General features: G+C 55.3%; 40 protein-coding genes and 2 pseudogenes (1 of these 42 running past the window's edge). 19 read left to right on the top strand and 23 right to left on the bottom strand.

Annotation, left to right across the window (positions count from 1 at the left end):
• Nucleotides 1–277, top strand: the 3' portion of a protein-coding gene (locus G544_RS0116105; protein WP_027275551.1) for a hypothetical protein. 47 nt of this gene lie to the left of the window's left edge; 277 of the gene's 324 nt are visible here — the last part of the coding sequence; its start codon lies off the left edge, out of view; the stop codon is at nt 275–277.
• Between the two features lie 245 nt (nt 278–522).
• On the opposite strand, the gene G544_RS20820 is transcribed toward G544_RS0116105, so the two are convergent.
• The 3 genes and pseudogenes from G544_RS20820 to G544_RS0116090 all read right to left on the bottom strand — a co-directional run bounded on the left by G544_RS20820 (nt 523) and on the right by G544_RS0116090 (nt 4,470).
• Nucleotides 523–1,116 (bottom strand): hypothetical protein, encoded by a 594-nt coding sequence (locus tag G544_RS20820; protein ID WP_051155799.1) that lies wholly within the window; start codon nt 1,114–1,116, stop codon nt 523–525.
• Between the two features lie 188 nt (nt 1,117–1,304).
• Nucleotides 1,305–2,654, bottom strand: a complete 1,350-nt coding sequence (locus tag G544_RS0116095) for an NCS2 family permease (RefSeq protein ID WP_027275550.1) — start codon at nt 2,652–2,654, stop codon at nt 1,305–1,307.
• Nucleotides 2,655–2,672: 18 nt separating this feature from the next.
• Nucleotides 2,673–4,470, bottom strand: a pseudogene (locus G544_RS0116090) (adenine deaminase).
• 132 nt (nt 4,471–4,602) lie between these two features.
• On the opposite strand from G544_RS0116090, the gene G544_RS0116085 reads away from it, so the two are divergent.
• The 6 genes and pseudogenes from G544_RS0116085 (at nt 4,603) to G544_RS0116045 (ending at nt 9,292) form a co-directional block, all read left to right on the top strand.
• Nucleotides 4,603–5,523: a LysR family transcriptional regulator gene (locus G544_RS0116085; RefSeq protein WP_027275548.1), complete on the top strand. Its 921-nt coding sequence runs from the start codon at nt 4,603–4,605 to the stop codon at nt 5,521–5,523.
• Between the two features lie 2 nt (nt 5,524–5,525).
• Entirely contained in the window at nt 5,526–5,672 is a 147-nt protein-coding gene (locus tag G544_RS22375) for a hypothetical protein (protein ID WP_154656333.1), read from the top strand.
• Nucleotides 5,673–6,176: 504 nt separating this feature from the next.
• Nucleotides 6,177–7,418, top strand: coding sequence for a fimbrial protein (locus G544_RS22220; protein ID WP_134388910.1), 1,242 nt, complete (start codon nt 6,177–6,179; stop codon nt 7,416–7,418).
• A 272-nt stretch (nt 7,419–7,690) separates the two neighbouring features.
• A complete protein-coding gene (locus G544_RS0116060) occupies nt 7,691–8,359 on the top strand; it encodes a hypothetical protein (protein ID WP_134388911.1) in 669 nt (222 codons plus the stop codon).
• Between the two features lie 288 nt (nt 8,360–8,647).
• A pseudogene (locus G544_RS20815) lies at nt 8,648–8,957 on the top strand (type II toxin-antitoxin system RelE/ParE family toxin).
• Nucleotides 8,954–9,292 carry a helix-turn-helix domain-containing protein gene (locus tag G544_RS0116045; protein ID WP_027275545.1) on the top strand — a complete coding sequence of 113 codons (339 nt, stop codon included), beginning with the start codon at nt 8,954–8,956 and terminating at the stop codon, nt 9,290–9,292. Before G544_RS20815 ends, G544_RS0116045 begins: the two are co-directional and overlap by 4 nt.
• Nucleotides 9,293–9,569: 277 nt before the next feature.
• Here the strand turns inward: G544_RS0116045 and G544_RS0116040 are convergent, their stop codons facing one another.
• The 5 genes from G544_RS0116040 to G544_RS0116020 form a co-directional block, all read right to left on the bottom strand.
• A complete protein-coding gene (locus tag G544_RS0116040) occupies nt 9,570–9,986 on the bottom strand; it encodes a hypothetical protein (protein WP_027275544.1) in 417 nt (138 codons plus the stop codon).
• Nucleotides 9,987–10,405: 419 nt separating this feature from the next.
• A complete protein-coding gene (locus G544_RS20810; RefSeq protein WP_027275543.1) occupies nt 10,406–10,774 on the bottom strand; it encodes a hypothetical protein in 369 nt (122 codons plus the stop codon).
• Nucleotides 10,775–10,807: 33 nt separating this feature from the next.
• A complete protein-coding gene (locus tag G544_RS0116030; RefSeq protein ID WP_027275542.1) occupies nt 10,808–11,194 on the bottom strand; it encodes a hypothetical protein in 387 nt (128 codons plus the stop codon).
• Between the two features lie 142 nt (nt 11,195–11,336).
• Complete coding sequence (locus tag G544_RS0116025; protein ID WP_027275541.1) at nt 11,337–13,022, bottom strand: molecular chaperone HscC; 1,686 nt, start codon at nt 13,020–13,022, stop codon at nt 11,337–11,339.
• 59 nt (nt 13,023–13,081) lie between these two features.
• Nucleotides 13,082–13,585 carry a low molecular weight protein-tyrosine-phosphatase gene (locus G544_RS0116020; protein ID WP_027275540.1) on the bottom strand — a complete coding sequence of 168 codons (504 nt, stop codon included), beginning with the start codon at nt 13,583–13,585 and terminating at the stop codon, nt 13,082–13,084.
• A gap of 232 nt (nt 13,586–13,817) precedes the next feature.
• Here G544_RS0116020 and G544_RS0116015 point away from each other — a divergent pair, with 232 nt between their 5' ends.
• Both G544_RS0116015 and G544_RS0116010 read left to right on the top strand, forming a co-directional pair.
• Nucleotides 13,818–15,215: an MFS transporter gene (locus G544_RS0116015; RefSeq protein WP_027275539.1), complete on the top strand. Its 1,398-nt coding sequence runs from the start codon at nt 13,818–13,820 to the stop codon at nt 15,213–15,215.
• A gap of 26 nt (nt 15,216–15,241) precedes the next feature.
• Entirely contained in the window at nt 15,242–15,823 is a 582-nt protein-coding gene (locus G544_RS0116010; RefSeq protein WP_027275538.1) for a GNAT family N-acetyltransferase, read from the top strand.
• A 99-nt stretch (nt 15,824–15,922) separates the two neighbouring features.
• Here the strand turns inward: G544_RS0116010 and G544_RS0116005 are convergent, their stop codons facing one another.
• Nucleotides 15,923–16,264 (bottom strand): YegP family protein, encoded by a 342-nt coding sequence (locus tag G544_RS0116005; RefSeq protein ID WP_027275537.1) that lies wholly within the window; start codon nt 16,262–16,264, stop codon nt 15,923–15,925.
• Between the two features lie 128 nt (nt 16,265–16,392).
• Complete coding sequence (locus G544_RS0116000) at nt 16,393–17,298, bottom strand: LysR family transcriptional regulator (RefSeq protein ID WP_027275536.1); 906 nt, start codon at nt 17,296–17,298, stop codon at nt 16,393–16,395.
• A 139-nt stretch (nt 17,299–17,437) separates the two neighbouring features.
• Between G544_RS0116000 and G544_RS0115995 the strand changes: the two genes are divergently transcribed.
• Nucleotides 17,438–18,115, top strand: a complete 678-nt coding sequence (locus G544_RS0115995) for an isochorismatase family protein (RefSeq protein WP_027275535.1) — start codon at nt 17,438–17,440, stop codon at nt 18,113–18,115.
• Between the two features lie 64 nt (nt 18,116–18,179).
• Here G544_RS0115995 and G544_RS0115990 read toward each other — a convergent pair whose 3' ends face one another.
• Nucleotides 18,180–21,386, bottom strand: a complete 3,207-nt coding sequence (locus tag G544_RS0115990) for an autotransporter family protein (protein ID WP_161624126.1) — start codon at nt 21,384–21,386, stop codon at nt 18,180–18,182.
• Between the two features lie 952 nt (nt 21,387–22,338).
• Between G544_RS0115990 and G544_RS0115985 the strand changes: the two genes are divergently transcribed.
• Entirely contained in the window at nt 22,339–24,618 is a 2,280-nt protein-coding gene (locus G544_RS0115985) for an NADP-dependent malic enzyme (RefSeq protein WP_027275533.1), read from the top strand.
• Nucleotides 24,619–24,783: 165 nt separating this feature from the next.
• On the opposite strand, the gene G544_RS0115980 is transcribed toward G544_RS0115985, so the two are convergent.
• The 5 genes from G544_RS0115980 to G544_RS0115960 all read right to left on the bottom strand — a co-directional run bounded on the left by G544_RS0115980 (nt 24,784) and on the right by G544_RS0115960 (nt 31,228).
• Entirely contained in the window at nt 24,784–25,605 is an 822-nt protein-coding gene (locus tag G544_RS0115980) for a nucleotidyl transferase AbiEii/AbiGii toxin family protein (protein WP_027275532.1), read from the bottom strand.
• Nucleotides 25,559–26,557 carry a type IV toxin-antitoxin system AbiEi family antitoxin gene (locus G544_RS0115975; protein ID WP_027275531.1) on the bottom strand — a complete coding sequence of 333 codons (999 nt, stop codon included), beginning with the start codon at nt 26,555–26,557 and terminating at the stop codon, nt 25,559–25,561. Before G544_RS0115975 ends, G544_RS0115980 begins: the two co-directional genes overlap by 47 nt.
• Before the next feature lie 256 nt (nt 26,558–26,813).
• Complete coding sequence (gene dsdA / locus G544_RS0115970; RefSeq protein WP_027275530.1) at nt 26,814–28,178, bottom strand: D-serine ammonia-lyase; 1,365 nt, start codon at nt 28,176–28,178, stop codon at nt 26,814–26,816.
• 44 nt (nt 28,179–28,222) lie between these two features.
• Nucleotides 28,223–29,596 (bottom strand): GntP family permease, encoded by a 1,374-nt coding sequence (locus G544_RS0115965; RefSeq protein ID WP_027275529.1) that lies wholly within the window; start codon nt 29,594–29,596, stop codon nt 28,223–28,225.
• Nucleotides 29,597–29,623: 27 nt separating this feature from the next.
• Complete coding sequence (locus tag G544_RS0115960) at nt 29,624–31,228, bottom strand: N-acyl-D-amino-acid deacylase family protein (RefSeq protein WP_027275528.1); 1,605 nt, start codon at nt 31,226–31,228, stop codon at nt 29,624–29,626.
• Nucleotides 31,229–31,496: 268 nt separating this feature from the next.
• Here G544_RS0115960 and dsdC point away from each other — a divergent pair, with 268 nt between their 5' ends.
• Nucleotides 31,497–32,441 carry a DNA-binding transcriptional regulator DsdC gene (dsdC, locus tag G544_RS0115955; protein WP_027275527.1) on the top strand — a complete coding sequence of 315 codons (945 nt, stop codon included), beginning with the start codon at nt 31,497–31,499 and terminating at the stop codon, nt 32,439–32,441.
• Here dsdC and G544_RS0115950 read toward each other — a convergent pair.
• Entirely contained in the window at nt 32,401–32,973 is a 573-nt protein-coding gene (locus G544_RS0115950; protein WP_027275526.1) for a peptidase associated/transthyretin-like domain-containing protein, read from the bottom strand. The two genes, dsdC and G544_RS0115950, sit on opposite strands and share 41 nt — an antisense overlap.
• A gap of 94 nt (nt 32,974–33,067) precedes the next feature.
• Between G544_RS0115950 and G544_RS0115945 the strand changes: the two genes are divergently transcribed.
• The 7 genes from G544_RS0115945 to G544_RS0115915 all read left to right on the top strand — a co-directional run bounded on the left by G544_RS0115945 (nt 33,068) and on the right by G544_RS0115915 (nt 41,729).
• Nucleotides 33,068–33,571, top strand: a complete 504-nt coding sequence (locus G544_RS0115945) for an anti-virulence regulator CigR family protein (protein ID WP_027275525.1) — start codon at nt 33,068–33,070, stop codon at nt 33,569–33,571.
• Between the two features lie 199 nt (nt 33,572–33,770).
• Nucleotides 33,771–34,064: a UxaA family hydrolase gene (locus G544_RS0115940; RefSeq protein WP_027275524.1), complete on the top strand. Its 294-nt coding sequence runs from the start codon at nt 33,771–33,773 to the stop codon at nt 34,062–34,064.
• A 30-nt stretch (nt 34,065–34,094) separates the two neighbouring features.
• Nucleotides 34,095–35,267, top strand: a complete 1,173-nt coding sequence (locus G544_RS0115935; protein ID WP_147654623.1) for a UxaA family hydrolase — start codon at nt 34,095–34,097, stop codon at nt 35,265–35,267.
• Nucleotides 35,268–35,321: 54 nt separating this feature from the next.
• The gene (locus tag G544_RS0115930) at nt 35,322–36,272 is read left to right on the top strand and encodes a 2-keto-3-deoxygluconate permease (RefSeq protein WP_027275522.1); all 951 of its coding nucleotides are present in this window, start codon (nt 35,322–35,324) and stop codon (nt 36,270–36,272) included.
• A gap of 143 nt (nt 36,273–36,415) precedes the next feature.
• Nucleotides 36,416–38,383 carry a sigma 54-interacting transcriptional regulator gene (locus G544_RS0115925; RefSeq protein WP_027275521.1) on the top strand — a complete coding sequence of 656 codons (1,968 nt, stop codon included), beginning with the start codon at nt 36,416–36,418 and terminating at the stop codon, nt 38,381–38,383.
• Between the two features lie 363 nt (nt 38,384–38,746).
• Nucleotides 38,747–40,114 carry a cellulase family glycosylhydrolase gene (locus tag G544_RS20805; RefSeq protein WP_051155798.1) on the top strand — a complete coding sequence of 456 codons (1,368 nt, stop codon included), beginning with the start codon at nt 38,747–38,749 and terminating at the stop codon, nt 40,112–40,114.
• A 247-nt stretch (nt 40,115–40,361) separates the two neighbouring features.
• The gene (locus tag G544_RS0115915; RefSeq protein ID WP_027275520.1) at nt 40,362–41,729 is read left to right on the top strand and encodes a cellulase family glycosylhydrolase; all 1,368 of its coding nucleotides are present in this window, start codon (nt 40,362–40,364) and stop codon (nt 41,727–41,729) included.
• 117 nt (nt 41,730–41,846) lie between these two features.
• Here G544_RS0115915 and G544_RS0115910 read toward each other — a convergent pair whose 3' ends face one another.
• From G544_RS0115910 to G544_RS20785, 6 genes are all read right to left on the bottom strand, one after another.
• Nucleotides 41,847–43,307: a PstS family phosphate ABC transporter substrate-binding protein gene (locus tag G544_RS0115910; protein WP_036024322.1), complete on the bottom strand. Its 1,461-nt coding sequence runs from the start codon at nt 43,305–43,307 to the stop codon at nt 41,847–41,849.
• A gap of 197 nt (nt 43,308–43,504) precedes the next feature.
• Complete coding sequence (locus tag G544_RS20800; protein WP_051155797.1) at nt 43,505–45,259, bottom strand: TolC family protein; 1,755 nt, start codon at nt 45,257–45,259, stop codon at nt 43,505–43,507.
• 2 nt (nt 45,260–45,261) lie between these two features.
• On the bottom strand, nt 45,262–46,503 hold the full coding sequence (locus tag G544_RS0115900; protein ID WP_051155800.1) for an HlyD family type I secretion periplasmic adaptor subunit: 1,242 nt from the start codon (nt 46,501–46,503) through the stop codon (nt 45,262–45,264).
• A 16-nt stretch (nt 46,504–46,519) separates the two neighbouring features.
• Nucleotides 46,520–48,679, bottom strand: a complete 2,160-nt coding sequence (locus G544_RS20795) for a type I secretion system permease/ATPase (RefSeq protein WP_036024319.1) — start codon at nt 48,677–48,679, stop codon at nt 46,520–46,522.
• An 88-nt stretch (nt 48,680–48,767) separates the two neighbouring features.
• A complete protein-coding gene (locus tag G544_RS21420; protein WP_081650815.1) occupies nt 48,768–49,730 on the bottom strand; it encodes an OmpA family protein in 963 nt (320 codons plus the stop codon).
• Between the two features lie 81 nt (nt 49,731–49,811).
• On the bottom strand, nt 49,812–57,671 hold a 7,860-nt coding region (locus G544_RS20785; RefSeq protein WP_051155796.1), incomplete at its 5' end, for an Ig-like domain-containing protein.

Raw genomic sequence — 57,671 nt, 5'->3', positions numbered from 1 at the left:
AGTAGGTGAGTTTACCGTTTGGATGGTAGGTATTTTACCTTATGCTAAAATGAAAATTAAAATACATGAAGATCAAAATGGATTTTATTCTGGAGTAACAGATGTCGCCATAAAAAGAAAATATGACGGTTATCCAGAATGGGCGGGAGGAAGTGGAAAAACAATCGAAGAAGCGCTAGAAAATACAATAAAGGCATTTAACGAAATGTTAAAAGAAGATTGTATAAGCATACTAACAGAGGAAGATATTGAATATGCCGAGTGGTCTGACTTTTAGATGATAATAGTCATTTATAGTGTGTAATTGCAGTTATATAACAAGCGTTAGTAGCCCCACCTAAGCAGTGGGGCTTTTTTTATACAGGAGTTCAACCACCTTACTGTAGTCCCTCCGGTTTTTAGTACCACCGCCAATAAGAATCTCCAGCCAGTTTTTTCCTCGTATAGATAACTGGACTCACCTGCCAGACGGGAAAAATAGTGATGATATGCATCGACGGTACAGGCCCAAGAAATAGGAAATTACATATATTGATATACAGGCTTAACAATAAAGCGGCCGGTGTTTAAATCTAGCGTAAAAGGCACCCAATCGCTGCTTGGCGGCTCCCAATCTCCAGAACCAGAAATGATATTTTCATTAATATCATGAATATTGACGCCATCTACAGCACATGGTTCCGAACGCCATTTAATCCCCGTTTTGATATTAATGAAGAAAGTGTACTCAAACGTCGTAACAATAAAGTTCTCCGTAAGCTCATCAGAATAAACATCAGGGATTGAATATAAGTTCCCAACATAGTCATCTAAGCTGATGCTGGTGACATTATGCGTTTCCACATCAAACAGATGAACATGCATTCCATGAAGTATGGCAACGGTGCTCTGGTTTACTTTTATTTCTTTAAAACACTGCTCAAGTATCCAGCCGTCAGTATCAAGGGCAGCGTATATGTTAAGGAATAGTTGAGGCTTTTCATTTACGGATACAAGAACCCTACGCCTGAAGAGTGTTCTTTCAGCAAATTGGTTAACGTCTATAACAGGCAAATCTATGCCCAGAGATAAACTTGAATTCTTTTCAGGCTCTATGAAAATGGCTGTTACGGTCATCAAGATAAACTCTTTTTTGTAATAAGATAAAAATTACTCAAGAGGTAAGATGACTTAACTAACCATTATTTTCAATTGATACACCGAAAAATATATAGAACTCAACATAAGGTGTTTTATTGTGGCACCTCGTAAATTGAAATACCGCAAGTGGCGCCCGCATACAGGCGCCATGCATATCCTCAATCTTAATGCTTCACCAACGTCGCAAAATAGTAAACCAGCGGCACGGCAAGTATCCACAGCCCCAGCGGGATTTCCCGCCACTTGCCGGCGATGGCTTTAATCACGATGTAGAACAGCAGCCCACCGGCGATGCCGGTGCCGAAGCTGTTGGCTATCAGAGTAATCATCACCATCATCAGCACCGGCAGGCCGTCGGTGAAGTTGCCCAGATCGACTTTGCGCAGGCCGCTGAACATATTCAGGCCGATGAGGATCAACGCAGGCGCGGTGGCCTCTTTGGGGATCATTAGCGCCACCGGGGTGAACAGCAGCATCAGCAGGAACATCACCGCCGCGGCCAGCGCCGTAATGCCGGTTTTACCGCCCGCTTCCGCCGCCGCAGAGGACTCAATCAGCGCAGTGGCTGCCGGGATGCCGAGCCACGGACCTACTGCCGCCGCAATCGAGTCAACCACAAACGGCCGGTTGATGTTCGGCATATTGCCTTCTTCATCCAGCAGGCCCGCTTCACCGCCGACGGCCAGCGTCGTGCCCATGGTCGAGAAGAACTCCGAGGCGAAAAAGACGAACAGGAACGGCAGGAAGGCGATGTTCAGCGCGCCGATCATGTCAATCTGCCCCAGTACCGGCGTTAGCGAATGGGGCATGTCGATAAAGCTGCTCGGCAGCTTGGTGACGCCCATAGGAATGCCAATCAGGGTAGCGACCAGGATGGCCCACAAAATGGAGCCAGGGATCCGCCGCGCCTGCAAGGCGATGGCGAGGAACAGGCCGCACAGCGCCACCAGCGCGCCGGGAGAGAGGAAGTCCCCCAGCATCAGCGCGTTGGTTTTGGCATTGGCCAGCACCAGCCCGGCGTTGCGAAAGCCAAGCACGGCGACGAACAGGCCGATAGAGGCCGTCAGCCCCAGCTTGATGGACTGCGGCACCGAGCGGGTGACCACTTCTCGCAGGCCGAACTTGGTCAGCAGAAAGAATAAAATCCCGGACCAGCAGGCGATGCCAAGCCCGACCTGCCAGCCGATGCCTTCGCTGCCCGCCAGCGTCACACCCACCAGCACCGAACCGCCGATGCCCGGCCCGACGATAAACGGCAGGTTGGCGTAGAACGCCATCAGCAGCGTGCCGCCGACGAACACCAGAATGGTGCCGGTAGTCGCAGCACCCTTGTCCATCCCGCCGACCGCCAGCAGGCCGGGGATGACCACCAGCAGATAGGCGGCGGCGAGAAAGCCGGTGATGCCCGCAAGGCACTCGGTGCGCACCGAGCTGCCGCGGGAATACAGGGCAAAGCGGCGCTCCAGCCAGCTTCCCTGCGTGGATGTGGTCGAATAAAAAGTATTGTCGGCCATGCTCAAGGTTCCTGATGATTAATTATTGTTGTGATATGTGTTCCGGGGTCTCCCGGCAGTCAAGCAGCGGGTCGACAATCTGGCGAGTGCTGCCGTCGGTCAAACCCAAGTCGGTCAAATGCGGCCCTGCGTTGCAAGCAAGGCAGGTGCCTTCGATAGCCTTAAAGACGCGGTACGGCGGCTCCCAGTCGGCCACTTTCGCGCTCAGATCGCGAAGCTGGCGGAACTGCTGGGCCAGCTCGGCCGCCGGCAGGTCGGACAGCATTCCGGCAATCGGCATAGCCACGTGAGCCAGAATTTCGCCCCGCTGCGCCAGCGCCATGCCGCCGCCGGAAGCGATAAGCCGGTTAGCCGCCAGCGCCATGTCTTCTGCATTACGGCCCAGCACCACCAGATTATGCGAGTCGTGGGAGTAGCTGGTGGCAATCGCGCCGCGCAGCTCGCCCCAGCCTTCCAGCAGTGCGATTTGCGGCGTCGCCTCGTGGCGGCCGTGGCGGTGCTGAACCCAAATCAGGCTAAATCCGTCGGGCAGTTGGACGATGCCGTCGCGAACCTGAACGTCGATCTCTCCCCACTGGGTAAAGCGCGCGCCGCGAATGTGCCGCAGGCGGGCGACGCCGTGACGAATGCCCTTCACGCGCAGAGCGAAATCTTCGGCGTTAAGCGGCGCAATTTTCATCGTGTCGCGCGGAGGAATGCTCTCCGCCGCTGCAACAATCGGCTGTAGCAGTGCGCCGCCTTGGGCAATCAGCTTCCCGGCGACGTAAACTTCTCGCGCCTTGAGCTTTTCCAAAGAATCAAACACCACCAGATCGGCACGGCGACCGGCGGCAATCAGCCCAAGGTCGTTGCGCTGCAGGCGAATAGCCGCATTGAGCGTCGCGAAACGCAGGGCGTCGGTAGCCGACAGGCCGTGCTCAATCAGCAGGTTGAGCAGCGCGATGATGCCGCCCTTTTCCAACAGCATGTCCGGCGGCACGTCGTCGGTGCAGACGGTAATTTGCGACGAGAGATGCGGCAGCGTTTTGAGCGCCTTAACGATGTCCGGCAGCAGGTAGGGGTGAGAGCCGCGGATTTCCAGCGTCAGCCCGGCGCGCAGCTTCTCCAGCGCGTCGTCTGCGGAGACCAGCTCGTGGTCGGAGGTAACGCCTGCGGCCAGATAGGCCTGCAAATCCGCACCGCTCAGCCCGCGGGCGTGGCCTTCAATCACTTTACCGCTGTCGAGGCCGGCCTGAAGGATTTCCTCCATTCGCTGGCTGCCGTGCAGGATGCCGTGCATGTCCATCACTTCCGCGACGCCGCGCACTTCCGGCCACGCCAGCATGGTTTCCATTTCCGCGCCGGCGAAGTCCGCGCCGGACATCTCCAGCCCCGGCGTCGACGGCACGCAGGAGGGCGCGGCGACCATCACCCGCAGCGGTAAATCGCGGCTGGCGTCAACGGCGTAGCGCACGCCCTCGACGCCCAGCACGTTGGCCAGCTCGTGCGGATCCCAGAAGACCGCCGTGGTTCCCTGAGCGAGAACGACCTCGGCATAGCGCTCCGGCGACAGGTGTGAACTTTCAAGGTGGACGTGAGTGTCCATCAATCCCGGCGACAGATAAGCACCAGCTAATGAACGGCTCTCGCGGGCGTCGGTACGACTGTGACGCGGGTGAACGCTGGCAATCATGTCGCCGACGATGCCAACGTCGGCTTCGCGGATTTCGCCGGTGACCATATCGACAATGCGCGCGTCGGTCAGTAGCAGATCGAAGGGGGATTTACCGCGAGCGGCCTGTACGGCGCGGCGGCGGATTTCAACATTGCTGGACATAGCAACTCCGACACAAGGATAATGTGGGTACTCTAGTGGCATAGCAAACGTTTGCCCAGATGATAAAATTTATCGCCCGATAAGCTCGGGTTATTATGCGTGACTATCGTTTTACCGTTGGTGAACAATAATATGGCCGAACCCTGGCAGCGCCTACCCGCGCTCTCTTTGAAGCAGCTACAATATTTCGTGACGCTGGCGCAGCTGCGTCACTTCACCGACACCGCCAGCCGCCTGGCGATCAGCCAACCGGCGCTGAGCAGCGCCCTGCGCCAGATTGAAACGGTGCTGGGCGGCAAGCTGGTTAACCGCACCGCTTCCTCCGTCACGCTGACCGAACTGGGCGCCGCGATTTTGCCGCACGCCCAGCGTATGCTGAGCGTGGCCCAGCTGGCGTTTCAGGATATGCAGCAAATTGTGGAAGCCGGCGGTGACGGTACGGTGCGCATCGGGCTGGTGCCGTCGGTCAGCTCTCTGCTGTTCCCCCTGCTACCACTGACTCTGGCGCAGGCCTTCCCTCGTTTACGGCTTGAGTTTCACGATCTGACCAACGATGCGCTGTTTCAGCAGTTGCAAAGCGGGCAGATTGATTTCGGCATTGGCGCTATCGACAGCTCCCTTCCCCCTGAGCTACAGGTTTATCCGCTGCGTGAAGATCCGTTTGTCGCGGTGCTGCACCGCGACGACCCTCTGGCCGACAGGTCGCACCTACCGTGGAAGCTGCTGGCCGGACGCGATATCGCGGTGTTCTCGAAGGGCAATATCCGTCGCCTGGTCACTGCGCTGGCGGAGAGCCATCGCCTGACGCTGAATGCGCGCTATCAGGTAGACTACACCGAAACCCTCTACGGACTGGTGCGCTCGCGGCTGGCGGTGGCTATTCTGCCTGAGCTTTATACCACCCACCTACAAGACCCGGATTTAAAAACGGCGCACCTCCAGCAGCCCGCGCTGACGCGCACCGTGGCGCTCATGCGCGGGCCGCAGACGCTGCCGCCGCTGATAGAGGAGAGTTTTGCTTTGCTGTTGGGGGCGTTGAGGGAAGGGGTATAAAGATGATATATAATAAATTTGATGCCTGCATATTCGATTTTAGCCATGGGCGAGAGCCGGATGACTATTGGCATGATGGCGCCATTCTTGAGGCAGCTGAATCACTTAAAAATTTTACCAAAGATGATTGGGAGGCGCTGTTAAAATAATTAAAACGTAACCCCCCTATTTTGGCAAAAAAGGCTTGTGGAGTATTTAGGTGATTTACACAACTCATATGAGCTGGAAGCCATTTTAAATCTCATCAATACAGATGATGAAGACCTGTTATTTATCACTTGCGTTGATTCATCAAGATCCTCAAATTTATCGACGCGGAGCCAGAACAGTAAGAAGCAATTATTATCCAAGGCAGAGGGTATATGGCCTCCCTAGAGAAGCACGCCTTGGAAAAGTTAATTATAAAGCTTAATTGAGCTATTAATTATTTTCTGCTTTTTAAGTTTCTATTTTGTTTCTATTTTTATTAAATTTTGTAACCTCCCTACCATAAGGCCATTTATTTGCCCCCCGTTCAAAAAACCAAGTAAAATGATGGAATTATAGATCCAATAAGTCTAAAATTAATAAATTATGCAGACGGCCTATAATTCAGCATATCCGGCGCTAAGAAAATTATATTAATACTAACCTTACTTGAGTTTGACTTTATTATGTTTATTCAATGGAAGAAGATAACGCTCTCAAACATGATTGCAGGCATTTTTTGTTTCTCGATAAGCTTTGCAACTCAGGCTTTAACGTTCACCTATTATCCGACATGGGGTTCAGGAGGCGGCGTTGCGGGGACCTGCACATTTACATTACCCGAACAAGCACCGCTGTCGATCCCCCGAACGCTGATTGTCAATAACAGCCTGCCAAACGGTACAGAGCTGTTTAGCTGGAATTACAATGAATTCATACCTAACATCAGCGGAAGCTGTAGCGCAAATGGTTCCAACACTAGATCATCATCGGCAAGATTCTTTTTTATGCCCGCAGGTTCGGTCGGAGGAACGGCCATGACGTCTGGTGCCTTCAAGACAAATATACCCGGTATAGGCATCAAGTTTTACTATACTTACACGGCTACAGGAATGAGCGCATATCAAAGCGCTACCAGCTCATCGACCACGAGAATAACCACCGAAGACGGCTGGAAGATTGGTGTAACTCCACTCAATATCGAATATTCAATGAAGAACGATACCTCTATAGGCGTTTGGTTCACTACGGACTACCGTATGACTCCGCCCCCAACGACTTACTTTTATTCCTACAACGCTAACAATGCCGCTTATTCCGTACGTGCCGCATTGGTTAAAACAGGAAGTATCACCTATACCTCAACGCCACTGTCATTACCGCAAGCAGCTACTTTCGGCACGCCCGATGCCGGTGGGTATACTCCAATTCCTACCGTGCTAGGAGGAGGAGGCATCACCATCATTCCCCCTACTTGCCGCCTGCATACGCCAGAGGATTACGTCGTCAATATGGGGGAATGGACAAACAAAGCCCAGCGCCCCGCCTACAGTACGCCAAAGGGCTTTAATATCAATCTGGAATGTTCCGGTAGGCCTGACAACGTATACTTTCGCTTTGAGGACACGGGCATCTCACCCGGCGGCAATAAAAACGTCAGCCTGTATGACGGCAGCGGAAATAAAATAGACGGTTTGGAAATTGAAATGCAGTACGGCGGCTCGCGCATTGACGTCGATAACACGACTATCACCAGCGTAGGGCCGCACGGCGCGACCAAAACTAACACGCAAGATTTTTCGTTTAACAGCCAAAGCAGCGTTGGATTTTCGGCTCGTTATGTACAGCGTAACAATATCCAAAAAGCAGGAACGCCTTATTTTGGTCCCGTGACGGGAATGGTGAATATGTACGTCATCTACCAGTAACAGAATGGGGAATTAGTTTTTGCGAGCCGTTTCCAGACCCTATATTCCCTTTCTTACTACGGACGCTGGTCGCTGTATCATCGCATTAATGCGCTGCCGCCGCTGATAGAAGAGAGTTTTTCTTTGCTGTTGGGGGCGCTGCGGGCGTCGGCGTAGAGGTTGCCGATACGATTACAGATAGCGCTGATGACATAAAAATAGAACCTAAAAAACGCAGTTCTAAAATTGTTCATAACTCACGTAGAACAATACCCTTTATGTTGAGGATATATATGGCTTCGCATCCATTTTTCTCGTCAACCAGCGATAGCGCAATGACGATTCGGGGCTACGAGCTAAGGTCAACTGAACGCGCTTATGGTTATTCCCTGAGGACAATCTTCGATGAGCTTGAACGTGTGGATTTTCTCGCATCGGCCGAAACGAGAATTTTTACCTGCTTTCGCTTTCTGGATGCAAAGTCTGACTGGGGAACCGTATGGCGCAAGATAAAAGGCGAAGATTGCATCGGACTCGATCTCGTATTCCTGAACGACGTCGACTTACCCTTTTATAACACCACTCTCGCCGCGCTATCCAGTGGCCTTCAACGACTGGCGATCGGGCTTACAACAAGAGACGTTTTCATCGAAGTGCTGGACAGCTGCGCCCACAGATTCAAGGAGTGGGGGCACGACCCCGCACAAATTCATGCCCGTCTGGAAAGTTGGTTTCATAATGAAGGTTACAGCCAAATCTGGAAGCTATTCGACCTTTTTGGACAAGACACAAACTTGAGCGACTGTGAGCGCCTCATACCATGGCTCACTTTCGATGACGTCGTCTTTTTGTATGAACGATGGCATGCGTCTCAGGGGAAGAACTTCGTCTCGACGTTGGATTCTCGATGCCACTATAAGCAGATTGGCCTGATACCTAAAAACAAGAAAAAATCAGCGTAACTTCGCGTGTGATAAACCTATTTGATACGGCACCCAAGAAGCGTCAGTCCTCTTATTGGAAGCGAAGTATTAATGTGTAGGTAACTCACTCATCTTTTGCGGCCAACCTTCCATAAATTATCTTGCCGTTTGTCATGTGTCGGCGGTTATCAATAATATTCTGCACGAACATCAATTAATCCTTTCATTTGATTTGCTCCCCCGAAAACAATTGTATAAAATTTTATACACAGGGAAAACTCAATGTCCGAAAAGGCAACGATGCCTGAAGAAAAGGCAATCGTATGGATGGGCACCTCATTTGAGGATGTACTAGCTTTCCCCCGAACGGTGCGTAAAGAAGTGGGTTATCAGTTACACCGAGTACAATATGGCATTGAGCCTAAAGACTGGAAACCTTTCTCGGAAGTAGGCGCTGGCGTTAACGAAATTCGGGTACGCGATGCCAGTGGGACTTACCGCGTAATGTATGTAGCAAAGTTTGATGAGGCTATCTACGTTCTACACGGCTTTCAGAAAAAAACGCAGCAAACGGATAAAAGATATCGCCAGAATGCGTTACAACCTGGCAATCCAACAGCGGGGAAACGGTAAATGACCACAAAAACGAACAATGAATCTCGCCATATCACGCCCTCCGGCGGCAATATCTTTGCCGATCTGGGCTTTGACGAACGGGAAGCCAAAGCGCTTCATGCGGATTCCTTGCGCGAAATAGAAAACACGCTGGCCATCAAGGAAGCGCTAATGGAAGAAATCGCGGTCTGGATTACAGACAGAAAGATGAAGCAGGCGGAGGTCGCCGCCATTTTGCATATTTCGCGCCCGCGCGTTTCCGACGTGGTAAATAAAAAAACCGGCAAGTTCACGATTGATTCGCTGGTGAATATGCTGAGCCGCATGGGTAAATACGTTCAGGTTTCTGTTGGGTGAGCTTACACGCCGATTAAGCGACAGCGGGAAGGCAAAAGGCCCCGCGCCAGTATTGATATAGTGAAACGTGTCGATATCGTCAAAATACATTCTTTATATTCGCCATACATAAATCTATAATATTGTGAGTTATCTACTCAATAACGACTTCCCGTGCTGTTATTCATAACAACACGGGAATTTTAATGGCTTAATAGGAGGAAATATTAAGAGTAGTAAAAATAAAATGGCTCCGTTTACTTTATTTCGAACGCTATCCTTACAACATCGTCACTTATTATTTCAAATATACTCTTCGATACCACCACTTAATCCCCCAAGCGACACCTCCACCCAATCCCCCCAACGCAACGCCGGCGGCCAGCGCGTAAAGTATCTCCCTATAGCTCATTAATTCTGTATTTAGGGTAAAGGCGCTAAGCATAACGCCAATAACGGTAACGATCGAAGTATGAAGGATGCTCTTTTTTTGTATCAGCAAACCTGCAAAAAAGCCGCAGAGGCTCGTTAAAAAACAGGCAATTAAATTGAAATACGTCAAACTCTCGCCCACGGGTCCGAGAAACTCATAGCGTATAACGAGATAGAGAATATTCCTCGCAAGAAGGTAGATATTGATACATACCATATAAGCCAGAAACACTTTGTTTTGGAGCCGTGATTCAAAAAATTTAATCATTTTATCTGCCAACATGGCGCGATATCCCTATTCACTAAATTATTCCCTACATCCCTATTTTTTAATACTAAGGAATATATCCATTTTTCGAACTAACCGATACCGAAAGAATAACGTTATCTTTCACTCGTATATCAACAAAAAAATCCTTTTTACAGTGCGGGCATTCAACATAGCCTTCTGCCGTAAAACTTTCTTGTAGCCTGTTTTTAGTGACGTTTATTAGCTCATCCTTCAGTTGATATTGGCATAAATTCCCTGAAGGGAAGAAAGCTTCAATCTCATAGACGTCTGATGCCTCACATCGAGGGCAAACGCAGACTGCGTGTAGGATGTCATGCGTTGACATGGAATTTCCCTTAACGGCATACCGTGCCCTTAAATGTGCCGGCGTCTCGTTCCAAACGCAACTGAAGTGATGCCATAGGTAGTAGCTACTCGAACCGTAATTCCCACTTAGAAAGAATATTTTCATATTGTTCACGGTCTGGGATCGTAAATGAAACCTTCTTCACAACAGCGCTTAATATCGAAAAAAGATCTTTCTTTAACTTCATATCATCGATAAAGGTGTCAATACCAACTACGTACTGAAATAATGCATTATTGTTAGATAATTCTTTTATTTCATTAGGTAATAATGTGCCTTCATCGCTAGCTATTATTAATACTGCATCACCAAAGGGATGGATCATTTCCACACACTCAAGTTCGTCGATTAACAGACGTACCTCCTCCATTACACGGCGATATGCTTTTGTGTACATTCTATTTTTTGATACTAAAGATAGTGAAAATCTCACAACTAATAGCTCCCAAAACGATAAGATCATATTTCAATAAGATGATGCTGGATCTGACATGCCGCATTTATCCATAAAATAGAGATAGATAGTTTTTTTCTTATAGGTACATGCAATAAATTCTGGAGTGGAAAAAGATCCGGCAACGAGAAATAAAGAAAGCTTATATATTGCCAGTTCAATAGATTCGTATGATAAGCGCAGTTCCATCGATAATCGGCTCATAAAAATATCGTCATCCTCTGGATGCCCGGAGCATGACAATAATAAGGTGCGATAAGGCGCTGAGCCTGCGCATTCTAGCGCTATCTCCGCCGTTTTTTGCGTGTCTAATAAGGTGGTAAACGCAAGCATTAGCTCTTGCGCATCCTGCTCGTTAAGAAAAAAGTGAAAACCGCTCAGGCTTTTATTAATAAACACGTTATTTACCTATATTCGGCCTATGTGAGATATCCCATTATCTTTCGTTAGCATGGCGCTCGCCCCTCTTACGAAAAAACGGTTTTGCGCGAGCGGTACCATCGCGCAAAACCAGTAAGATATTCTCGTTTAGCCAACCACCCTACAGCTTCATCGAATCCAAATACTCAATCAGCCGCGCGCGCGCCGAGTCGATCTCCTCTACGCGGTGTTCGCTTAAAAGCTCGTCGAACTCGTTAAGCCAAATGCCGATCTGGATGCGCTCGTTGCCCAACGACTGCGCCCAGGCGCGTTCCAGGCGGGCGCGCAGGGCGCGGTTGGGCATTTCGTCGCGGGGGTGGATCTTGAGCGCCTTAAGCCGCTCGTGGCTGCTCTTTTTCTGCTCTTCGCTCAGCCCGATGGGGCTGTGGTCGATAACCTTGGTGTGGGATTTACCCGTTTCAAGCAGGTCGACGTCCACTTCCAGCAGGCCGTTGATGTCGTAGCTAAAGCGTACGTCCAGCGACTGAATGTTGCCGTTCGGCTCTACCGGCACTTCGAACTCGTCCACCAGAATGTTGTTCTCGACGCGGGGATTTTCCCCCTGATAGACGGCGATGCGAATAGACTTCTGCTCCGGGTGGCCGGTGTAGAACGTCTCTACCCGCGAGGTCGGCACCACGGTGTTGCGTTCGATAATCGGCGAGAACACGCCGGACACCTTGCCGTTGTTGGTGGAAATACCGAGGGTATAGGGGCAGACGTCGGTCAGGATAACCTCGTCGATCGCCTCATCGCGCAGGCGGCAGGCGGCCTGCACCGCCGCGCCCAGAGCAACGATGGTGCTTGGGTCCAGATGCTGATGGGGCATTTTGCCGAACAGGCGCACCACTAAACGCTGGATGATCGACAGCTGAGACGCACCGCCCACCAGCACCAGGTTGTCCAGCTCGCTCGGCTGCAGGCGGGCGTCGTTCAGCGCCTGCTCGATCGGCGCCCGCAGGCGGTTGAGCAGAGGCAACCAGACCTTCTCCGCTTTCTGCATGTCCAGCTCATAGCGCCACTCTTTGTCCTGCCAGTGCCAGACGATATCGACGTCCTGCGCGCCCATGCGGCACTTGGCCTCTTCGGCGCTGTCGTTTAGGCGCGCCAAGGCATCGGTCGTAACCTCGCCTTCGCTGAGCTTCCACTCCTTCAGGCAGTCTTTCACCAGCGCATGGGTGAAGTCTTCCCCGCCCAGGTAGTTATCCCCGGCGGAGGAGTGAACCTCAATCAGCGGCAGGGCGAATTCCAGCACCGTGACGTCAAACGTGCCGCCGCCGAGGTCAAACACCAGCGTGCGGCCAAACTCCTGAGTATGCAGACCGTAGGCCATCGCGGCGGCGGTGGGTTCGTTAATCAGGCGTACCGCGTTAAGCCCGGCCAGCTCGGCGGCGAATCGCGTCTGCTTGCGCTGCTCGTCGCTAAAGTAAGCGGGTACGGAAATCACCACGTCGGAGATCTCCTGCCCAAGCCAGGCTTCAGCGTCTGCCTTCAGGGATTTGAGCACCAGCGCCGACAGCTCCGGCGCATTAAAGGTTTTCTCCGCAAGGCGATAGGTCTTGTTGCTGCCCATAAAGCGCTTAAACAGCGCGGCGGACCGGGTTGGGTGCGTCGTCAGGCGTGAAAAGGCCGGGCGACCGACCAAAATAGAGCCGTCTTCATCGAGGCTGACGACGGAAGGAGTCAGGTATTCGCCCAGCGCATTGGGAATAAGCTGTGCTTTTCCCTCCTGCCAGACGCTGATAAGACTGTTGGTTGTCCCTAAATCAATGCCAATCGCCGGCACTGACGCACGTTCTCCATTCATGACCCGCTCCCATTAAATTGCTCACTAACCCTGCATAATATAGGGGTAGCTGGCGGCGATCAAACGTTCAGGCCGTGTTCCCGTCCGATCGCCTCAAGAAGCGCTCTCGCCCCGGCCTCAACCAGCCGTTCGGTCTGTGCAAAGTCGCCCGTATAGTACGGGTCGGGCACGTCCGCGATGTCGGCATTCGGCACAAAGTCCATCAGTTTGTACAGGTGGTCGATAAACGGCGTTCCTGCAATGTCGCGAATATCGTCGATATTGCCGCTATCCATTGCGATTAGATAGTCAACCTTCCCAATATCGTCGCGCTTTAACAGTGACGCCCGCATAGTGGAAAAATCAATGCCCCATCGACGCAGCACCTCTTGCGTACCCCGATGAGGCGGGTTGCCCACGTTCCACCTTTCCGTCCCGGCGGAACGGACCTCAATTCGTTCGCTTAGCCCCACCTGCGCCACCAGATGGCGAAAGATCCCCTCCGCCATCGGAGAACGGCATATATTGCCTAAACAGACAAATTCAACGACGATGACCTCTTTCTTTCCTGCTTTTTGCTTCATATCGCCCCATTTTTCGCATCGTTTTAATGCTAAAACGTAAATACATTTTTCAGCCAAACCAAAATCCGTCCTGTACTTTGCCCGGTGAACCGTCAGCCAGCGGGCGTGCAAGAAACCGTAACCCGGCTTTACCTCTTTGCCAGAAACCATTATGGTTGGTAAATCATGCAGCGCGCTTATTGCGCTTTCCTACACGTGCCGCAACGGCTTCTATCTCTGAACGGGAGGCTTCGTGAAAAAGGCCTTTGGCGTCTTCTTCCCCCTGTATACCACCACGCTCATCATGCTGCTGGGCTCAGGCCTGCTGACTACCTATATCTCTCTTCGGCTGGCTTCGGCCAACGTCAGCGGCGCGCTTATCGGCGCGCTGACCGCCGCCAACTATGTCGGGCTAGTGCTCGGCGGCAAGGTCGGGCACTACCTGATAGCCCGCGTCGGCCATATCCGCACCTATGTCGCCTGCGCGGGCATCATCACGGCGGCGGTGCTGGCGCACGGGCTAACGGCAATGCTGCCGGTCTGGGTCGGGCTGAGGCTGGTTATCGGCATGTGCCTGATGTGTCAGTACATGGTGCTGGAAAGCTGGTTTAACGATCAGGCGGAGCCCAATCAGCGCGGCGTGGTGTTCGGTTTCTACATGGCCGCGTCGTATCTCGGCATGGCGCTGGGTCAGTTGGTACTCATCCTGCTGCCGGACCTGGAAATCCAGTCGCTGCTGATTATCGCGCTTTGTTTCTCGCTGTGTCTGGTGCCCATCGCGTTAACCACCCGCAGCCACGCCCGGCAGATGTCGCCCGCGCCGATGGAGCTGCGCTTTTTCGTCGGCGCTATCCCTAAGGTGTTGGCCTCGACGCTGGTGGTCGGCATGGCGATCGGTTCCTTTTACGGGCTGGCGCCGGTTTATACCCAGCTACAATCTTTATCAACCGAGCAGACGGGCCTGTTTATGGCGCTGTCGGTCTGCGCCGGCCTTATCGTACAGTTACCCTTCAGTTGGTTATCCGATCGCTACAACCGGCTTACGCTGTTAAGGGTGATTTCCCTGATGCTAGCGGCAGCCGCACTGCCGCTAGCCCTGCTGCCCCACATTGACTTTACGCTGCTGCTCGGCATTGGGTTTATCGTCGGCATGCTGCAGTTTACGCTCTACCCGCTGGTGGTGGCGCTGGCCAACGACCTGATTGAGCCGGAACGCCGGGTTTCGCTGGCGGCCTGCCTGCTGATGGCGTTCGGCGTTGGCGCAAGCATCGGCCCGCTGCTGGTCGGCGCGGCCATGATGCCGCTGGGGGGCAACATCCTGTACGCCTTCTTTGCCCTGTGCGGTATTATTTTGGCGCTGCTTAGCAGAACGCCCAAACAAGAGGAGGTGCAGTTTGTACAAGACGCGCCGCTGCCTCACGTCGCTATGCCGGACAGCCTGATGAGTTCTCCTCTGTCCCCTGCGCTTAACCCCAGCTTTGACGAGCAGATGATTCAGGAAGTCATGCCCTCGCCGGAACCAGCGAGTGAAGAAGACACCGCTTTGCAAAGCGACGCGGAGCCCCCGGAAGAAGCCGAAGAAGACATGGCGCAGAGCAAAGAACGCAAAAATGACGAAGGCCTGGAAAAGGCCTACACCATGCTGCCCTGATGCCGTTTAGAGATGAGATGACTGAAATGACCGAAATAGTGGAAATAACGACCGAACGCCTCAGGCTGCGCCAGTGGACGCCCGCCGATCGGGAGCCGTGGGCCAACATGCTGGCCGACCCGCGCGTAATGGCCTACTTTCCCGCCCCGTTGGACCGTACGGCCAGCGACGCCTTTGCCGATCGCTGCCAGGCAGGGATTGTCGAACGCGGCTGGGGATTTTGGGCGGTAGAGCGCCTAAGCGACGGGCGATTTATCGGCATGGTCGGGCTTAACGTGCCTCCCGCTGCGCTGCCGTTCTCCCCTTGCGTGGAAATCGGCTGGCGACTGGCGCACGACTGCTGGGGCAAAGGCTATGCGTTTGAGGCGGCTAACGGCGCGCTTGCGGCGGGATTCGAACGTTTGGGCCTTTCAGAAATCGTTGCGTTCACTACGCTGCAAAACCGCCGTTCCCGTGCGCTGATGGAAAGATTAGGCATGCGGCCCTCGCCGCAGGAGGAATTCGACCACCCAATGCTTACAGCCGACAGCCCGCTGCTCAAGCACTGCCTGTATCGGCTTTCCAAAGAGGCCTGGATGACGCGCTCTGCCGACGCGAACAAACGCTGACGGCAAAGCGCTATAGGAAGAAAAAGGTCCGCTAACCGTGTCAGGGACTAACGGACGAAGCACTACAGGGTGTAAAGAACCTGTTATTACTCAACGTCGCTAGGGCTGCAACGTCAGATCGTGAACGGTGGCATCCGGTGCGTTGTGGCTTACGGACTGAATGCCGGCGTCTCTTGCCTGCTCCGTCGTATAGGTTTGGCTCGTGCCAATCACCTGACCATTGACCGCCTTCAGGTTAAATGAGAACTTTCCGTTGGCCGTCGCTTTTTTCTCGAAGTGTTTCACATCCTGCGAATGAGTTTTTACTGACTTCACGCCGTTCTGGCAGTTAGCTTTGGTGGTATACCCTTCGCTGCCGAGAATAATCTGCCCGTTTCCTGCCTTCAGGCGAAAATAAAACTCATCGTTTTTACCTAGGAAAATTTCGAACTTCGCGCTCATATCCGTCCACCTTCTGTCTGTTCGCTACGCCTTCACGGCGCTGTTCGGTAACTTCCTTAAGCATAGTCGATAGCGCTCACGGCGGTGGCAGAAACGCGTTTATTTTTTCACCTCACGGTACGTCGTCCCTATTCCTCGTCGATCGCCGCAAACCGCTCGGCAAGAAAATCAATAAGCGCCCTTACCGACGGCAGCAGCCCTCGCCGGCTGGGAAACACAACGTGGATAATTTCCTGCCGCGGCGCCCACGCGGGCAGAATATCAATCAAAGCGCCCTGCGCCAGCTCCTGCTGCACCATCAAAAGCGGAAGCTGAACCACGCCGACGCCTGCAACGGCGGCGCTGCGTAGCGCTATCATGTCCGTTGTGACAAAGCGCGGCGCGTAGTCGACGTCTACCCGCTCGCCGCCGGGTCCGAACAGCGTCCAGCAAAACGCGCTCTGGGGCAAACCAAGCCCCAGCGTTGGCCAGTCGGCAAGCGACTGCGGGCTGAACGGCCGCCCAAGGCGGTCAACCAGCGCCGGGCTGGCGACCAGGCAATGCCTGCGCTCGGCCAGAACCCGCATCACCAGATCGCTGTCCTCCAGCGGCGGCGGACGTACTCGAACGGCAACGTCAACGCCTTCACCCAGCAGGTCTACCTTTCGGTTAGTCGCTTCCAGATGGACGGTCACCAGAGGATAGCGCGCCATAAAGTCAGCCAGCATCCGGCCAATGTGAACGTGCAGCATCGCCACCGGGCAGGTAACCCGAATAACGCCGCGCGGCGCCGCCCGGTTTGTTTCGATCACCTCCTGCGCCGCATCCGCCTCTACCAGCATGGCTTTACAGCGCTCGTAATAATCTCGACCGACGTCCGTCACGACAAAGTGGCGCGTAGAACGCTGGATCAGGCGAACGCCGAGCCGTTCTTCCAGCATGGCGATGCGTCGACTAAGCTTTGACTTGGGAACGCCCAGCGCTCGTCCGGCCGGCGCGAAGCCGCCGTGGTCTACGATCTGGACAAAGTAATAGAGGTCGTTCAAATCCTGCATGGCGCTTCACCATCGTTCTTAAAATAGGACGCTGAAGTCCAATTTAGCAGACTACCGGGCTTTTTGTCCTGAAACTATGATTTATCTATCGACGCGCTGCGTGCGCTTTCAGCCCACACAATCACCAGAGGATAAACTCATGACTATACCCGCCAACTTCCACAATCAGCGTCCCGTCATTGATGCCGACGACGCCGTAATGCTTTTAATCGACCATCAGAGCGGCCTGTTCCAGACGGTAAACGACATGCCGATGCCGGAACTGCGCGCCCGCGCCGCCGCGCTGGCGAAAATGGCCACGCTGAGCAACATTCCGGTCATCATCACCGCCTCCGTGCCGCAGGGCCCCAACGGCCCGCTGATCCCGGAAATCCACGCCAACGCGCCGCATGCCAAGTACGTCGCCCGCCGGGGAGAGATCAACGCCTGGGACAACCCGGAGTTTGTCGCCGCCGTTAAGGCCACCGGTCGCAAAACGCTGATTATCGCCGGCACCATCACCAGCGTATGCATGGCCTTCCCCTCCATTAGCGCGGTTGCCGACGGCTATCGGGTGTTTGCGGTCATCGACGCATCGGGAACTTACAGCAAGATGGCGCAGGAAATCACGCTGGCCCGCGTGGTTCAGGCCGGCGTCGTACCGATGGACACCGCCGCCGTCGCCTCCGAACTGCAAAAGACCTGGAACCGGGACGACGCACAGGAGTGGGCGGAAGTTTACACCCAGATTTTCCCGGCCTACCGGCTGCTGATTGAAAGCTACCAGAAGGCGCAAGAGGTGGCTAAAAGCAACGAAAAGCTGGACTCCGCGCGTTAATACGTATGACACCCCGCCATTGGCGGGGTGCTTTTTGACTGAATAACCGTAAATAGGGACGAAATCAGAACCGCTTCTTCACGCCCAGCATGCCGCCGTAGCTTCGGTAGTCGTTCTCCCCTCCCCGACCGCGAATATGGCCCCACGCCTGCCACCCGCCGGCAACCTCGCCCTGTAGGCCAAGCTTTAATTCATAAGTGCTGCTCGGGGTATTGTCATTGATGGTTTTGCCGTTGAAGCTCAGATCGTTCTTCGTGGTGTCATGCCACCAGTTGGCTTCAATAAACGGCTGCACGCTTCTGCCCTCCAACATGCTCCGGCTGTGCAACCGTACGCCCAAACGCGTCACTGCGCTATCGGTATCACCGCCGCGCACTCGGGTGTCATTCGCTTCTCTATGGTTGTCCGTTCGATAGATGTTGTAGGCGACTTGCCCCTGCGGCTCGATAAACCATTCGCGGCTTCTGTTTTCTCCCAGGCTAAAGGCGTAGCCGCTTTCGACAGAAAAGATCCAACCGCGGCTGTCATAGCTTTCCTCCTGGTGGCCCTTGCCCTGTACGCGGTTATCGTACCAGGCGTATTGCCCCCAGACGTCAACGTATGGGCCGACCAAGCCGTCTTTCTGACCGAACCAGGTGAGGTAAACGCCGGCGCTATAGCCGTCAACGTCTCCGCTGGCGGCGCGCTCATGGCCGCTAGCCGTGATGCCGCTGTGGGCTACGTCCGCGTCGATATGGCTTTGGCCAAAGGCTCCCATAACCCCCATGTGCCAACGATCGATACCGCCTCGGCTCCAGCGAATAAGATCGCCGCCAAGGTGTACTATTTCCGTATTGGTTTTCATATCTATATAGCCATCGGCAGCGTGGCTGTTGGTGCGCTCCGCAACAATGCGCACCCAAGCTGCGGGTTCGCTGTCGGCATCGCTGTGCGCATCGCCCGAAAGCTGCTCGCCGCGGCGGTCGTGCATAGTATGCATAAACATCGTGCTGGCGGCTCTGAGGTTGCGCAGATAAACCCCCGTTTCCGGGCGCGGCGTCTCCAGCGTGCGCAGATACCAATTGCCGTCACCGGCGCTCGCGCCGACGCCGCCCTGATGCAGGTCGTATTCATGAATGCCCGCCGTAACCCGGCTGGCTAAAGAAAACTGGCCGTCGGACTGACCGCCGACGCTGACGACTTCAATACCGTTAACCGTAGGCGTTCCCTCCCCATCGAGGTTATTGATGGTAATGCGGGTAGCGCCATTCGTATTGCCAAGGATGACGAGCCTGTCCGTTTGCGAAACATCGTGGCCCAGTCTGGTGTTGAGCGTCAGCTGGCCATTATCACCCACATAGTCGCCGCCGACTGACAGCATGCTGGTAGCTGCCGGCCCCATCAGTCGAATCTCGCCGCCGTTAATCAGGCTGCCGCTGATGGTGAAATGTCCATCGCGCCCGCCGCCAAATCCTGGCGCGGCGTTGGCGACAACCAGCGTTCCCCTGTTAGTGACGTCGCCCACCACGCTGCCGTAGCCGCCCAGCGTGCCGGAGGGGTGTATCGTCATCCCGCCTCCGCCCAGCAGCCGAGCATTATTGCCTAAAATAAGCGCGCCTGCGTAAACGTCCGTTGCGCCGGTATAATCATGATCGCCGGTAAAGACTAAAAGGCCGTCTCCTGCCTTGATTAATGAACCCTTACCGTCAATAACGCCGTTGAATACGGTATCCGTCGTCTGGTTCACGGTTAATGCGGAGTCCGTTAAATGGACCGTTCCCGCACCCGTTAGGTTATTGACCCGCTGCGCAAACCCGTTGAGATCAAAAACGCCGCTGGGGCTTAACGACAGCATATCGCTATCGTTAATGATATTCGCAGCACCGGCCCGTAACGTACCGGCATTGACCACCGTTGGCCCCGTATAGCTGCTGTCAGGGTTTGTTAGAAGCAAAACCCCCTCATCATCTTTGAACAGCGTACCTACCCCACTGATTTTTCCGGCAAACGTTTTGTCGCTAATATGGGCAAAAGCGAGTACGCCATCGTTCGCTACGTCTCCGTTCAGCTCTCCCGGCGGATGTATCCACAGGCTGGCGCCGGACGCAATAGCCGTGCCCCCGCCGACGCCGGCATGCGTCAACGCGCCGTTTAAGACCAAAGCCCCGCTTTTAACGTTCAGCGCCGCTGAATCTTCTGCGGTTGTGCTCATCGCGCTACCGCCAAGCACCCACGTCCGATCGTGCCCGGCCTCTACCACAACTCGCTCCAGACCGAAGAAGTCACTCGTCAAAACGCCGCTTTCCCGTAAAGTCAGCGTATTGCCTCCACCAAGGCTGACAATAGCGCCGTCAATAGAACTGCCCTGCGTCAGAACCAGCACATTATTATCACCGCTGACGGAAACCGCGATGCCCGAGCGCCCCACGACGCTGCCGCCGTTGGTGAAGGTATGATTATCAGTATTGATAAACACGCCGGTGCCTCCAATAATCGAGCCTTGGTTATTAATTTCAACGGTGCCGTGGCTGTTGATTAAGACGCTATATTGCGTACTGGCAGTACCTGGAGTAACGATCGTCCCGCCCTCCTGATTAATAAGTTTTCCACCCGAACCGTTGCGAAACCAAACGCCATAGTTTTTAACGCTAATATTGCCGGCATTGATAACTTCGCCATAGCCCGCATTCGTGATGACGCCATAACCGCCGCTAAGCGTGGATGAATCGCTGCCGACATAAACGCCGTTGCCCCCCTTAAAATACACCGCCGTCAACGACCCTCCGCCTTGAATAAGGCCATCGTTAACCACCTTACCGCCGTTCATCACAAATATGCCGTCGCTCTGGCTATTAACGACCCCCGACCTTGAATTGGAGACAGTTCCCCCCGCCTGTAGCCGAACGCCGAATGAATCGCCGTTATTGCCTCGGCCAGAGCTAATAATATTTCCCGAATTATTCAAAACGGATCGGCCGTTCTGTGAATCTAAATAAACGCCGTTTTCGGCCCTAATTCCTGCGCCGTTGTCTATAACCAGCGCCCAATCAGCGGTATTGCGGCCAACGATGCCAACTTGGCCCGGCGCGTTGATAACGTGTGGCGCCGCTAAAATAAACGGCCCAGAACCGCTGAGCGTATAGGTTCCCGTTTGTGCAAGAATCTCGACGTCAGCAAAAGCATACGGGGTAAATCCGACCAGCAGCGATGAACACGCTAACGATATTCTTTTGTAAGGCTTACCGGTAGGTTCAGAGCAATACTCATAGGGTGAACACGTTATATTTTTCATAGAAAACCTCTGTAAAAAAATAAAAAACAGGGCTCCGCGCTGCATTTATTAATAACGCAACGCTGTCAGAGAAAGAGAAAGGTGCAGGAGTTCTCCTAGATGAAAATATGAATCCTCATCCACGCATTGATAATAATTATTAGACTCAGGCCATATTCCAAATATTTTCTTAAAATAGATTATACGCAAATTCTATTTGAATAATGCGTAAAGCAGATCTGTCCCTTTTCAGCCTCAGCGCCTCCTTTAAAGCTCCCGCCTGCAAGATATTTCTCCCTACTATTAACAATAGCAGAGGCATTAGTAATAACGATGGACACAATGTGATCCAGATTGCACCATTGAAGATAAGTTTAAAATAAGTGCCATTACTATTGCGACGGATTACTTCAACCATTAGTAGAATAGAAAATAATAATAACGTAGTTTTACACAAGAAAAGGCAATTTGCCTTTCATGGAAAAATAATAATATCGTTTTATCTTTGAGTAATTAAAATGAAATTATTTTAATAATGTTCCATTACTAAATAATTCATTAAAAAATGTTCCATTACTCATAATATAAACATTCAGAATTATGCTAATCAAGAAATAAACGCATTATTTAATCTCTAAATATAATCAACGTTCGCCTGTGGGAGGCTGTTATAGAGAACCCGGTTTTACGCTATCGCACCGCTGTACGTACGCTTCCTTACGATGAGCTCATTTTCAAACCGCTTTTCCCTATTGCAACAATCGCTGAGATAACGTGACCGAGTTTGCATCATCAAATATTAAATTGATGTTAAGATTGTCATCCAACTGTGCGTTATTTGGGTGACGGTCGTAAATAAAGCGTAATAACAATCCGTTATGCGGCGTTCCCCCAGCTAACCCCCGGTTTACAAGATCCCCCACACCTGAGAGGGGCCGCCTGCGGCGTGCCCGTATCCAAAAAGGACATAGCGATGGACGAACAGTTAAAACAAAACGCGCTTGATTTTCACCAGTTCCCGGTTCCGGGAAAAATCAAAATAGTCCCTACCAAGCCTCTGGCGACGCAGCGCGATCTGGCGCTGGCCTATTCGCCCGGCGTTGCTGCGCCCTGTTTAGAGATAGCCGAAGATCCGCTCGCCTCATACAAGTACACGGCTCGCGGCAACCTGGTGGCGGTTATCTCTAACGGCACCGCCGTGCTGGGCCTCGGCAACATTGGGGCGCTGGCGGGTAAGCCGGTCATGGAGGGTAAAGGCGTTCTGTTTAAGAAATTCGCCGGCATTGACGTATTCGACATTGAGGTCGACGAAGCCGATCCGGACAAGCTCATCGACATCATCGCATCGCTGGAGCCCACTTTCGGCGGCATCAACCTTGAAGACATCAAGGCTCCGGAGTGCTTTCGCATTGAAAAAGAGCTGCGCAAGCGCATGAAGATCCCGGTCTTCCACGACGATCAGCACGGCACCGCCATCATCTGCGCCGCCGCCGTTCTTAACGGCCTGCGCGTGGTGAACAAAAAGATTGAAGACGTGAAGCTGGTGGTTTCCGGCGCGGGCGCGGCGGCAATCGCCTGTCTGAACCTGCTGGTAGCGCTCGGCATGAAGAAAGAGCACATCACGGTGTGCGACTCGCGCGGCGTTATCTATCAGGGCCGTGACGAGAATATGGAAGAAAACAAGGCAATATACGCCGTGGTCGACAGCGGCAAGCGCTCGCTGGGCGACGCCGTCAGCGGCAGCGACATCTTCCTCGGCTGCTCCGGCCCGCGCGTGCTGACGCCGGAAATGGTCAAAACCATGGCCGACAGCCCGCTGATTCTGGCGCTGGCCAACCCGGAACCTGAAATCCTGCCGCCGTTGGCGAAAGAGGCCCGTCCGGACGCCATCGTCTGCACCGGCCGTTCGGACTATCCGAACCAGGTCAACAACGTGCTGTGCTTCCCGTTCCTGTTCCGCGGCGCGCTGGACGTAGGGGCCACCGTCATTAACGAAGAAATGAAGCTGGCCGCCGTGCGTGCCATCGCCGATCTGGCGCTGGCGGAGCAGAGCGACGTCGTGTCTTCCGCCTACGGAGACCAGGAGCTTTCCTTCGGCCCTGAATATCTGATACCCAAGCCGTTCGACCCTAGGCTTATCGTCAAGATCGCGCCTGCAGTCGCCAAGGCGGCGATGGACTCCGGCGTAGCGACTCGCCCCATTAGCGACTTCAGCGCCTACGTCGAGCACCTGACCCAGTTTATCTACAAGACCAACCTGTTTATGAAGCCGGTCTTCTCTCAGGCCAAGTCGACGCTTAAGCGCATCGTGTTTGCCGAAGGTGAGGAAGAGCGCGTGCTGCACGCAACTCAGGAAGTGGTTTCTCAAAACCTGGCCTTCCCGATCCTGATAGGCCGCCCGAGCGTAATTGAAATGCGCCTGAAAAAGCTTGGCCTGCAGCTTCAGATTGGCAGGGACTTCGAGGTGGTCAACAACGAGTCCGATCCGCGCTTTAACGAGTACTGGAGCGAATACCATCACATGATGAAGCGCAAGGGCGTGACTCGCGAAGCGGCCCGCCGCCGCATCATCAGCGATCCGACCCTTATCGGCGCGCTGATGGTCAAGCGCGGCGAAGCCGATGGCCTTCTCTGCGGCGTTATCGGCAACTACCACGACCACTACGACGTCATCCAGACGATGTTCGGCTATCGTGACGGCACCTCAACTGCCGGCGCTATGAACGCGCTGCTGCTGCCCAGCGGCAACACCTTTATCGCCGACACCTACGTCAACGACGACCCGACGCCGGAACAGCTGTGCGACATCACGCTGATGGCGGCAGAAACCGTACATCGTTTTGGCATTGAGCCGAAGGTGGCGCTGCTGTCCCACTCCAGCTTCGGCACCTCGGACAGCCCGAGCGCGGTAAAAATGCGCCGCGTGCTGGAGTTGGTGAAAGAGCGTGCGCCTAATCTGGAAATCGATGGCGAAATGCACGGCGACGCCGCGTTGGTGGAAGCCATTCGCAACGACCTGATGCCGGACAGCCCGCTTAAAGGTGCGGCCAACGTGCTTATCATGCCGAACATGGAGTCTGCCCGCATTAGCTACAACCTGCTGCGCGTCTCCTCTTCCGAAGGGGTCACCGTCGGCCCGGTGCTGATGGGCATCTCAAAGCCGGTGCACATCCTGACGCCAGTCGCCTCGGTGCGCCGCATCGTCAACATGGCGGCGCTGGCTGCGGCGGAAGCGCAGACTAAGCCGATTTAAGATTGACTGCGGTAGATATGACAACGGCCCCGATTGGGGCCGTTTGAATTTCTGAAAACCTAATTAGATATTCCTTAGCTCGCTGATAATGTTTGGATTTTTCTCAATCATCAACAACAGATTGAGTGGAATTACACCATATCGCGGATGTCCTCGGCATGGTCTTCAACTTTCCTCAACTGCGGTTACAACGCTGGACCAAAAGGCATTGATGAGTTGTTCGATTTCTACTGAATTATCCGCAACAGACTGCCGCACGATGGCATCAATTAGGCATTCTTTATCAAGGAACGTTAATTCCGCAGGTGATCCCTCCTGATACATGGTCGCAACATCGTAACCTAGTAATGCAGCCCCCATTCGCACCGGATCCCAGCCCAGCCGCTCGCCTTCAACGGGTGGCTCATAGATTCGGTCATCTTCAATAGCGCCATATTCACGAACAATATTATAAAAATCGACCGCATCTTTAGCGTTACCAAATCTGCGATCGCGCCAAGCAAACAGCTTTAATAAAGCAAGCCCCGCCAGAGAGCAAAAGGGCAACGTTTCGCCGTTATCCAGTCGTACCTGCACGGTATGCCTAAACGCTTCGTCAAAACCATCCACGTACATAATAATTTTTCGATCTGGCGGCCAAGCGATTTGGTTATCCTCGGCAATTGCGCCAAATGGGATAATATCTACTTCGATACCCGCTACGACGATACGATGAGCGTTATTTCGCACAACCTGAGCATCTTGCGCAAGAAAAGCATTCTTTAATTCATCAAAGCGCTGCCAGCCATCCACAAATACGGCAATGTCTATATCGCGAGTACGGCGTCCTACACGTCTACCGTGTACATGGTGAAGCAAAATTTCACGCGCCGTCGCGCCCGCAATGAAGAAAGATATATCCTGCGCCGTACAAATCCGCTTTATCTGAACCAACAGTCCTTCAATAGTCAAAGAGAGCGGATTCGTTAAGGTGGAGATATTTGTCATTGATTATCCTTGCCGCTTCCCAATTTCGGGCGTCCCCACTGGCCAACAACTCTGCCGTGCACAGCATCGCTTTGGCTTTAGGATTAATCGCCAACTGGCCCCAAAAGCGGGAAACCAGCTGGAGTTTTCCGTCCGAAACGGGTTTCAGTCCCAATTCTTTTCGCCTTTGCAACAGAGAATAAGGCGTAAAAATCACCCCGCTTTCGGGTATCAGGTATCCTTCGCTCAGCTCTGCGGCCGCTATTTCGCTGCTCCAGTGTTCACCTGCCGCAAGCGTGATTTCATTCCATGACGTCGGCGCGGCTAACGGAAGAAAATTCAGCTTCGGACGCAAAGCCGTGGCGTAGTCCCTCAACCACAGCGCCAGCAATTCTTCCTCGTTCATCAGGCGTCGTCCATTCTCCGATTTGCGAAAATAGCGCTGCGCCGCAAGATAGGTGAAAGCCTTGTTGACCATGCCTAAAGAAATGCCAGCCTTCTCGGCTAAATTGCGGTAGGTATCGTTCAGGGTTTCAGGGTGAGACAGCAGAACAAAAAGGAGTTTCATCACCCCTTCGGCAAATCGGCGGTTCGCGACAACGGGTTTCTTTTCGTATTTGCCTTCAATCAAAAGATACAGCCCCGGCGTCTGAATTCGGGCGTTTCCTGTGGTATCGATAAAGTTAATCTGGTGAACGGCGCAATATTCCGCCAGAGCGGGCGTTAATGAGTTGCACACCAAAAGCGCAGGGAGGTCGGTTGAAATACCGGACATCTGCTCTCGCGCCGCCAGCAGGGACTCCTTACGATGGACCCGCCTGACTTCCAGTGCGAAAGCCACCGCTTCGCCGTTTGGTACAATAAGCTTTCCCCATCCATCGCGCGCGCCATAGCCGGGGCCAAGCTCGTACTGTAACTGAAACCCTTTTGGCAAGTTCTCCGCAGCGGTAGATAGGAATTGTTCTTCTTTCATTTGTTCACGCCTTTATTTTGTTCATGAATCATGAACAAAATAATTTTATGAACAAAGAGGAGAGATATGCAAGGGAAAGTTTTATGTGAAGCAGCCGGGCTGTGAGAACAACGAAATGACATCGCCGTACTGTGCCAGCGCGGTGACAAAATTGAACACGGCGCCCTAAGGCGCCAACGTTGATTATTGGATACGAAACGATCTCATACTACAGCGCTTACCGGGGCTTTTCAGCCCCGTCAACAGCGAAGAACAGTTATCCCCCCGTCTCATCCGCCAACAGCAGCCCCTTCCCTTTGGCGTAATACGCCTCCCTAACGTCCCCTGGCACCATGTTACCGCCGGTAGCCCACACCAGGTGGGTAGCGTTTTCCATCGACGTAATCCCGTGGGCCGACGCGTAGCATTTTCCATTTTCGCTGCCTTCCAGTAGGGAAACGCCCCTAAAGCCGGCCAGCGCGCTCGGTTCCAGCTCGATATTTTCCAAATCTACCAGCGCGGCAAGGTAGCGGTACATACTGTCGTCGGTCAGGGTATAGGAGCCGCTAATCAGGTGCTCTATCGTTTTACCGACAAAGCTCGACGCTCTGCCCACCGCCAGGCCGTCGGCGTCGGTTTTGTTGTCGATACCGAAGTCCTGCACGCAGACCCTATCGTGATAGCCGGTCGCCAGCCCCAGCAGCATGCAGGGGGAATGAGTGGGCTCTGCAAAAAAGCAGTGGGCGTTCTCGCCGAACACCGACTTCAGGCCAAACAGCACGCCGCCCGGGCCGCCGCCGACGCCGCAGGGCAGGTAGACGAACAGCGGATGCGCCTTATCTACCACCACGCCGCGCGCCTCAAACTGCTTTTTCAATCTTAGAGCGGCAACCGTATAACCGAGAAACAGCGACAGGGAGTTTTCATCGTCAACGAAGTGGCACATCGGGTCGCCCTGCGCCTCTTTGCGCCCGGCCTCAACGGCCTTGCTGTAGTCGTCCGCATACTCCTTCACCGTGACGCCCTTGCTTCTGAGCATCGCCTTTTTCCACTGTTTGGCGTCGGCAGACATGTGAACGGTGGTCTTAAAGCCCAGCTTGGCTCCCATGATGCCGATAGACAGCCCCAGGTTGCCCGTTGAGCCGACCGCGATCGAGTACCGCTCAAACAGGCTTTTGAACTCATCGTCCGCCAGTTTGGCGTAGTTGTCCCCTAAAGAGAGCCTGCCGCTCTTTAAGGCGATGTCTTCCGCAAGCGCGAGCACTTCATAAATGCCGCCCCGCGCCTTGATAGAGCCGGAAATCGGCAAATGGCTGTCGCACTTTAGCAGCACCTGCCCTTTCACCTCTTGCGACATCTCTTTGGCGAGATAGCGCTTCATCTCCGTTAGCGCAATCACCGGGGACTCAATAATGCCGCCGTGCTGCTGGGTTTCAGGGAAAACCCGCTCAATATAGGGGGCAAACCGTTCAAGCCGACGAGCGGCATCCTGAATGTCCTCCATCGTTACCGCTGAATGGCGAAGAACTTCTTCGCACTCTCCCAGGCGGTCGTTCAGCCAAAACGTTTCTTTCAACGCGGCGAGCTCCTTCGTTATCGGAAACTCGTCATGCCACTCTTGCAGCGTTTTTCCTGCGATCATTTTTTTACCTCTGGCATAAATAAGTTTTTCCCAATAGCCCGCGTTTAGAACATGCCCGGAAGCACGCCTGCGAACGTTTGCAGTATCAGAACGACGGCAAATCCGACGAGGCTGGCAAGCGTCGTACTGTAAGTCGTTGCGGTAAAGGCTTCCTTCACCTCCAGCTGGTTGTACTTGGCCGGCAACCAGAAGGCCGCGTCGGTGGGCAGCGTCATGCCGACGGTGCCGCAGCAAATGGCCAAACCAACCACCACCGGCGAGTAGCCCATGGAAACCGCGGCGGGCCCAACGATAGAGACCACCGTCAGCATGGCGACCGTCGCTGACCCCACCGCCGCACGGATAATCATCGCCAGCAGGAATGCCAGCAGCACTATCGGCAGGTTCCAGCTGGAAAGCAGCTCCACCAACGCGTTGCCCAGCCCGCTCTTTTGCAGGATAAGGCCAAAGCAGCCGCCGGTGCCGATCACCATCAGGATGTTGCCCAGCCGGTCAGACGCGGCGTCAACGAACTTCATAATGGAGGAGTCGGTGTTTTTAACGATGTACTTTCTCAGCACGAAGGCCGACAGAAGAAGCGCCAGAAACAGGGCAATATTGTTGTTGCCGCAGAAGGTCAGCACGGTGTACATCAGGCTGTCTTTCGGCAGCAGCCAGGTGGCGATAGAGCCAGCAATGATTAGCGCAATCGGGAACAAGATCAGATTGAATGCCGTCATGGCCGAAGGCTTTTCCGGATCCGGCGCCAGCAGCTCGCTGTTGTTCACCAGTTCGGAAACTTCTTGCCGATAGGCGGCCTTTTCTTCCGCCGTCAGCCGCGAGTTGATGAAGTTTCCATACTGCCAGCCGCACAGCAGGCTTGCCGGCAGCGCGACGATAAGGCCGTAGGCGATAAACCAGCCGAGATCCGCGCCGATCTGTGTGGCGACGGCCACCGGGCCCGGCGTCGGCGCCACCACGCAGTGTGTCAGCAGCAGGCCGACGAACAGCGATGCGGCGTAGGCGCTCTTCTTTTTGTTGGTGAGCTTGCGCAGCGAGTTAATCAGCGGGGAAAGCATGATATAGCCGGAAGCGAAATACACCGGAATAGCGACAATAAAGCCTGCCAGGTTCAGCGCCAGCAGGTCGTTTTTCTGACCAAATTTGCGCAGCAGCCCCTTGGCCATCTCTTCGGTTGCGCCCGAGGCCGCCAGCATTTCGCCGAAGATCCCGCCAAACAGAATCACCAGGCCCAGGCTTGCCATGGTGTTACCAAAGCCTGTCCCCAAATAGCCGAGCAGCTCTCCGGTCGGCATACCGCACAGCACCGCCATCATAATGGCGGAAACAAACAGGCCGATCGCCGGGCTGACCTTAAACTTGATAAGCATCAGCAGCAGGACGACCATGACTGCCAAAAAGGCGACTAAAACGCTCATTAAAACCTCCGTTTACTCTTTTTATTGTTATTGCGCGCCGTTTGAAAAGTGTCGAAGAACCCTGCCTGAATGAACGCCGGTAAGCTTTTTGTCGCGATAGACAATGCCGCCGTTAACGATGACGTATTCAATGCCGTCGCTCAGTTCGTTCGAATGGGTATACGTCGCCTTGTCCTGCAGCTTTTCGTAGTTAAACACCACCAGATCCGCATCGTTGCCGTCCTTAATCACGCCCTTGGTCGGCATCCCCAAACGCGCCGCCGGCATCGAGGTCATTTTTCGTATCACCTCTTCCAGCGTCATGACGCCGTTTTCCTTGTGGTAGTAGCAAATCGCCCGCGGGCAGGTGCCGTAGGCACGAGGGTGGCCCTTTTCGTCCAGCGCGCGGGTCAGGCCGTCGCTGCCGACCACCGTATGGGGGAACTGCGCTATCTCGAAAACGTCTTCGTCACACATGCTGCTGTACACCGCGCTGCTGACGCCCTTGTTCTCCACCATGATGTCGAAAAACGTCTCGAACGGGTCTTGCCCCAGCTCTGCCGCATATTCCGCTACGGTTTTTCCCACCACGCCCGGCGTGTTGGGCGATGAGGAGACAAACACCCCTTCCCAGCCGCCAGCGTTAATGTAGTAGTTGTCATATTCGGATTTGGGGTCTTCCATTTCCCGGCGGATTTTTTCGCGCATCGCGGGGCTCTCAAGCCGTTCGGCCATCTTCGCCACGCCCTCGGTAAAGTGCCACGGCGGTACGCAGGCGTTGAGGTGGGTCATGTTTCTCGGGTAGGGGTACTGGTCGCAGGTGACCTGCACGCCTTCATCGATCGCCTTTTGAATAACGGCCAGCGTCTGTTTTTGCAGGCCCCAGTTGGCCTTGCCCAAAATCTTGTGGTGGGAGATAAACACCGGCACGCCCGCACGGCGGCCGATTTCGATCGTCTCTTCCACCGCCTTGACGCTGTCGTAAGATTCATTGCGCATGTGGGAAGCGTAAATGCCGCCATAGGGCTTAATCACCTTGGCCAGCTCGACGATTTCATCGGTGGTGGCGTAGCAGCAGGGAGTATAAATCAGCCCGGTGGAGAAGCCGGCGGCACCGTTTTCCATCGCCTCTTTCAGCAGGCCTTTCATGGTTTCCATTTCCTGCTCGGTCGGCTCACGGTTATCAAACCCCATCACCGCGATGCGCAGGGTGCTGTGGCCGACATAGCTCTTAATGTTCGCCGTTTTAGGCGCGGCGTCGGCGTAGTGCAAATAGCGCCGATAGTTCGTCCAGCTTTGCATATCTTCCGGGAACGCCAAGGCGCCGACGGACAGTTGCCCTTGAACCAGAGCTAGATGCTCCGGCGTGACCGGCGCAGCCGACAGCCCGCACTGGCCGCCGATTTCCGTCGTTACCCCCTGCGAGGTTTTACAAAGCCGGGCGCATTCGTCGCCTAATATGAGATCGCCGTGAGAGTGAGCATCGATAAAGCCGGGGCTGACGTAAAGCCCTTCGCCCTCAATCACCGTTTTCGCCGCTTCTGTTCCGTCAGCGTGGACTATCTTATCGCCGACTACCCCAACGCTTCCCCGATAGGCGGGCGCGCCGGTGCCGTCAACGACCATAACGTTCTTTATCAAGATATCGATCATGACATTTTTCTCCTGAATCAAGGGGGCCGTGTCCTGCTGCAGTCAGGAACCGTTAAACCGTAATTGTTCAGGGGATATTGGATAAAAAAGGCTGGTGGCTGACAAACGATAAAAACGGCGCTTCGCATGAACCCAATTAATTCAAATGAGTGATATCCGTCAAATAACCGAAAATACGAGACGATTGCATCATTTAAATTCACACAAAAGATCAGGCTTCAGGGTACTCTTTAACGCAGTCGAACTCGTTTTATGACAGAGGAACGCCGTGTACACCGAAGACCACTACCTTGCCGGCGGCAAACGTTTGAGCAGCTATCAGCTATCGAAACTGCACACGTTTGAAGCGGCCGCGCGCCACAGCTCATTCGCGCTGGCAGCGGACGAGCTGTCGCTGACGCCCAGCGCCGTCAGCCACCGCATCAACGGGCTGGAAGAAGAGCTAGGCTTTAAGCTGTTCCGACGATTTCACCGCCGCATTGAGCTTACGCAGGAAGGCCAGCGGGTATACTGGTCTCTGAAGTCGTCTTTGGAATCGCTCAATCGGGAGATACTGGAGATTAAAAGCCGGGAGCTGTCCGGCAGCCTGACGGTATACTCTCGCCCGTCGATCGCCCAGTGCTGGCTGGTGCCCAAGCTGGCGCAGTTTAGCCAACAGCACCCGGCCATCAGCCTGAACGTTTTGACCGGCAATGAAAACGTCGACTTTCGCGGCTACGGCATCGATCTGGCTATCTACTTTGACGATAAAACGCCGGAAAGGCTGGTCTGCCGCCACCTGATGGACGAATCGATCGTGCCGGTCTGCAGCCCGGAGTACGCCGAGCGCTTCGGCCTGGCGGGCAACCCCGACGGCCTTAACCGCTGCACGCTTTTGCATGACCGCCAGGCGTGGAGCTACGACTCCGACACCCACGAGTGGAACTCATGGGCGCGGCACTTTTCCATCGAACTCAATGCGGAACAGCACAGCATCGGCTTTGACCGCTCCGACCTGGCGATTATCGCCGCCATGAACCACGTCGGCGTCGCGATGGGAAGAAAAAAGCTGGTGGAAAAGCGCATCGCCAGGCAGGAGCTGGTCACGCCCTTCCCCGATATGGAGCTGCTCTGCGCCCAGCGCTACTATGTCGCCACCCTGCCTGAGCGCCAGAGCCCGAAGGGTGAGGCGTTTATTCAGTGGCTACTGTCGGCGGCGCGGTCGGGGATTTGATAACGAACGCCTCCTGCTCCGGCGGGTGCGGCGGAGCACTGTCGCGAAGGGGCGCTAACCACGCATCCTCACTCGTTGTCTGATATTCAAGCGCGCTTGATTCCGGCAACAGCTGAATAGGAAAAGCGTAATTTGTGGAGTATTGCCCCACCCAGCGCCGCGTTTTATATCCTTGGGCCGATACGGTGACGACGTTGCACCGTTTTGAATCATAGGGAGCCTGCCCGGCCATAAAGGGCACCATCTCCCAATCTTTGATTTCGGTAATATGAAACGCGCCGTTCTCATCGGTTACCGCAGAGCCTGCTTTGTGGGCGTCGACCGTCACCAACGCGCCGCCGATTGGCTTATGCGTCATGGCGTCAACCACCGCGCCGGAAGTTTCTCCGCGCGGGTAGATGGTTCTCGGCAGGCAGCCGTTGAGCAAAAATAAGCATAAGGACAAAAGCAGCAGAAGTGGTCTGACGTTTTTCCCGTTCATCACAATGCGCCTCGTTAAGGGCTGTAAGCCGACGCTTCGCAGTTTATCCATCCTGACGCCTCTTTTCATGCTAACTTTCGCCGAAAAAAATATCCTTCGGCTACACTAAGGAAAAGACTTTTTACCCACAAAGAGCAAATCCACCATGAAAAAAACGATGCTTACTCTGCTGTTTTTGCTGCCCTTCACGCTCGCCAGCACGATGGCCGTCGCCGATAACGATAAGGCGAAAGGCAATAAGGAACATCAAAACAGCGCGCACCAAAACAACGGCCTGAAGTCTAACGGCAAAGACAAAGGCAACGGTAAAGGAAACAGTGGAAAAAGCGATAAAGGAAACAGAGGCAACAGCGGTAAAGGCCACGACAGCGGCTCGCCGAACATTACCATTACCTTCGATCAGGCCAGAGGGCTGGCCGTCACTCACGGCCTGACGGGCTACTCGGCGCTGCCGCCCGGCATCGCCAAAAACCTGGCGCGCGGCAAGCCGCTGCCTCCGGGCATTGCCAAAAAGGCCGTTCCGGCCGGCATGCTGAGCTCGCTGCCCCACTATCCGGGCTACGAGTGGTACATCGCGGGCGACGATCTGGTGCTGGTGGCGGTGACGACAGCGATTGTGAACACCATTTTGACGGGGGTGTTTAACTAGCGCTTCTTCCGCTTACCTTCCCTCACTTAATCCTCCAACGCAGGTGAGGCATTTTGCCTCACCTCCCGCAGCGTATTCCCTCATTTTTTCGCTCCGGCAGCCCGCCGTATATACCAAAGCATTATAAATCAGCTGATTAAAAAATGGCACGGTTATTGATACCTGTTTGAGTGATTTACTCACCCATAAGGATCGCGACATGAAAAAAAATGCTGTTGTCATTCACCCGCAGGACTGCGTCGCTACGGCCATTATGCCGCTGGCCGCCGGCGAAAAAGCCGCAATGTTTATCGGCACGGAGGCCAAGGAAGTCACGCTGCGCAACGCCATTCCTGCCGGACATAAGTTCGCCATTCGCGCCATGGCGCTGCACGACGAAGTATACAAGTACGGCGAATCTATCGGCAGGGCGACGCAGGCCATTGAGCTCGGCGAGCACGTACACGTTCACAACGTGGAAAGCGAGCGCGGGCGCGGCGACTGGAACCAGTAATCTTCAATAACGATAAAAAATCACTAAGGAATATTCATGAGCAACGATACTTTTCCCGGCTACCGCCGCCCGGACGGCAGCGTAGGCATCCGTAACTACGTGCTAATTCTTCCCACCAGCGTCTGTTCCAACAAGGTCGCGCAGGATATCTCCCGCCAGGTGAAAGGCTCTACCTGGGTCAACAATACCTTCGGCTGCTGCCAGGTCGCCAGCGACGCCCGCCTGACGGAAAAGACGCTGGTCAACGTCGCCAAGAACCCCAACGTCGGCGCTATCGTGGTGGTTGGCCTCGGCTGTGAAGGCGCTGAGCCAACCCGCATCGCGGACGAAATCAAGAAAATCGGCAAGCCTTCCTGCTGCATCACCATCCAGCAGGAAGGCGGCACGCTGCAGTGTCAGGCCAAGGGCATCTCGCTGGCGCGCGAATATGCCCAGCTGCTTTCGCAGCAAAAAACCGAGATAACCCCCGTCAGCAAGCTTATTCTGGCGATGGAGTGCGGCGGCTCCGATACCACCTCAGGCCTGGCCTCCAACCCGGCCTGCGGCGCAGCGTCTGATATGCTTATCGCCAAAGGCGGCAGCTCGATTCTGTCGGAAACCACCGAATTTATCGGCGCCGAACACATCATGGCCAAACGCGCGGTGACGCCGGCAGTCGGTCAGCAGCTTATCGATCTGGTCGTCTCCTGCGAAGCGCGCGCCAAGGCGCTGGGCGAAGACATTCGCGGCGGCCAGCCGACGCCGGGCAACATTGAAGGCGGCCTGACGACGATTGAAGAAAAGTCTCTCGGCTGTATCCATAAAGCGGGCCACGCGCCGCTGCAGGGCGTGCTCCAGTATGCCGACGCGCCGACCAGCCCAGGCCTGTGGGTGATGGATACCCCGGGGCAGGACATTGAGTCGATGTCCGGCATGGTTGCCGGCGGCGCACAGGTGATTATCTTCACTACCGGTCGCGGTACGCCGAGCGGCAACCCGATCGCGCCGGTCATCAAAATCACCGGCAATAAGGCAACGTTTGACAAGATGAAGGACAACATCGATATCGACGTTTCGCCCATCATGACCGGCGAAGCCTCTATTTCCCAGATGGGCGAAGAGATCTATCGGGAAGTGGTGCGCGTCGCCAACGGCAAAACCACCAAGTCGGAAGATCTGGGGCACGCGGAGTTCTCTATTTATAAAATCGCCCCGACTTTCTAAATCGTCTCTTTCCGGGCGGCGTACCTCGGTCGCCCGTTTTTCTGGAAGCTAACTATGAAAATTAAACAGGCTTTAGAACGTTTTCCCGGCGGGATGATGGTTATCCCTCTTATCATCGGCGCACTGTTCAAAACCTTCGCCCCCGGCGCGTTGGAAATAGGCGGCTTCGTGTCGTCAATCTCCCACGGCGCGATGGCGATCCTCGGCGTGTTTTTAGTCTGCATGGGGGCCGACGTACAGTTTAAGGCCGCGCCCAAGGCGTTAAAAAAGGGCGCGGCGATCACCCTCGCCAAATTCGCCAGCGGCGTAGCCGTCGGCCTGCTGGTGGGTAAGTTCTGCGGCGCCGACGGGCTGTTTGGGCTGTCCGCGTTGGCCATCATCGCCGCTATGACCAACTCCAACAGCGGCCTGTATGCCGCGCTGGTCGGCGAATACGGCGACGATACCGACGGCGGCGCCATCGCCGTGATTTCTATCAACGACGGGCCGTTTTTAACCATGCTGGCGCTGGGAAGCGCGGGGCTGGTGACCATTCCGTTTATGGACCTGCTGGCGGTGATTATTCCCGTCGTCATCGGCATGGTGCTGGGCAATCTGGATGAAGAATTGCGCACCTTCCTGAAAACCGGCGGCGCGATGCTTATCCCCTTCTTCGCCTTTGGATTAGGCTACGGCATCGACTTCGCCCGCCTGCTGACGGCAGGCTTCTCCGGTATTCTTCTGGGCCTGATGACGGTATTTATCGGCGGCGCTTTCAACATCATGGCCGACAGAATGTCGGGCGGGACCGGCGTCGCGGGGGCGGCCGTTTCCTCCACGGCAGGCAACGCCGTCGCTACGCCGGCGGCGCTGGTGCTCATCGACCCAAGCCTGGCGGAGACCGCCACCAGCGCAGCGGCGCAGGTGGCGGCGTCTACCATCGTCACCGCCCTGCTGGTGCCCTTCCTGACCGTATGGGTAGCCAAGCGCAATGCCCAGCGCATCGCGGCCCGAGCGGTCGGCTAACAAAACGCGTTCGGCGCTCTCGTTATCCAAGAGCGCCGAATTTATCCAGCCGATGTCACGATTATGCGCCCACGTTCACCTTTTCCCTGACGCCAAAGGTAAGATAGCGCATCACGGCTCCCCCGTTTTGTAGGTCCATGGTTATGAACACAATTCCTTTCGAGACTGCGCCAACGCCGCTTTGTCTGGTCGCCCCCTACCCCGCTCTGATTGAGGAAGCCAAAAGCCTGCTTCCGGGATTCTCAACGCCGCTGGCGCTGCACCTGACGGATTTAAACCGCGTTATCGAAGAGCTGCCGACGCTGGAATCCCGCGGGCACCGCGTGCTGATAAGCCGGGGCGGCTGCGCCGACCTTCTGCGTCAGCACAGCCGACTGCCGGTGGTCGAGATAAAAACCTCGGGCTACGACGTGCTCAACGCGCTAACGCCGTTTATCGGGCAAAAGGTCCGCATCGGCATCGTCGGCTTTCGAAGCGTCGTCGAAGGCTGCTGCCGCGCGGCGGAACAGCTGGGCATTGAGCACGAATCCTTTTTGCTGACCAGCAACGACGCTAAAGAGATCGCCGCCATGCAGCAAAGGCTGACGGCCCAGCGGCTGGACTGGATTGTAGGGGACACCGTCTGCCAGGACTACTTCGCGCCGCTGGCGACCCGCTTTCGCCTGCTTAACTCCGGCATCGACTCCGTGCGCCAGGCGCTGGAAGAAGCGCAGACGCTCTATCAGGCCTTCAGGCGACAGGCGCTGGAGCGCGACCACCTGCAGCTGATTTTGGACAAGTTCGACAAGGGCGTGATCTCCGTTGATGAACGGGGCAACGTGCTGCACGTCAATCACTGCGCCCGTATGCTGTTCGACCTGAAAGCGACGGCGGAAAGCGACACGGGATCGCTGACGCTGTCCCAGCTTAGCGCGGCCATCCGCCCCGACTGGGACTCGCTGCGCCGAGGGAAGCCGGTGCTAGCGCAAATCATCGACAGCGCGCAGGGGGTGTTGGTCTTAAACCAATATCCGGTGATCGCGGACGACAGGCTCATTCGCGCCGTCTTAACGGTGCAAACCGCCGCCAGCCTGCGGGATACCGAATATCAGGTTCGCCGGCAGGAGCTGGCGCAGCGGGGCCTGAACGCCCGCTACCGCTTTAACGACATCATTACCGAAAACCCCGAAATGAGGCGACGCATGGATATCATGCGCACCTACGCGCTGACCGACGCGACCATTCTGATAAGCGGAGAGAGCGGTACGGGAAAAGAGCTGCTGGCGCAAAGCCTGCACAACGCCAGCCGACGGGCAAACGGGCCGTTCGTCGCCATCAACTGCGGCGCCGTCGCACCGCAAATTCTGGAAAGTGAACTGTTCGGCTACGTAGCGGGCGCGTTTACCGGCGCGTCGCCTAAGGGGAAAACCGGGCTGTTTGAGCTGGCGCATCAGGGCACGCTGTTTTTGGATGAAATCGGCGAGCTGGATAAGCCGCTGCAGTCGCGCCTGCTGCGCGTGCTGCAGGAGCGGCAGATTATGCGCCTGGGCTCCGATCGGGTTATCCCTATCGATATTCGCATCATAGCGGCCACCAACAAGAAGCTGCCTCAGCTGATAGAACAGGGCGTATTTCGGGAAGATCTCTACTATCGGCTTAACGTGCTCAAAGCAACGACGCTGCCGCTGCGCGAGCGCCCGGAAGACGTCCGCGCGATTGGCACCTACCTGCTCAATGAATACAGCCAGCGCTATCAGTTGCCCGAAATGACGCTGACGCCGGAACTGTGGCGAACGCTGCAAAGCTACTCCTGGCCGGGCAACGTGCGCCAGCTGGGCAACATCATTGAAAGGCTGGTGCTTTCGATACACACCCGCCCCGCGACGCTGGCGGAAGCCCGCCTGCTGCTCGACGACCTGGAGCCTGCAGCCGTGCCGACGCCCTCCTCCTGCCCCCGCTGCCGCATGTTGAAGGGCGATTTTAAGGCCATCCGGCTACGCATGCTGCACCAGCTGCTGCACGCCGAACAGAACAACAAAAGCCGACTGGCCAAGCGGCTCAACGTGGACAGAACCTCGCTGAACCGCTGGTTGAAGGAGAGTGCGGGGGAAGAGACTTCTTTTGACGGGTAGATTTCAACAAATTAATAGAACGTTATTATCTTGAACTATCGCTATAACAAAATAAATCAACAACAATTAGTTGTTGACTATATCATATTATTTGATATAGTCCCCATGGTAACTTCATAAAACTCTAACAAGTTTCGTTAGATATCGCATCATCTAAAAAGGAAACCAACAACTTTAAATAGTCAACCCTAACCTACGCCGCTCTCGGCCAATCACATATTCCATTTTTCACCCCGCAATTCGCGGGGTTTTTTATTTTTCGCCACCGCGAAACGGCTTTCTATAGCCCATGACGTCACCGCGCACGTAAAGCGCGCAAACGCCTTTACTCACACACTGATTAACTAACTAAAGAGATAACCTATGAGTTCCAACCGCCCATTTATTTATGATGAACAAGGACGCGTCCTGATCCTGCACGGCACCAACACCGGCGACGCCAAATGGACCGAAGACGGCATGCCCGGCAAAACGGGCGCTGACGACTACATCGATAGACATATCAAAAACTACGGCATGAACGTGGTGCGCCTGCTGGCGTTTTGGGCTCGAATTGAGCCGCAAAAGGGGGTTTATGACAAAACGTATCTGGCTCGCCTGGAAAAAACGGTCAAACGCTATACCGACAGAGGAATGTATGTCCTGATTGATTTCCATCAGGATCTGTACGGCCCAGGCCTCGACGTTCCGCCCGATCCGAACGGCAACAACGGCGCGCCGCTGTGGGCGTGTTACACCGACGGTCTGGAACCCCAAACGCACCCGCTCACCAAGTTCGACTGGAGCATGCAGCATCTGGATCCTGCAATGATGGCCGCGTTCAAAAACTTCTTTAACTATGAGAAGTACCCTGAACTACAGGACTGTCTGATTGGGGCCCAAACGGAGGTCGCTCGCCGTTTCAAAGATAACCCACGCGTTATCGGCTACGATCTGTTCAACGAACCGTTCAGCGGTGACTTAAACACTACGCTGAGCGGCAGCTTCCAGGCACAGCAGCTCTCGGACTTTTATCAAAGGGCCATTGATCGGATCCGTACTGTAGAAAGCAATAAGTATATCTTTGTTGAGCCACAGGCCGTCGGCCCTAATCAGGGCCTGCCGGGCGCCTTGCGGCCACTGAAAGACCCTCGCTCAGGCGAAGCGCGTCTGGTCTATGCGCCGCACATCTACACGCTGGGCGCCCCTACCGGTAAGGCCTATACTCTGGTCGACGCGCTGGAGATCGCCGCATGGGCTAAAAACCGCGCGGAAGAAATGGAGGCGCTGAATATGCCAATGGCGGTGGGAGAGATCGGCGCGCCGGAAACCTCAACCGTGGCTAAATATTTCGACGCGGCCATCAACAAGTTTGATGAGCTCAACAGCGGGTTTATGGTGTGGATTGACGGACAAAACACTTGGAGCATCGAGGATAAGGACGGCCAACCGTATTCCAAGGTAGACAGCACTGTCCGAACTTATCCGCAGGCAATTTCCGGTAAGCCGATTAAGTTTAGTTTTGACCGCCACAGCGGAAAGTTTGAACTGGCTTTCAAACAGGACAAGGGCGTCACCGCACCAACGGAAATATTCGTACCGGAGTCGCAGTATCCTAACGGCTGGAACCTGGACATCAAAGGCCAAACGTTAAGAAACTGCCGCTGGAGCTTTGACGGCGCCACTCAAATCCTGAGCGTTTATATGGACTACTCTGAGAGCGAAAAGGTTATTTGTATCGTTAAGAAATAATCCTTACGAATCGTCTTCCCAATAAATAACCGAATATACCCCTATGTTGACGGCACGACGCACCCATGCGTCGTGCCGCTACCATCGACGGATATAACACGAACATCCTATTCGTCTGCAGCCACGCAGAACGAACTTCGTGAATATGACTTTGCACTGATTAACAAGCCACAGGCGACGGCCTCAGCTTGGGCAAAAAAACACGCTAAATTTTTCCAAATTCAACAAATAAAATAGGAATATAACAATGGATTTTGACAGTAAATACATTTTCGATGAACAAGGACGCGTCCTGATCCTGCACGGCACCAACACCGCCGACGCCAAAGAAACCGTAGACGGCATGCCAGGCCCCATGGGCGCTGACGATTATATCGATCGCCATATTTACAACTACGGCATGAACGTGGTGCGCCTGCTGGCGTTTTGGATGCGAATCGAACCGGAAAAAGGCGTTTTTGACGACGTTTATCTGACCAATCTGGAAAAGACGGTTAAACGCTACACGGATAAAGGGATGTACGTCCTCATCGATTTCCATCAGGATCTGTACAGCCCTTCATTAAGTTCGTCTCCCATTCCGAACGACAACAACGGCGCGCCCGCATGGGCGACCTACACTGACGGTCTGGTACCTAAAAAGCAGCCGCTGTCTAAAATCGACTGGAGCCTGCAGCATTTGGATCCCGCAACGATGGCGGCATTCAGAAACTTCTTTGATTATAAAAAGTATCCTGAGCTGCAAGATCACCTGATTGGCGCTCAGGTAGAAGTGGTGCGTCGCCTGAAGGATAACCCGCGCGTTATCGGCTACGACCTGTTCAATGAGCCGTTCAGCGGCGATATATGCAATACGTTAGACGGGAGCTTTCAGGCGAATCAACTTTCCGATTTTTATCAGCGAGCTATTGATAGGATCCGCGGCGTCGACGACAAAAAATACATCTTTCTTGAGCCTCAAGCCGTTGGCCCTAACCAGGGGCTACCTGGCGGACTGCGGCCATTAAAGGACCCGATCCAGAGCGCACCGCGTTTAGTCTATGCACCGCACATTTATCCGCTGGGCGTCACTGCCGGTATGCCTTACACCCTTATTGACACAGTGCAAATTGCCGCTTGGGCGGATAATCGCATTAAGGAAATGAAAGCGACCAATATGCCGATGGTAGTTGGTGAAATCGGAGCAACGGAAACGGCGAATATAAACGAGTATTTTGACGCCGCTATCGGCAAATTTGATGAACTTAACAGCGGATTCATACTATGGACTAACGAAGAGGCTGGCTGGAGCATTGAAGACCGGGGCGGTAATATTTGCACCAAAGCGGCCAGCATCGTCCGCCCTTATCCACGCACCATTTCGGGCAAGCCGGTTAAATTCAGCTTCGTTCGAGGAACCGGCAAGTTTGAACTAACATTTAAACAGGATAAAGACATCACCGCGCCGACTGAAATTTTTGTACCGGAATTACAGTACCCGAACGGTTGGACTTTAGACATTAAAGGGCAGAGCCAAAGAAACTGCAGGTGGAGCTTTAACGGCGCAACACAGATTCTGAGCGTGTATATGGATTACTCCGAAAGCGAGAAGACTATCCGCATTATGAAGAAATAACCTTTCCTTGCATTTTGGTCGTAAAAAGCGGCGGGTATTTTCCCGCCGCTTCAAAAAACAAACTCAAGCGCCAAGATTTTTCGCGCGCTTATTTATCCCCTACGGGTTTGCTGAAACCTACTTTACATCCCCCATTGCCACGTACCCCACGTCCTCCACCAGCTTCTGCCCCTGCGGGCTTAAGAACCAGTCGATAAGCGCCTGAGTATTGGCCGACGGCTTGCCGGTCGTCACCATATACACGTCCACGGTAAACGGATAGCTGCCGTTGCGGATGTTCTCCACCGTGGGTTCGACGCCGTCGATGGCGAGCAGGCGCAGCTTCTCGTTTTTATCCATCTGGCTTGCGTAGTAGCGGAAGGAATAACCCAGCGCGTTAGTGACGTTCTGATAGTTGGCAACGCGGCGCACCAGGCCACCCATGCCGCTGGTGCGTTCGGTCTCTAGCGGTTTACGCATCTCAAGATCCTGCATCACCTTTGACAACATTACGGTCTGGCTGCCGGAGTTCACCGGGCGCTGGAAAGGAATAATGCTTTCGTCCCTGCCGCCCACTTCGCGCCAGTTGTTGATTTTTCCGCTGTAAATGCTGCGGATCTGTTCGACCGTAAGGCCGGTTACCGGGTTGTCCTGACTGACGACGAAAACGAACGCCTCGCGGCTAAAAGGAGTCTGCGTCAGCGTAACCCCCTTGTCGGCAGCCGCTTTCTTTTGTTCCGCCGAAGGTTCGGCGGCGAAAATCAGGTCAACCTGGCCGTCAATCAGAGACTTATAGGCTTCCGGCGTCCTGCTACTGGTAACGTACTTGCTGGCGGAGCTTGCATCCAGCCCTTGATAAATGGCCTGTACGGCGGACGCATAGACCGGATAAGCCGCCGTCGCACCGTCAAGGCGCGGCCAGTCTTTACCGATATGAAGCGTTGGTTTTTCCACCGGCGTCAGCAGATTGCCTTCACTAAACGGCCTGTAGTCGTAAAGCGAAATGGTTTCATCGACAGTTTTCTCACTGTCTTCTTTAATTAAATTGCTCTCGCGGTTATACCCCTGACAGCCCACAACCAGCAGTAGAGCGCAAAACAGCCCTAGCGACGCCTTGAGCCCCTTTTTATCCACCAGAGGCTTACCAGCGCGCTTCGCGCCGAAGGCGAACGCCAGCGTGAACAGTGCGTAAGTCGCCGCGGGAATCCACAGCATCATCCAAAACTCCCCACTGAAGACCGCAATAAAAGAAGAAACAAAGAATGGGATCGTGCCAATTCCCATCCAGATAAAGGCCTCGTGAGTGAAATCGCCCCCGCTGATAAACATCGCTAGAATCCAGAAAGCCAAAATATAAAAAATGGCGATCAGCATGGGCGCATAGCGCGGCCAAAAGCGGTCAGGCAGTTGGATATGCTTTCCCCACACGTATCCCACGAAAGCGATACCGACGGGAGCCGCTATCAGCCCGAAACCAGAGAGTCCTCTCAGATTCAGCGACTCAATCAGTATCATAAACAGCATCGCCCCGCCCTGCGCCACCGTCGGCAGCACTAGGAGGATCATAAGAAGAGAAAGCAGTAGATATTTAAGGTTCATGGTCGAACATCCCTGTAGCGCTATGCGCGTTGTCCTGAATAAAAGATCAAAGATAGCGTTATATCGCTGCTCGATAAAGGCATCATTTGACTATTTTATGAAAAAAGCGAGGTTTAGGAAAAACCTTGGCGTCTATGAGAAAAGGCCCGCCGCCTAAGCTGTATTGATGGCGGGCATGCGAGATAAACCGTATTGTTCTATTGCATTGAAATACTGAGCCAGTCCAGCAGCAGCGCAGACTCCGCCAGGATGTTGATATTGGCCGTGTAGCCGTCAAACTGCTGATTAATCGCCGCTACCTGGTTGTTAAAGTGGTCGTTTTCCGCCGTCAGCACGTCGAGCAGCGAGCGTTTGCCCAGGTAGTACCACTGTTCATAAAACATGGTTCTCACCCTGTCCGTCTCGGCGGAGAGCGCTCGATAGTCTTTCGCACGGGCAAACGAGGAGTTGCGCTGCTCCACCATGCTGCGTATGCGGTACTTCAGCTCCAGCACCGTCGCCTCAAACTCCTTTCTGCTGGCCTGCGCCCGCTGCAATGCCGCCTTCTGCGACGCCGAGGCCGAGCCGCCGGTAAACAGATCCCACTCCACGTTAATGCCCGTGTACCAGGCCTGCTCCACCCCCGAGCTGTCCTTGGCGTTGCTCTTCGCTACCACCCAGTTGATGTTCGGGTACATCGAAGACTCCAGCGCGTCGGCGCTGTGCAGGCTGGCCTGCACCTGCGCCTTGGCCCGCAGGATCTGCGGATGATCGTTGAGCGCATACAGCACCGAGCCTGCATCAACCTGAGAGTCGTCCCATTTCAGGTTCACGGGCAGGTTGACGTTGCGCCCTAAAAGACGCGTCAGCCTGATTTGCGTATCCCGCCACTTGGTTTCGATTTGTTGCACGTTGGTCTTCGCCTGTAACAGCTTGGAACGCGCCTGCACCAGCTCGCTGCTGCGACCGACGTCGGTTTGCACAATCTGCTGGAGCATGTTGACCAATGACGCCATGCGCGCCTCATAGGCTTTCGCGACGTCGATTTCCTTACGGTACTTATCAAGCTCAAGCAGTCCGCTGATGGTTTCAAACGCAATCTGGTTACGCGTCAGCCGAATGGTGTGCTGCGACGCGTTAAACGACTCTTCAGCGCTGGATATCGTGCTGCTGGTTTTACCGAAGTCATAAATCCTCGTCGTGACCGAAACCGAACCGCTGGTATCGCCAACGTCCGACGCGTAGTCGTTGCGGGTTCCTTCACCAAAGCTGGACATCGGAGAGCTGACGCCAACCTTCACCTGCGGCCAACGCTGCCCTTTCACCTGATCGATATCGTATCTGGCCGCCGTAGACGACGCCATGGCGTTCCCGACTTCAGGGCTGAAGTTCAGCGCCTGAACGACGGTTGTCCGAATAAATCCCCGCGACGGAGAATCCCCGCCCAAGCCGCCTTTGCTTTTGGACGATGGGGAAGCGGAACGGGCTGGTTTAGCGTTCGCAGTCGGCAGCGCAGCACTGTCTTCCGGACTAAAAGACGCTGAATCAATTGCGCTCCAGCCGACGGCGGCGTCGGTGGATTGCACATACGCGCCGTCCTCGACGTCAAAACGGATAACGTCATCGTCCAGAACGTCGCTTTTGACGTACAGGCTTTGGCGCGGGAGCACATCGCTTTTCTTGTTTGTTTCCGAGCCTTCGGCGGTATCAATGACGGTCCACTGTTTTCCATCCCGCCCGGTAGTGGTAATGGCCTTACGCGGACGTTGAGCGGCAGGAACCGCCGACGCCTTCCGGCTATCGCGTTTCGCTGCCTGCTCCATCTCCCGACGCTCTGAGACGCTGAAGCCGCCCTCTCCTAGCTCAGACTGTTCAAACACCGCCAGCTCGTCGAGCTCCGCTGCGGCGAGCGGCGCGCCAGAAAGCGAACTTATCAGTAAAAGCAGGCCATAGCGTGTCGATTTTTTTTCCATTTCTAGCGCTCCCTGAACGCTTCGCGCGCTTTTAAAACTGGCTTCAGTATGTAATCGAGAATGGTTTTTTCCCCGGTTTTTATTTCAACGGTGGCGATCATGCCGGGAATGATAGGAAACACGCGGTCTTTTGCCATGAGCGCCGCTTTGTCCGTCCGCACGAAGACGCGATAGTAGGTACTGTCTCCCCGCCCTGCGCGCGCCTTCTCTTCATCCTTCAGCGTGCCGGAACTGATATGCTCCAGCGTTCCCTGAAGGCCGCCGTAGATGGCGTAGTCATACGCCGTGATTTTTACCGTTGCCGGCAGCCCCGGCCTCAAAAAGGCCACGTCCGACGGCTTAATTTTCGCCTCCACCAGCAGTTGGTCCTCCAGCGGCGTGATGGTCATAATTTCCCCGCCCTGCTGGATGACGCCGCCGACGGTGGTCACCTTGATGTTGTTAACCGTACCGCGCACCGGAGCCACAATAGTGGTGCGGTTCATCACGTCTTCCCGAGCGGTAACGCTTTCCACCGCCTGCGCTAGTTCGGTTTCCATCCGCGTCAGCTCCGCGTTGGCGTCCGAGCGAAACTTGTTTTGCCGCTCGACGATTTGCAGCCGAAACTCGTTGGCCTGTCGCTTCATGCGCAGCAGTTCAACCTCCGACATCAGCCCCTTGAGCATCAGCGGCGTCGACAGGTTGATTTCGCTCTCCGCCAGCGCCAGGCTTTTTTGCAGCGTCTTTACGCTCTCGCCCAGCGTTTGCCGGCGGGCGTTGTAGGCCTGGGTTTCATCCCGCACGATGGAGGTCGCGCCCTGCACGTCCGGAGGGAAGACCAGCGGCGTATCGTAGGCCTCCGCCCGCAGCCGGGCGATGGAGCCCCGCAGGCCAAGCACTTTCGATACGCCTTCGCGATAAACCGCGCCGGCACGAGTCGGGTCTATTTTTAACAATACCTGCCCCTTCTCGACCATATCGCCTTCACGCACGTTCAACTCTTCCAGCAGGCCGCCCTCCAGGCTTTGGATCACCTGCTCGCGGCTGGCGGGAATAATCACGCCTTCACCGAGCGTGATTTCCTCTACGCGCGCAAAGTGCGCCCACGCGATGGCGATAACCAGCACTGCGGCAATGATGTACAACATAACCATGCTGTACGGCGTTTTTTGCTCTATCAGCGCTTCCTGCAGGTCGCGCATAAAGCGTAAGTCGCCGTTCTTGATGGCGCCCGTTGGGCTATTCGCCCGCTTTTCTTTATCCATCACCGTACTTCCCACTCTATTTCGCCTTACCGCTGGCCTTCAGGGCCGCGATAACGTCATCCTTGGGTCCATCGGCAATGACTTTCCCTTCATCCAATACAATCAGCCGCTCCACGTTGTCCAACAGGGAAAAACGGTGGGTGACGATCACCAGCGTTTGATCGACGATCGTCTTTTTCAACTGATTGATAAACATTAGCTCGGTCATGGCGTCCATCGCGCTGGTCGGTTCATCCAACAGCAGAATTTTAGGCTTCAGCAGCAGACAGCGGGCCAACACCACAAGCTGCTTCTGGCCGCCGGAAATCCCCTGCCCCATCTCCCCTATCGGCATCTCCAGCCCCAGCGGGTGCTGAGCCGCCACCTTGTCCAGCCCGGTCATTCTGACGACCTCAAGCAGCGCTTCCGTCGTTGCCGACGGGTTGCCCAGCAGGATGTTTTCCCGCAGGGTACCGAAGAACAGCCGACTGTCCTGCCCCACGTACCCAACCGCGCTGCGCCAGTCCGCCGGGTCGATTTGCGTCGCGTCGACGCCGCCGGTCATTACCTGCCCCTTGGTCGGCAGGTACAGGCGCGCCATGATTTTCAAAAGCGTCGACTTGCCGCTGCCGATGCTGCCCAAAATGGCCACCCGCTCCCCCTGTCGCAGGGAAAGGCTTACTCCCTCAAGCACCTTCGGCGCCTGGATCATCTGGGTTTGCGGGTAGCTGAAGCCGACCTTTTTCAACATCAGATCACCGCCAAGGTTCGGCGAGGAGAGATAGCGCACGTCATGATGGCGCTCGGTGGGCATCTCCATCAGCTTGTTCAGGGAGGCTAGCGCCGTTTTGGCCTGCTGATACCGAATAGCCAGCCCAACGACCGACGCCAGCGGTGCAAGCGAACGGCCCGACAGTATGACCGCGCCGATCATTGCTCCCATAGTCAGCTCGCCGGCATGAATCAGGTAAACGCCCCATATGACGATGGCGACGGTCGTTAGCTGTTGAATAAAGGTGACGAAGGTCCCCGTCGCGCTCGACAGCGCCTTGGTCTTCATTGACGAGGACGCGGCCAGAGCGCTAAAGTCCTCCCAACGCTTTTGCATCACCCCTTCGCCACGCACGGCCTTCAGCGACTCCAATCCGTCCAGCGTTTCGATAATCAACCCCTGCTTGAGCGATATCTCGCGCATGTTTTCTTTCATGTGCTTGGACAAAGGCCACTGGATGTAAAGGCTGACGGCAAGAATAATCGGGATAGCCGCCAGAGGAACCAGCACCAGCGGACCGCCGACCAGGTAGATAACGAACAGGAACAGCAGGCAGAAAGGCAGGTCAGACAGCGTGGAAAGCGTAGCTGAGGTGACAAAATCCCGCACCGATTCAAACTCGCGCAACTGGTTGGCGAACGCGCCGGACGACTGGGGCTTGTTTTCCATCCGGATAGACATCACCTGGCGAAACAGCCCCGCGCCAACCAGCAAATCCGCCTTTTTACCCGCGACGTCAAACAGATAGGCCCTCACCAGCCGGGAAATAAACTCGAAAATGATGGCGATAATCACGCCTACGGCCAGCGACCAAAGCGTCACATAGGCATGGGTCGGTACAACCCGGTCGTAGACGTTCATGGTGAAGAAGGTAGACGCCAGCGTGAGCACGTTGGCCAGCAGCGCCGCTAACGCCGCGCTGAAAAAGTAGTGCCGGTAGCGCCACAGCGTCGAGTAGAGCCAGTGCCCCTCTTTATTGGCTTCGGGCAGGCAGTCGGCGTCGCGATCGTCCAACCTGGGCTTCGGGCTGCACAACAGCGCCGCGCCAGAATAGGTTTCGGCAAGCTCGCCGTGCGTCATCGTTACTGCGCCACCGTTGGTTTCCGGCAGCAGTACCGTATAAGACGCCGAACTGCCTTTTCCCTTGCGTTCGGTAACGATACAGGCGCCACCGTCCCTACGGGCCAGCACAACGGGGAAAAGGTAAGAGAAAAATTCGCTCAGGTCGCGTTTAACCCAACTGGCACCGATGCCGATTTGCTCAAGCATCCTCAGCGTCACCTGCGGAGATACTCTCCTTTCCCGAGGTAGCCCCGTATACAAGGCGGCGGTGCTGGCCGAACGCTGGTAATAAGCCGCAATCCACTGTACGGACCACAGTAAACCGTCCTGTTCATCCGTAATGGGGTCGATATCCAAACTCATCGCTATTCCTATTGTTGGGGCTTTTTATACTCCAAAGCGCCGCGTCACAAACGTGACGCAGCGCTATAGATAAAAGCGGGTGTAATGACTAGTCGGCCGGATTGTAAGCGTGGATCAGCACGTCTACTCGTCGGTTCGTCCGGTTACAGGCGTTACGCTCCGTTACCGACATTTTCCCTTTACATTCAATCACCGGATCGCTGCTGCCCTGCCCGTTGGGGAACAGCACGCCCTCGGATACGCCCTCCGCTACCAGCAGTTGCTTAATAACCTCAGCCCGCTGAAGCGACAGCTTGCGGTTGCTGGCCGGGTTGCCCACCGGATCGGCGTGCCCAACAATATTGACGCGCGTCAGGTGCGGCTGGCCTTTAAGGTAGGTCGCCATCTTGCCGATCACATCCTGCCCGCCAACTTCCATATCGGCAGCAGATTTGCCGGAAAATTTAAATAATGCGTTGCCCAAAGAGATCATATTGCCGCTAAAGACGCACCGCTTTACTGAAGACGCGCGGTTGACGATCGGGCTGTGGGTATAGCCCAGAAGCCTGTTTTCCGCATCGATGCGCTTAACCGGAGTTGGTATTCCCTTACCCGGTTTGTCGCTGGTTTCAATAAAATAGGTTTTTCCGCCCGCCAGTTGAGCCTTGGACTGTGAAGACGTTTTGCCTGCATAAAGAGGATTGTCGTCAAGATAAGACTCTATAGCGTGACGCCCTGGAGATACGCAAAACGTACTGAACTCCCCGGGTTTTAGAATGCTTTGCAGCTCGCCGTCTACATAAATATCGGAAACGCCGGCGTGAGCCGCATCGTTAACCTGAGGCCGGTAAATAACGACCTGGCTATAGTTTTTTTCTACGTGGGGAACGGGAATATACTGCGTTCCCGTGTGCTTTATTTGTACCAGCGGCAGGGTATCCATGTGCTCAGTATCGGCAACCGCACTCTTTGGCGCATCCTCTGCCCAAGAGCTAAAAGCTGACAGGCTTAGCGCAGCGCCAATGACGAGGCGACGCGATAGCGAAAACAAGTTACTGCTTGAAAGATCCATTTTTTTACCTCAACGATATATCCGTCAGACCCATAAAACCAAAACGCGCCCTGACCGGAAAAGGTCAGGGCGCTGTTGAGATTACATAATCACCGTCTCGACGCGAGTCTCAACCAGTACTTCGGTTGAGCCGCCGATGGTATAGGTGTAATAAGACGCGCCGTTAATCGTCGTAATGTCGGCCTGGCCGTTACCGTCCAGATCCACAAACGACCAGCTGTCTGAACCACCTTCTCTTGAATTGACCAGGTTCAGGTGGCCGTTTTCACCGTTCACCACCAGCTGACGCTTACCGTCCTGCAGGATCAGGTTTTCCTCGCCCATACGCAGCACGTCGTCGATCGATACCGACAGCGTGTTGTCGCCAGAGCCCAGGTCAAACTTCTCCATCGACTGCAGTTTGTCCTTCATGGCGCTCAGATCGATAACCAGATCCTGACCGTCAAATACCAGCGTATCCACGCCGTCACCGCCGATAACGCTGGCGAAGTCGGTCGACGTAATCTTGATCACATCGTTACCATCGCCACCCATGGCCACGTCGTTAGTACTGATATTGGCGATCGTGTCATTACCGTTGCCGCCCATCAGGTAATCCTCACCAGACGTACCGATAAGCACGTCGTCACCGGTAGTAAACACCTGAGTCACCGACTGAAGCAATTGCTTAGCCGAAGCGGCCATCGCGGTGGCTAGCGTATCGTCACCCACTTCTATCTGATTATTGGCCAGCAGAGTCACCAGGTCGGTGCTGACTCCCTTGAGCGTTAACAGCTGTTGGAAGCCGTAAGTACCGCCCAGGCCGTCCCGGTCAATGCTGATCACCGTATCGCTGCCCACCTGCTCTACTTTCAGATAATTCAGTATGCCTAGTGAGGAGTAATCCAGCTTCATCTCGCCGTTGTCGGTATAAAGAGAGAATGGGCCGGAGTAATTCAGCAAATCGCTCAAATCGATCAGGTCTGCATTGCTGTTGGTCAGCCGGTTTCCGACGGTAAAGCCATAGACCGTGTCGTGGCCGTTGCCGCCGGTTCCGTCACTTTCTTGCCCCTTCTGCACCTTGTACATCAGCGTATCGTTACCGCCGTGCGTCAGGTTGAAGGTATCGTCACCGCCGCGGCCTTCGAACAGGTTGTTCGCCGCGTTGTCAGTGAACGTATCCCCCCGATCGGAGCCGATCAAACCTTCGATGCTAATCAGCCTATCGTTACCGTCTCCGGTTGCTACGCCTGTCGTCAGGTTGGCGTTAACGGCGGACGTTGTGCGACTGTAGTCGACAATATCCATTCCTTCCGTAGCGCTCCAGACCTTATCGCCGCTCACAACCAGGTTCCAGCCACCGCCGCCGGTATAAGTATCGTCACCTGCCGAGCTGAAGAAGGTGTCGTTATACCCTGTGCCGATAATGCCGCTCTCACCCGTCGTATTGTTGACAGCGTCATCGCTCTCCGCCGTCAATACGTAGGCATTATGCGCCTTACTGGTCTTCAGGCCGCCCCAGTTGGCGTTAACCGTGCCGTTGGTATAACCGCCGATACTGGAGGTTGCGCCAACGTGGTTGGTTACGCCGTTGGTGATGCGCAGCAGCTGTACCGAGTAAACTTCATTCGGATCCAACCCGAAGAAGCTTACCAGGCCCATACTGTTGCTGGAGCCGGACGCCTGCGGGTTAATCAGCTGCGTCGCGACGCACTCGCCGGCCGAGTTATATAGCTTGACGGTGTTGCTGTAGAAGGTATTGATGCCGTTACCATCAACAATACGGATCTGCAGGCTGGTTCCGTCTGCCGCGATGTTGGTATTCTTCACCAACAGCGTCGGCGCAGAACTGTCGCCGGAAACAACGCCGGAGTCGCTACCGGAGCGATACATCACCAGATCCATCGAACCGTCCCAGTCGTAATCGAGCGCTACGGCACCGGTGATGTTCGTATACTTAGTCGCACCGGTCAGGCTCTGACCGATACCGGACCACTGGTTGTTGCCTTGATTCAGGTACAGCGTCGGGCTGTTCGCATCGCCGAGCTGACGCGGCACTTCGATGATGTCCATCTTGCCATCGTGGTTCCAGTCCACGGCTAGCGAGCTACCGCCGTCCATGCTGTCGCCAAACCACAGCGCCTGTGCATCGGTTGCCAACAGCTTGCCCGTCCCGTCGTTCAGATAGATACGGCTCTCATTGCTGTTGGAACCGCTCTTCGAACCGCGGCTCAGGAACAGGTCCAGCCAGCCGTCGCCGTTGAAGTCGGCGTAGGTCATAGAGATAGACAGGTTGCCGTAGTCGTCCTCACCATCGTTCCTGAACACGTTGGAGTAATATCCCACTTCCCCGAAGTTGGTTTTCCCCGTACCGGTTAGCTGGTTATAGAGAATACCCAAGCCGCGCGAACTGCCGCTTTGCCCCCCTGAGGCCGAGTTACGGTCAATGTGTGCGGTAATATCTACCGTACCGTTGTTATCGATATCTACTGCCCCGATTTCATGCAGGAGGCTCAGGTTAGCCGGCAACGCGCCGCCGGGGTGACCATTATCGAATCCGGACACCTTCTCATAGGTCAGCGTTCCATTAACGTTCTTAATGAACGAAATGGAGTCCGGCGCAGAGTCAGCCAGCACAAAGTCCAGATAGCCATCGCCTTCACGGTCGTAAGCAATCACGCCGCCCAGATGGTTCAACGTTCCCTGATCCAGCACCTTCGGCGAGTAACTGCCGTCCGCATTCTGCATCCAGTAGGCGGTACGTCCGCCGTTGCCGTATGCGCTGATTTGCGACATCACGTCGGTATAACCGTCGCGGTTGATGTCGGCGAACACCGCCGAGTTAACATAGCGGCTATAGGTGTTGCTATCCAGATTATAGCCCGCCCCGTTGCTGGTAGAGGGTTGCGCCAGATAGGTGGACTCATAGTTCTCGCGATCGGTTGCCGTGTAAACACGGCCCGAGTTAGCCGTCGTGGTGCCTGAAGTGCCGCGGGCGCTCTGGAAGAACGACCACAGGCCATCCTGACTGATGGTCACCGCCGCCGCGTTTAGACCGCGGTTATCGGCGTCCGTCGTACCGCCCCACGACTGCTCAATCAGCGTACTGCCGCTACCGTCGGTTACCCCGGTACTGGTACTGGCGCTCATGGTTGAACGGTTACCCGCACTGTCCCAGACGACGAATGCCAGGTTATGCGCTCCGGCTGGCAGCTTAGTGGTAATGCTCCACGAGCCGTCAGCATTCGCCGTAGCAAAGCCCAGCACCTGATCCAGCCCTTCCTGATAGGTACCGTTGCCGTTCACGTCGCTAACCAGTGAAACGATTGTGCCGGCTTCAACGGTACCGTAACGGCTGCTGTCAAAGACGAACGTTTCCGTGCTGCTGACAATAGAATCGATAACCGGCGCCACGGTGATGCCGTCCGGTACGTCCAGATCGATAGTCACCTTATAGCTTTCAGCAAAGCCGGTATTGGTGCCCACGTTGCCCGCGACATCAATTACCTGCAGCTTAAAGTTATATACCGTGCTGGCGGTAACTTCCGGCAGCGCATAGCTCCAGCCGTTGCCGCTCATCGTGACGGCCGCCCAGGTTGCTCCGCCGTCCAGCGATATCTGCAGGCGTTCTCCCTCAAGCAGCGCCGCGCTCAGCATACCGCTAACGGTGACGGTATAGTCGCGAGTGACCATATCACCGTTGAGCGTCGTCACGCTGTGGCTATAGAGATCGCCGTTCACCAAACCGTGGCTGGTGTCGGTAGAGATCTGCGACGTCGTGCTCAGGCCGTTCATGTCGCGACCTTCTGACGAGATGGTCAACGCATGAGTGTCCATGCTGCCAATGTTATAGGCATTGTCCACCACGCGAGCTCTGATGGTGTAATCGCCATCGGCCAGTACCGTGCCCCGCAGGTCAACCGCCCAGTCGGTACCGGAAACCGTTGCCGCGCGAGTCCAGGTTGTGCCGCCGTCCATGCTGACTTCCACCCATTCGTCCGACAGCAGCGCCTTATCCAACGTACCGTTGATCAACAGCGTATTATCGTTGGTGATAAAGTCAGCGTCGGAGTAGCCGCGGTCGTCAGAAATCGACGTAATGGTTATCTTCGCATCTGATATAGAGGTATCCAGAATAATGGTGTACGGCGAGCACGGGTCGGTCGCATTGCCTACCGGGTCGATTTCCACCGCCGTCAGGTCATTGTTGCCGCTGCTTAGTGCCGTCGCCGGGCGCAGGCTCCAGGTGCCGTCTGCCGCTACCGTCGCACGGCCGATTTCACGCGTGCCTGCACCATCGGTGGTATACACCACGATGGTATCGCCCGCCGTGCCGGTACCGCTGATAGTTGGACGCGTATCGTCGGTTGCGCTGCCGCTAGCAACGTTGCCGGTTTTCTCACCCACTTGGTCGTCTACGCCGGTAATAGCCAAGCTATCCGCGTTTGGCGCAGTGTAGTCAGTCGTCAACACGAACTCACTAGAGCTTGGGCTAACGTTGCCCGCCGCGTCGGTCGACGTCGCACTGAAGCGATGTTCGCCCTCTGTCAGAGGCGTAGTTGGCGTATAGCTCCAGTTGCCGCTGGCGTCCGTTACCACCGATCCCAATAGCGCGCTGCCTTCATAGATCTTCACGACGCTGTTGGCTTCCGCCGTACCGCGCAGGGTCGGCGTTGGATCGTCCGTTATGGCGCCGTTCGCTAAATCGCCCTGAATCGAACCGACGTCGTCAATCGCCTTGTCGATAGTTGGCTTCGCTGGCGCAACGGTATCAACGTTAAAAGTAAACGCAGAGGTTGCAGGTGAATCGTTGCCGGTTAGATCGGTAGCCACAGCGGTAATGCTGTGCGAACCCTGAGCCAGATCGGACACCGGCGTAAAGCTCCAGTTTCCGCTGCTGTCTGCCGTAGTGGAACCTAGCAGTACGCCACCGTCATAAACCTTGACGACGCTGCCACTCTTCGCCGTACCGATAATTTCCGGACGCGCATCGTCCGTCACGCCGCCAAAGTCGATTGCGCCTTTAATGCTGCCTACGTCATCCATCAACTTGGTAAGAGAGACCGTAGCCGCTGACGTATCAATAACCAGATTGAAAGCGTTGGCTGGCGTGCTTTCATTGCCCGCTGCATCCTTAGCCGTAAAGGTAAAGGTATAGCTGCCGTCAGCCAACGCCGTCGACGGTGTAAACGACCAGCTGCCGTTGGCATCCGCCTTCACGCTGCCGATAACGTCGCTGCCGTCGTAGATAGTCACCGTGGCGTTTGCCTCGGCCTTACCGCTAAAGGTCGGCTTATTGTCATCAGTGGTATCGTGGTTAGCCAGCTCGCCTTTCTTCGTACCCACATCATCGATCACTTTTAGATCGGTAATGTCTGCTGGCGCAGCGGTGTCGACAGTGAAATCGAAGGCGTTGCTATCATCACTCACCTGACCGATACTGTTAACCGCTTTCGCCGTCAGATTGTGCGTTCCGTCCGCCAGCGCGGCGGCTGGCGTAAACGTCCAGTTGCCGAAGGCGTCTACCGTGGTAGAGCCCAGCAGCGTACTGCCATCATAAATACGCACAACGCTATTCGCTTCTGCCGTACCAACAATGGTCGGCTTACTGTCGTCGGTGACGTCGCCCTTGTTAAGGGCGCCGGTAACCGTACCCACATCGTCCGTGACGCTAGCAATAACCGGAGCTACCGGCCCCGCTAGGCTGACGGTAATGGTATAAACCGCACTCGGCGCCGTAGCGTTACCGACCGGGTCGATCTCCACCGCCGTCAGGGCATTGCTGCCGCCGCTCAGCGCCGTCGCCGGACGCAGGCTCCAGGTGCCGTCTGCCGCTACCGTAGCGCGGCCAATCTCATGCTTGCCGCTACCGTCGGTAACGTACACCACGATGGTGTCGCCGGCGGTGCCGGTACCGCTGATGGTCGGACGGCTGTCGTCGGTCGAACCGCCATTGGCGATATTGCCGGTGACTTCACCGACCTGGTCGTCCACGCCGGTAATAGCCAGGTTGTCCGCGTTCGGCGCGGTGTAGTCGGTGGTCAATACGAACTCGCCGGACTTGCCGCTAACGTTACCCGCTGCATCAGTCGAAGTCGCGCTGAAGCGGTGTTCGCCTTCCGTCAATGGTGTGGTCGGTGTAAAGTTCCAATCACCATTCGCGTCAGCCTTGGCCGACCCCAACAGCGTGCTGCCGTCGTAGATCTTGACGATGCTATTCTCTTCCGCCGCGCCGCGCAGGGTTGGCGTCGGATCGTCCGTAACGCTACCGTTAGACAGAGAGCCCTGAATAGCACCCACGTCGTCCAGCGCGCTGTTGATAACCGGCGCCGTCGGCGCCACGGTATCGATAGTAAAGGCGAACGCCGAGGTCGGGTTGGACACGTTGCCTGCCAGATCGGTCGCGGTCGCAGTGATGCTGTGCGCCCCCTGCCCCAGATCGGATGCTGGCGTAAAGCTCCAACTGCCGTCGCTTGCCACCGTGGTTGAGCCCAACAGGGTCGCCCCGTCGTAGATCTTGATGGTGCTGCCCGCCTTGCCGCTGCCGGTGATGTCTGGACGGGTATCGTCGGTGACGCCGTTCGGCGCGATGTTGCCGGTGACGTCCCCGACGTCGTCGATCAGCGCCGTGATGGAGACCTCCACCGCGGACGTATCAATCGTCAGGTTAAAGGCGTTAGCCGACGCGCTCTGATTGCCCGCCTTGTCAGTGACGGTGGTGGTAAAAGTGTAGCTGCCGTCCGCCAGCGCCGCGCTTGGCGTAAACGTCCAGTTGCCGGAAGCATCCACCGTCGCGGAGCCAATCACCGTGCTGCCGTTGTAGATAGTCACCGTACAATTAGCTTCCGCCTTGCCGCTAAAGGTCGGCGTGGCGTCGTCGGTCACGTCGCCGCTGGTCAGTTCGCCCTGCACCGCACCCACGTCGTCGATGACCTTCAGGCCGTTGACGTCAGCGGGAGCCGCAGTGTCTACCGTAAAGTTAAAGGCGTTGCTTGACTCGCTGACCTGACCTATCGCATTAACCGCCGTCACCGTCAGGTTATGAGCTCCGTCAGTCAGCGCGGCAGTCGGCGTAAAGGTCCAGTTGCCGGAAGCGTCCGCCGTGGTGGAGCCCAGCAGGGTCGCGCCATCATAGATGCGCACAACGTTACCCGCATCCGCTTTTCCACTTACGGTAGGCATGCTGTCGTCAGTGACGTCACCCTTGCTAAGGGCTCCCGTAATCGTACCTACATCGTCCATTACGCTGACAATGGTCGGCGTCGCAGGTCCAGTCAGGCTAACCGTAATCGTGTACGGCGTACAGGGGTCGGTCGCATTGCCGACCGGGTCGATCTCCACCGCCGTCAGAGCATTGCTGCCGCCGCTCAACGCCGTAGCCGGACGCAGGTTCCAGGTGCCGTCTTCCGCCACCGTGGTGCGGCCAATCTCATGCTTGCCGCTACCGTCGGTAACGTACACCACGATGGTGTCACCGGCGGTGCCGGTGCCGCTGATGGTCGGACGGCTGTCGTCGGTTGAGCCGCCGCTGGCGACGTTGCCTTTGATTTCACCGACCTGGTCGTCCACACCGGTAATAGCCAGGTTGTCCGCATTCGGCGCGGTGTAGTCGGTGGTCAGCGTGAAGTCGGCGGACGGCAGGCTGACGTTGCCCGCCGCGTCGGTCGCCGTGACGTGGAACTCGTGCAGCCCTTCGGTCAGCGGGGTGGTTGGCGTGAAGCTCCACTTGCCGCTGGCGTCGGCGGTGACCGAGCCCAGCAGCGCGTCGCCGTCATACACTTTCACAACGCTGTTCGCTTCCGCCCGACCGCTCAGGGTCGGCGTGGAGTCGTCCGTCAGGCCGCCGTTCGCCAGGTCGCCCTGAATGGCGCCGACGTCGTCAAACGCCTTGTCGATGGTCGGCGCCGTCGGCGCCACGGTGTCGATGGTAAAGGCGAACGCCGAGGTCGGGTTGGACACGTT

The sequence above is a fragment of the Leminorella grimontii ATCC 33999 = DSM 5078 genome (assembly GCF_000439085.1).
GTDB lineage: Bacteria > Pseudomonadota > Gammaproteobacteria > Enterobacterales > Enterobacteriaceae > Leminorella > Leminorella grimontii.
The sequence above is the reverse complement of the archived record's forward strand: the minus strand, read 5'-3'. Positions and strand labels throughout refer to the sequence as shown.

Coding starts and splice junctions, on each gene's coding strand:
- G544_RS22375 (WP_154656333.1), top strand. CDS start 5,526: ATGATATATAATAAATTTGATGCCTGCATATTCGATTTTAGCCATGGG.
- G544_RS0115930 (WP_027275522.1), top strand. CDS start 35,322: ATGAAAATTAAACAGGCTTTAGAACGTTTTCCCGGCGGGATGATGGTT.
- dsdA (WP_027275530.1), bottom strand. CDS start 28,178: ATGATCGCAGGAAAAACGCTGCAAGAGTGGCATGACGAGTTTCCGATA.
- G544_RS0116045 (WP_027275545.1), top strand. CDS start 8,954: ATGACCACAAAAACGAACAATGAATCTCGCCATATCACGCCCTCCGGC.
- G544_RS20805 (WP_051155798.1), top strand. CDS start 38,747: ATGAGTTCCAACCGCCCATTTATTTATGATGAACAAGGACGCGTCCTG.
- G544_RS0115915 (WP_027275520.1), top strand. CDS start 40,362: ATGGATTTTGACAGTAAATACATTTTCGATGAACAAGGACGCGTCCTG.
- G544_RS0116040 (WP_027275544.1), bottom strand. CDS start 9,986: ATGTTGGCAGATAAAATGATTAAATTTTTTGAATCACGGCTCCAAAAC.
- G544_RS22220 (WP_134388910.1), top strand. CDS start 6,177: ATGTTTATTCAATGGAAGAAGATAACGCTCTCAAACATGATTGCAGGC.
- G544_RS0116095 (WP_027275550.1), bottom strand. CDS start 2,654: ATGGCCGACAATACTTTTTATTCGACCACATCCACGCAGGGAAGCTGG.
- G544_RS0115975 (WP_027275531.1), bottom strand. CDS start 26,557: ATGAAAGAAGAACAATTCCTATCTACCGCTGCGGAGAACTTGCCAAAA.
- G544_RS0116000 (WP_027275536.1), bottom strand. CDS start 17,298: ATGCAGGATTTGAACGACCTCTATTACTTTGTCCAGATCGTAGACCAC.
- G544_RS0116060 (WP_134388911.1), top strand. CDS start 7,691: ATGGCTTCGCATCCATTTTTCTCGTCAACCAGCGATAGCGCAATGACG.
- G544_RS0115950 (WP_027275526.1), bottom strand. CDS start 32,973: ATGGATAAACTGCGAAGCGTCGGCTTACAGCCCTTAACGAGGCGCATT.
- G544_RS0115965 (WP_027275529.1), bottom strand. CDS start 29,596: ATGAGCGTTTTAGTCGCCTTTTTGGCAGTCATGGTCGTCCTGCTGCTG.
- G544_RS0116010 (WP_027275538.1), top strand. CDS start 15,242: ATGACCGAAATAGTGGAAATAACGACCGAACGCCTCAGGCTGCGCCAG.
- G544_RS20800 (WP_051155797.1), bottom strand. CDS start 45,259: ATGGAAAAAAAATCGACACGCTATGGCCTGCTTTTACTGATAAGTTCG.
- G544_RS20820 (WP_051155799.1), bottom strand. CDS start 1,116: ATGACCGTAACAGCCATTTTCATAGAGCCTGAAAAGAATTCAAGTTTA.
- G544_RS0115925 (WP_027275521.1), top strand. CDS start 36,416: ATGAACACAATTCCTTTCGAGACTGCGCCAACGCCGCTTTGTCTGGTC.
- G544_RS20795 (WP_036024319.1), bottom strand. CDS start 48,679: ATGAGTTTGGATATCGACCCCATTACGGATGAACAGGACGGTTTACTG.
- G544_RS21420 (WP_081650815.1), bottom strand. CDS start 49,730: ATGGATCTTTCAAGCAGTAACTTGTTTTCGCTATCGCGTCGCCTCGTC.
- G544_RS0115985 (WP_027275533.1), top strand. CDS start 22,339: ATGGACGAACAGTTAAAACAAAACGCGCTTGATTTTCACCAGTTCCCG.
- G544_RS0115910 (WP_036024322.1), bottom strand. CDS start 43,307: ATGAACCTTAAATATCTACTGCTTTCTCTTCTTATGATCCTCCTAGTG.
- G544_RS0116025 (WP_027275541.1), bottom strand. CDS start 13,022: ATGAATGGAGAACGTGCGTCAGTGCCGGCGATTGGCATTGATTTAGGG.
- G544_RS0115980 (WP_027275532.1), bottom strand. CDS start 25,605: ATGACAAATATCTCCACCTTAACGAATCCGCTCTCTTTGACTATTGAA.
- G544_RS0116005 (WP_027275537.1), bottom strand. CDS start 16,264: ATGAGCGCGAAGTTCGAAATTTTCCTAGGTAAAAACGATGAGTTTTAT.
- G544_RS0115940 (WP_027275524.1), top strand. CDS start 33,771: ATGAAAAAAAATGCTGTTGTCATTCACCCGCAGGACTGCGTCGCTACG.
- G544_RS0115990 (WP_161624126.1), bottom strand. CDS start 21,386: ATGAAAAATATAACGTGTTCACCCTATGAGTATTGCTCTGAACCTACC.
- G544_RS0115995 (WP_027275535.1), top strand. CDS start 17,438: ATGACTATACCCGCCAACTTCCACAATCAGCGTCCCGTCATTGATGCC.
- G544_RS0116020 (WP_027275540.1), bottom strand. CDS start 13,585: ATGAAGCAAAAAGCAGGAAAGAAAGAGGTCATCGTCGTTGAATTTGTC.
- G544_RS0115900 (WP_051155800.1), bottom strand. CDS start 46,503: ATGGATAAAGAAAAGCGGGCGAATAGCCCAACGGGCGCCATCAAGAAC.
- G544_RS0115960 (WP_027275528.1), bottom strand. CDS start 31,228: ATGATCGATATCTTGATAAAGAACGTTATGGTCGTTGACGGCACCGGC.
- G544_RS0115945 (WP_027275525.1), top strand. CDS start 33,068: ATGAAAAAAACGATGCTTACTCTGCTGTTTTTGCTGCCCTTCACGCTC.
- G544_RS0116085 (WP_027275548.1), top strand. CDS start 4,603: ATGGCCGAACCCTGGCAGCGCCTACCCGCGCTCTCTTTGAAGCAGCTA.